We start from the raw sequence: 57,671 nt of genomic DNA on the forward strand, positions 1-57,671 counted from the left end.
TATGCACGTGAAGCTTTAGGTGTAAAAACTTGGGATATTTTTGATGATGTTATTGGAGCGTATTCAGGAAGTATTGACCAAGTCTTCGCTATCGGAGGAGATGGAAGTGCTGCTGGTGGAAAAAACAAGAAAGCCAACCGTTTTAAACCTGTGGTGACGTATTTAGGGCCTTTCCTTTTAGATAAAGGACAAACAAAAACGCATCAGCTAAAAATGCCAAATTATATTGGTGCTGTTCGAGCTATGGTTGTAGCAGGTAATAATGCCACAGAAGCTTATGGAAGTGCCGAGAAATCGGTTCAGGTTAAAACACCATTAATGGTGTTAGCGACTTTACCACGCAAATTGAGTCCTGGTGAAAAAGTAACACTTCCTGTGACGGTTTTTGCCATGGAAGATAAAGTGAAAAACGTCAACCTAACCTTAAAATTAAGTGATGGTATTGTCGTAAAAGGCGACGCTTCACAATCGATAAGATTCGATAAACCAGATGAAAAAATGGTGTATTTTGAATTGGACGTTACCAAAGCAAAAGGCATCAATACCATTGAAGTCATCGCTACAGGAAACGGAGAAAAATCAACCTATAAAGTTGAAATTGATGTAGAGAATCCTAATCCGTTTACATCGCGTGTTATTGATAATGAATTAGAGGCGAATGCCAAACAAACAATAGATATCACAACCTTTGGTGTTGTAGGAACAAATTCAGCAACGGTAGAATTTTCAACCTTACCACCAATGGACTTTACAGGTAGATTGCAATATTTAATCCGCTATCCACATGGCTGTTTAGAACAAACCACATCTGGTGTATTCCCGCAACTATTTTTAGCTGATATATTTGATTTAACGCCTCAGAAGAAAAAAGAAGTGCAAAGTAATATTGAAAATGGTATTAAACGTTTAGGCAATTTCCAACAACCTAATGGAGGCATGAGCTATTGGATGGGAGAAAACACCGCTAATGATTGGAGTACAAGTTATGCTGGCCACTTTATGATTGAAGCTGAGAAAAAAGGCTTTGTATTGCCATTAACGTTTAAGAGCAACTGGATTGCTTACCAACAACAAGCCTCTAGAAATTGGAGACCTAGTTATCGTGTTTATCATTCCGATTTGGCACAAGCCTATCGTTTATACACCTTAGCTTTAGCTGGTAGCCCAGATTTAGCAAGCATGAATAGATTGCGTGAGTTTGAAGAACTATCTAACGAAGCTAAATGGAGATTAGCAGCAGCTTATGCTTTAGCAGGACAACAAGAAGCGAGTGATGCGATTTCTAAAACAGCAAACATCAATTTCCAACCGTCTAAATCTAATTATTACACCTATGGTTCAGTAGATCGAAATAGAGCTATGGCTTTAGAAACGATGATTATTACGGGTAACCCAAAAGCTAGAGATTTAGCAAAAACCATTGCTAAAGACTTATCAAGCAATAATTGGATGAGTACACAAACAACGGCCTACAGTTTATTAGCCATGGGGAAAATGGTCGTTAAAAATGGAGGTAAAGATTTAAAACTGACTTATAGTATTAATGGTAAATCAGAAACTATAGACACTAAAAACGCTATTGCGCAACGCAGTATTCCTATTAATGATGGCACTAATCAACTTACCATTACTAACGCAAAAGACAATTTGGTTTATGTGAGAGTACTAAATTCTGGTAAATTGAAATTAGGCGAAGAATTAGCAGAACAACGTGGCTTTACTATTTCAACTGTATACAAAGATTTACAAGGCAACAAAATAGATATTAAAACGCTTCAACAAGGTCAAGATTTTGTAGCGACAGTAAGTATTTCCAATTTAACTAATGACTATGTACACGATGTGGCCTTAACGCAAATTTTCCCTTCAGGTTGGGATATTGTCAATACAAGATTTACAGCTTTTGGAGATACCACAGTAAGTCAAGCGAGATACACAGATATTAGAGATGACAGAGTGAATTTCTATTTCGATATGAATCCTAAAGGCAAACATGGTACCAAAACGTTTACCGTATTGCTGAATGCCTCTTACCTAGGCACCTATTATTTACCAGGCTCACAAGCCGAAGCCATGTATGATAATGACTATTTGGTGAGAAACAAAGGAGAATGGATTACTGTTGAGAAGTAAGTCGATGGAACGAGACCTTGCAGGTTTTAAAAACCTAGCAGGTCTGCTATGAAGAAACGTTATTGCGAGCATAGCGTGGCAATCTGTTTATCAATTACGTTACCATTTATAAGATTGCCACATCCTACGTCCTCGTAATGACAAAACAATTAAACTAAATACTCGCCGTCCGGAAGGCAAGAATCCTAGAAACAAAACCGCTAAAAATGTTTAACCTTAAATCACAAAATTATGAGAAATTTAAAGCAGATTTTAGCGATTGGAATGCTCTTCACTGTCGCATTAGTAACAGCACAACAAAATGCTTACGTAGCAGCAGAAAGCGGATTATCCCTTAGAGACCAACCCGATGTAAGTGGCAAAATGCTAAGCAAATTAGCCTATGGCGAGGCCATTGGAGTACTTGAAAAAACAGATAAAAAATTAGTTGTGCTTGATGGCGGAAAAAAAGTAAGCGGAGAATGGGTAAAAGTTGAAACCCGAAATCATATTGGTTATGTGTTTAATGGCTACTTATCTTCAACAAAAATTTCTAAAACTATTCGATTAGATTTAGACCTATTGAATGTTGAAATAAAAAATTTAGCGACTAGCGATTACAAAAGACTTCATAACTTAAAACAAACCGACTCCACAACAATCCATGTCGATTTAGGGGCGTCACCTGAAAAAAAACAAATTGTTTTAGTTGATAATGATTATAAACACGTGAGCATCTTTCAACGCTACGAAAATAGCATTTCTTTTATGAGTGCAGATAAAAAATGTGATGCTAATGACTGGAAACATTTTGATTCGGAATGGAAGCCATTAAAACAAACGAGATCTAATACTTTTGAAACATTAGCGTATACTGAAAATGATTGGAAACAATTTATTGACACTTCTGTAGAGGATTTAAAAACCGAAGTTATTGACCAATGTGGAGCAGATTGGTTAGACTATTTTAAGACGATAAAAAATGTGAAGGATTATCCTATTGGAGTTGCAACAAATCGTGTTTTTCTTAAAATCATTTTGACCGATTTTGAAGATAATATCACTGAAAAAATCATAGAATTTGATATGCCAAATGGCTGCTAGTTTAATATAAATAAGACTTGATAGGTTTAAGATCTGTCAAGTCTTATTTTCATTTACTTCACTTTAATTAAAACGTAACATGAATTTACTTTTAGTTTAAGTTGCGTCATAAATATTTCAAAAGTCCAAGAAAACATTTAACAGCTTTAAATATATAGATAACTTTGTTTAACAAGTTTTAAGTAAGCGTTCGGTAAATTATTTATGCATAGATTAATTCATTTTTTTAAGCGAAATAAAATAAAATCCTTAGTGGTTTTAATACTTTTAGGTGCTTATTATTTTTGTTTACCAAAGACATTATTTAAAGATCCAACAGCAACTGTTATTACAAGTCAATCAAATGAATTATTAGGCGCCTTAATTGCCGACGATGGCCAGTGGAGATTTCCCGCTAATGATAGTGTTCCAGAAAAATTCAAAACTTGTATTCTTCAATTTGAAGATGAATATTTTTACAAACATCCTGGTTTTAATCCGGTTTCAATCTTTAAGGCTTTAAAAGGTAATCTAAGTTCTGGCACTATAAAACGAGGCGGAAGTACCTTAACACAACAAGTCATTCGATTATCTCGAAAAGGACAATCACGTACCTATTTTGAAAAACTAAAAGAACTCATTTTAGCCACACGATTAGAGTTCAGATTGTCTAAAGATGACATTTTAAATCTTTATGCCAGTCATGCTCCGTTTGGAGGAAATGTTGTTGGCATAGACGCAGCATCTTGGCGTTATTTTAATCGAAATGCCTATAATTTATCTTGGGCCGAAAGTGCCACTTTAGCGGTTTTACCCAATGCTCCAAGTTTAATCTATCCTGGAAAAAATCAAATACGATTATTAGAAAAACGCAATCGGTTACTAAAAAAGCTTCATAAAAATGGCACGATAGACGAACTTACATATAAGCTATCTATTGCTGAAGGCTTACCGCAAAAGCCCTATCCATTACCACAAATCGCACCTCATTTACTTCAAAAAACAGCAAAAAAACATAAAGGTAAACGTGTAAAAACCACGGTTAACATAGCGCTTCAAGAACAAACTAATAGCATTGTAAAGCAACATTACAATCGCTTAAAACAAAATGAAATTTATAATATTTCCGTTTTGGTTTTAGATGTAAAAACAAGAGAGGTTTTAACTTACGTGGGCAATTCGCCTACAGACAAAGCCCATCAAAACAGTGTTGATATTATTGACAAACCCAGAAGTACAGGAAGTATATTAAAACCCTTTTTATATGCTGCCATGTTAGATGCAGGTGATGTATTACCCAACACTCTAATTGCAGATGTACCTACACAATTTGGAAGTTATCACCCCGAAAACTATAACCAAACTTACGATGGCGCTGTACATGCTAATGAAGCGTTATCACGTTCTTTAAATGTTCCTATTGTTAACATGCTTCAAGAGTTTGGATTAGATCGGTTTTATCATTACCTCAAAGCGCTTCAACTTAAAGATTTAAAATACAACGCCAACCATTATGGCTTGTCTTTAATACTTGGAGGTGCAGAAAGCAATCTTTGGGATTTGTGTAAAAGTTATGCTGCTATGTCTTCGACTTTAAATCATTTTAATGCCAATTCTAGTCAGTATTTCAATAATGAATTTTGCCAGCCAATTTACAATTCAAAACAATCTGTTGATTTCGGAAAACTATCTACAGAAAAAGAAGTCTTTGATGCCGCTTCCATTTATCTCACCTATGAAAGCATGAAACAAGTTAACCGACCACAAAGTGATGAAAGCTGGGAATACTATGATTCTTCTCAGGAAATTGCATGGAAAACAGGAACAAGTTTTGGTTTTAGGGATGCTTGGGCAATCGGAACCACCAAAGACTATGTGGTTGGCGTTTGGGTTGGTAATGCCGATGGAGAAGGACGACCTGGTTTAGTTGGAGTGCAAGCAGCTGCACCTATTTTGTTTGAAGTTTTTGACTTACTACCAAAAAGCGACTGGTTTGCAATGCCATATGACGAAATGTTAGAAGTTAATATCTGTAAAAAAAGTGGGTATCGTGCATCATCTATTTGCGATGAAACCGAAATGCGTTATATACAAGCAAGCGGAAAGAAAACCGAGCCTTGCCCTTATCATAAATTAGTCCATTTAGATGCTTCTGAACAGTTTCAGGTAAACACTTCATGTGAAGCCATTTCAAACATTAAAAATAAATCTTGGTTTATTTTACCTCCTTTACAAGCCTATTATTTTAAAACTAAAAACCCGTTTTACAAACCGTTACCACCTTACAGAGCAGATTGCACTGAATCCATTGGAACTCCCATGGAATTTATTTACCCAAATCAACAAAGTACTATTTATTTGCCAAAAGATTTTGACGGTAATATTAATGAGTTAATCTTAAAAGTAGCGCATTCGAAACCTGAACTAGAATTGTATTGGTACGTTGATAGTGAATATATTGGAAGCACAAAAGACATTCACGACATGGCTATTCTTCCAAGTTCTGGAAACCATATCATCACCGTTATAGACGAATTAGGAAACGAGCTAAAACATAAAATTACAATTTCAGAGTAATTACATTCACCCTTAAATCCTTATTTTTACAGAAATTAATCAACTTATTATTATGGAAACTGTACAGTTTATACATTCAACATGGGCTTATTTAGTACTTCTAGTATTAGTACTTGCTACATTTAATGCATTAATTAAATTTTTTGGCGACAAGGAATTTGATGCAAAAGATTTTAGAATTTCATTATTTGCACTAATAACAATGCACATTCAATTGCTCATTGGTATTGTATTGTTTTTTATGAAAGATTATTTTTCAGTAATAGAACAAGTTGGAGGTATGGGAGAAGTAATGGGAAACAAAGCTTTAAGAAATCTCATTGTAGAACACCCACTAACTATGATAATTGCAATAGCGTTATTAACTATAGGCTATTCAAAGCACAAAAAGAAATTAACATCTAAACCAAAATTTAAAATGCTAGCTATCTTTTATACCTTAGCTTTAGTTTTAGTCTTGGCTAAAATTCCGTGGAACCTTTGGTTTTAAACCTCAACTTATTACATATAAAAAAAGCGTCTAAATAGTATTTAGACGCTTTTTTAGTTTCACAATTTCGCTTATTCTAATTCTTTAACTAAGTAGATATACACAGGGAAGTGATCGCTATAACCACCCGAAAGTCCGGCATCAACCATACGATAAGGATAGTCTTTATAACGTCCTTCTTTATTAGTTAAATAAGACTTATTAAAAATTCCTGCTTTATAAAATCTAAATGAAGAATAGTCTTTTTCTAAAAATGGTTGCGTGAATAAAATCATATCAAACAAACTCCAAGCATCTCTGTAACCAGTTGTTCCTAAACCTTTTTTCTTATATAGGTTTTCATAAGGGTTATAAACACCTTTTAACTTTACTTTATCTTTGTCTGCTTCGGTTTTTAACTCCTTTTTCATACTGTCATTTATAGGGTTATCGTTAAAATCTCCCATTGTAATAACTTTAGCATAAGGATCTATAGATTGTAAAGAATCTATAATACGCTTGTTTAATTTTCCTGCAGCAACACGTTTAAATCTACTTCTTGCTTCGCCTCCACTTCGAGATGGCCAGTGATTAACAATAATATGAATTAAATCACCTTCTAATTCACCACTAACCAATAACTGATCTCTTGTATATACACGTTCTCTTGAAGAATCATCATAAATAAGTAACTCATGAGAGCTTGTTTCAATAGGCTTAAAAAGTGCTTTTTGATATAGTAAAGCGACATCAATTCCTCTCTTATCAGGAGAATCAAAATGAACAATACCATAATCTTTATTCAATAACTGAGGGTCATTAACCAAATCTACAAGTACTTGTCTGTTTTCAACTTCAGAAACTCCAATTATTGCAGGTGAGTTTTTAGTGTCTTTAAGACCTATATCAGCAACTACTTTTGCCATATTTTTAAGCTTCTTTTCATAAGCTTCTGCTCTTAGAGCTTGATTTAGCTCCATAATAGGACTTGCTTCATCATACTTAGTAGTATCATTTATAGTGTCAAATAAATTTTCTAAGTTATAAAAAGCAACCGTATGGATTTTATACTTTTTCTTTTCCTGTGCATTTGTACTTATAAACGCAAAAAGAAGCATTACTATTAAAGTGAGTTTTAAATTTTTCATTTAGTAGATGTTATGTTAACATTAATTACTTTACAAATCTTGAGCCAAAAGTAGATATTTATTATAAATAATGTAAATTTGCACGCCTTAAATAACTTTTATTTAATGTACAAAGATTAATAACTTTAAAATTAGGTATGAAAAAAAGTTTAATTATTTTATTATTTGGAATTTTTTCTTCCTTTACAATGATGGCGCAAAGCACCATTATTAAAGGTAGTGTAAAAGATGCTACATCCTCAGAACCAATCCCTGATGTAACTATTACCATTGAAGAAACTCAACAATCAACTTTAACAAATGGTTTCGGTGAATTTATTTTCTCTAGCAACGTACCATTAGGAGAACAGGTTTTAAAAATCTCAAAAACAGGTTACGAAACAAAACGTTATCCTATTATTGTTAACGAAGGACAAACCGTGAATATTACGGATATGACTTTAGACTTGGACGTTTCAGACGTGCAAGATATGTTTACAATTACACTTTCTGACGACGAGCTAAATGACGACACAAGTGGTGCAGATAATATTTCTGGATTACTATCTTCTTCATTAGATATTTTTCAAAGAACAGCTGCTTTTGAATTTAGTTCTTCATTCTTCAAAGTAAGAGGTTTAGATTCTGAAAACGGTTCAGTTTTAATGAACGGTATTGAAATGAATAAGCTTTATAACGGAAGACCACAATGGAGTAACTGGGGCGGATTAAATGATATGATGCGTAACCAAGTATTAACAACAGGTCTTACTCCTTCAGATTATAATTTTGGCGGTATTTTAGGATCATCTAATATTATTACAAGAGCATCTTCTTACAGAAAAGGTGGACGTATAACATATTCATCATCTAATAGAAGTTATACAAATCGTGCTATGGCTAGTTATGCTTCTGGTTTAGTTGAAGGAGGCTGGTCTTACGCTTTTATGATTGGAAGACGTTGGGGAGATGAAGGTTTTATAGACGGAACATTATATGATTCTAACTCATTTTTCGCTTCTATAGAAAAGAAAATAAACGACAAGCACAGTATTAACTTTACTTCGGTTTATACTCCTAATAGAAGAGGAAAATCTTCACCAAATACACAAGAAGTTTATGACCTAAAAGGGATTAAATACAATGAGTATTGGGGAAATTTAGACGGAGAACAACGTAATTCTCGTATTAAAGAAGTTGAAGAACCAATTTTTATGTTGAATCATTATTGGGACATTTCTTCTAAAACAAAATTAAATACCAATGTTGGTTACCAATTTGGTAAATTAGGAAACAGTAGATTAGATTACAGTGGTGGTGGTAACCCAAGTCCTGCTTATTACCAATTACTACCTAGCTATCACGAACAAAGAGATGATCTTGTAGGTGCTTATTTAGCACAACAGAAATTTGTTGATGATGGACAAATAGATTGGGAACGTATTCTAGATGCTAACGTAACCAACAACATTAATGACATTAGCTCTGCATATGCTTTATACGAAGACAGAGCAGATGACACTCAATTAACAGTTAACTCAATCTTCACTTCTGAAATTAATGATAACATCATTATAAATGGAGCCGTTAACTATAAAAACCTTAAATCAGAAAACTTTGGTGAAGTTTTAGACTTATTAGGATCTGAGGTAGGTTTATTAAACGTAGATTCTTTTGATGGTTTTGAGTACGATAATAAAAACCCTGGACGTTTAGTAGGAGAAGGAGATAAATACAGATATAACTATAACTTATATGCAGATGTGATCTCGGCTTATGCACAAGGGCAGTTTAAATACAATAAAGTAGATTTTTATGTTTCTGCTAATGTAACAAGCACAACATACCAAAGAGAAGGTTTATGGGAAAACAGTAGATTTGACGGCCTTGATGGACGACCAGAATCTTATGGCAAAGGTGAAGAACTTTCTTTTACTGGTGTAGGTGCAAAAGCAGGATTTACGTATAAAATTTCTGGAAAACACTTAATTGATGTTAATGGAGGTTACCTTACAAGAGCCCCTAACCTAAGAAATACATACTCTAACTCTAGAGAAAACCATAATATCGTAAAAAATATTAGTGAAGAAACCGTAACTTCATTTGATGCAAGTTATATTTTTAGATCTCCAATTGTTAACGCTAAAATTACAGGATTCTATTCTAAAATTGAAGATGCTAATGAAGTTGGATTCTATTATGCAGATGGTTTAAGTGGAGGAAATGATATTGAAGATAATGACACGTCTGCTTTTGTACAAGAAGTTTTACAAGGTATAGATAAAAAACACTTAGGTGTAGAATTAGGAATTGAAGCACAAGTAACACCAACTATTAAATTAAAAGGTGCTGCTTCTGTTGGTCAATATACTTATGACAACAATCCTGATTTATATTTAACCTCAGCTAGCTTTAATACAGCAGATGGTTCTATTCCTTATGGTAAAGCTAATCTAAAAGATTATAAACTTGCTGGTGGACCTCAAAGAGCTGCTTCTATTGGGTTTGAATATAGAGACCCTAATTTCTGGTGGTTTGGTGCAACAGCTAACTTTTTCTCTCATGCTTACATAGATGTAAATGCATTAACAAGAACAGAGAATTTTTATTTAGATTCAGACGGATTACCTATTAATGATTATGATGAAGAATTAGCTACTGAATTACTAAAACAAGAAAAGATTAGCGACTATATGGTGGTAAACCTTGTTGGTGGTAAATCATGGAAAGTTGGTGATTATTATATCAGTCTTTTTGCTAGCGTTGGTAACATCTTAGACGAAGTTTATAAAACAGGTGGTTTTGAGCAAGGTAGAAATGCTAACTATAGAGAACTTAGAGATGATAATGCTGATGGCAACCCTAGGTTTGGCTCAAAATATTGGTATGGTCGTGGTGCCAATTATTTTGTTAACTTAAACGTACGATTCTAAAAAAAGAAAAATTAATAAATAAAATTACTATTATGAAATGTTTAAATTTCATAAATTCAATAATTATAAATAAAAAAGTTATGAATAAAGCGATTAAATCTTTAAAATTAATGTTAATCCTAGTAGCTTCCGTAGCTATTACATCTTGTGTACAAGATGACGATTATACTATTCCTAGTAGTTTAGGAGACGAAGAAAATAAAGCTCTTACATTATTGCTAGAGACTGGAAATGAATTATCGTTCGCAGAAGTTAAAGCATTATATCAAGGTGGAGAGTTCATTGAGCCTGAAGATACTAATGTCTATGTAAAAGGATATGTGTCATCATCTGACCAAACTGGAAACTTTTTTAAAGAGTTTTTCATTCAAGATAGTCCAACAAACCCTACATCAGGTTTAAAAGTTATTTTAAATCAAGTTGATACATACAACCAATTCAATTTAGGAAGAGAAGTATATATCAGCTTACAAGGTCTTTATATTGGTGAAGAACGTGTTGGAAACGGAGTAATTACTATTGGTGGAGGAACTGAAACTGATCAATACGGTACTACTGTAACAAGTTTAAATGAAATTCAAATAAGACAAAAAGTTTTAAGATCTTCAGTTACAGAAACTATTACACCTTTAAATATAGGTTTAACTGCTATTACTGGTGACCATGTTGGTTTATTAGTTAAAGTTGACAATGTAGAATTTGCTGATAATTTAGCTGGAGAAAATTATTTTGATTCATCTGAAGTTTATGACACACAAAGAATCTTACAAGATTGTAGTGGTTTTACTTACCCACAATTTATATTAGAAACGAGTAGTTTTGCAAGTTTTAAAAATGAAAGATTACCTATATACAACGGATCAATTACTGCTGTAGTTAGTAAAACTTTTGATGGAGCTAGTTTAGTATTAGCCTTAAATACAACTGATGATGTGGATATGGTAAACCCAAGATGTACATTATTAGATATTGAAGATTTTGAAATTGTTTTTAACGAAGGCTTTGATAATGGTTTAGGAGACTGGGAAGTTATCAATACATTAGGTACACAGGAATGGTATGCTAGTAGCTACCAAGGAGAAGGTTATGTAAGAGGCTCTGCTTATGATGATGGTGACATAGTAGAAATGATTAGCTGGTTAATATCTCCTTCAATAAATTTTGATGCTAATGAAAATGAACGTCTTATTCTACAAGTTGCAGATGCTTTCAGTAATGGACAACCATTAAAAGCGTATTACTCTAATGATTATGTAGCAGGTACCAATCCTGATGATGCTACATGGACAGAAATAGGAGCTTCAGAAATTGCTGCTTTACCTGAGAATACTGGTTTCTTCAACAATGTTTATGATGCTACTGGCCTAATTAATATTTCAATGATTAGTGGTGATGCTGTTCTAGCATTTGTTTATGACAGTGATGATGCTTCAATATCTTCTACTTTAGATTTAAGTAATGTGCAAATTTTAGCGCAATAGAAATTTTTATAAAAGAATAAAAAAAAGACTGTCTGAAAAGACAGTCTTTTTTTATGTAAATATTTGACTAAACACATCTGCCAAAGGTATAACTATTATGTTTTATTTAATTAATAGTCATTTAGTGTAAATCACTATATTTATAACCTTAAAAAAAGGATATCACCTATATGTTAGACACCATATATATTTCAATATTTAACCACTATAAGAAAGCTTTAGGAAAAAAAAGTATCAATATAGCCTTACTTTATATTTGTACTCTAGAGCTATCTATAGCACTTGCATTAGGTGCCTTTTTTATAGCTTTTGCTAGTCAGATGAAAATGCTAGTAATGTCTTCTACTAAGTTTTGGGTATTATTCTCATTAATCGCATTGTTTATCATTTCTAAAAACTGGATGCGCTATAATGGAAAGAAAAGAACAATACTTAACGCTAAGTCCAAGCGCAGTGATACATCTATCTATTTATTATGGCTTTTGCCTTTAGGATGCTTCGCAATAGCTTTTATACTGCTTCAGGTGCAATAAAAAACGCCACCCATTCGGATAGCGTTGTATTTTAATATAATTGATATAGAAAGTAACTTATTCTGCTTTCTTTTCTTTAGTGCAACATTCTTTTTTACAATCTGCTTTACAAGCTTTTTTTTCAGCTTCAGATTTATTAGCGCAACATTCCTTTTTGCAATCTGCATCACACGCCTTTTTTCCTAAACCAAAGTCTTCGACCTTATGTATATCTTTAACTTTGTAGATGTCTGCTACTTTGCTAACAGCTTCTTCTAAAGATTTAGGTGTTACTTTAGCTTCGTCATATTCTACCATTGCTAAACGTGAATCAAAATCTACTTTTGCAGATTTTACTCCTTCCATTTTAGCCATTTTCTTTTCAATGGTTTTTGCACAACCCATAGCACAAGTCATTCCTTCAATACCAAATTCTACTTTGACATAAGTTGCATTTGGATCTAAAGTATGAGCAACATCTTTTTCAGAAACTTCTACCTCTACGGTTTTAACTTCTGGTTGTGTTTCGTTTTTACAAGACGAGATTGTTATCGCTAATATTGAAACGAAAAATATATTCTTTAATGCCTTCATATATTTAAACTATTAAATTTTGTATAAATCTAATAAATATTGGTCTTTCTTGCATATGAATTAACGAATTTTGTGATTTAATAGCTGCAAATAAGTATGAAAGACCTTAATATTAAGTGGATTTACCTGTTAATACTTTCCATTATTTGGGGAAGCTCATTTATTTTAATCAAAAAATCACTTTTAGGTCTTACGGCTTATCAATTAGGCGCGCTAAGAACTATTATAACTGGCCTAATTCTTTTAACTTTTGGCTTTAATAAACTTAAAACGATACCTAAATCGAAGTGGAAATGGCTTCTCCTCTCTGGCCTCTTAGGTTCTTTTATTCCTGCTTTCTTTTTTGCCATTGCTGAAACTGAAATAGATAGTGCTGTGGCTTCTATATTAAATTCTTTAGTTCCTTTAAATACTATTTTGTTCGGGTTTGCTGTATTTAAAATTACCTCAACAAAACGACAGGTTTCAGGTGTTATCATTGGCTTTATTGGTACTGCTATCCTAATTTTAAAAGGTTCAGAATTAAATCCCAATCAAAATTATATATATGCTGGTTTTGTTATTGCATCCACAATAATGTATGCTGCCAATGTAAATATTATAAAACGTTATTTACAAGATATAAAACCATTAGCGATTGCAGCTGGTAATTATGCTTTTATAGTAATACCTGCATTAATTATTCTCGTTTTTAGCGACTTTTTCACACCCAAAACCTTTGAGAATCCTGCTTTTATAAATGCCTTTATTTATGTTACCATTCTTTCTGTTTTTGGCACCGCAATAGCAAAAGTGTTATTTTTTAAGTTGGTACAAATTTCTACACCTGTATTTGCATCGTCAGTAACTTATATCATGCCTATTGTAGCCTTAATTTGGGGTATTATAGATGGCGAATCTTTTAGCTTTATTCAGGGACTTGCTGCTTTATTAATATTAGTGGGCGTTTATTTATCTCATAACCGTAAGGCATAAAAAAACCGAAGCTTTCGCTTCGGTTTTAATATATTATCTAAGACAATTTCTGATTAATCGAAATCAGCATCAGAAACACCTTCGTTTACTTTTATTTCTTTTACAATAAAATCAAATTTACGTGGTCCCATTGTTTGAGAAATTTTAAAAGGGAACATAATTCCATCAACTTCTTTATAATCTGCATAGAATGTAGATTGAGAACCCATTGGAGATATTTTCTCTTCTTTAATTTTTAAGCCTGTTTCAACACTATAGAAAATAGACGTTATATCATCTACTTTTACTTTATAAGCATTTTCTCCATCAACTTTTTCTATCTTTTCTAAAGTAACACCACCACTTAAATAGTTAACTTCTGGAAAAGGAGATGATTCTGCTTTAGCATCTTTAAGTTCGTCTTCGCTCATATCTTTACGTTGACCTTGCATAACCATATAACCACCATCTACACCAACAACAGTTTTCATAACCGACTGTCCCATTGCTGTAATCTCTTGTGCAAACTGTTTTTTACTTGTTTTTTTCATTTCAAGATTCATCATTACACCTGGCTGTAACTCTGCTTCCGCCATCATTTTAACAGAATTCACACCATCTAAACGCTCTTTACCACCAATTTTAGCGATATATGCGTTTAAAACTTTAGTAACATCCATATCTGCTGGCATTGGAATGTCGTAAGTTGGCTTTTCTACTGAATTAGCGTATGCATCGTAATACTTAATTGGAATCCCTGTTTTTTCAAGGTTTTCTATGACATCACTTCCTTTACCAACGATAACAACTCTAGCATTTTCTGTCTTTAAATATTTATTAGCAACTCTTTGTACATCTTCTACACTAACATCATTAATTTTCTGTAAATATGTAGAATAGAAATCTTTAGGTAAATCATTCAACTTTATGTTTAAAGCGTAATTAGCAACTGTTTGAGGACTTTCTAACCCCATAATAAAATTACCAACATATTTTGCTTTAGCATCTTTAAGTATTTGAGGATCTACAGGTTCCGTTTTAATACGATTAATCTCTTTTAAAGCCTCAACAACAGCACTATCTGTAACCATATTTCTTACTTTAGCCGAAGCATTAAAACGTCCTGCACCATATCTGTTTGCTCTTAAGCTAGAATAGGCACCGTAAGTATAACCATGTTCTTCACGAAGGTTTTTGAATAAGTAACCTTCACCTCCACCACCTAAGATGTTGTTTGTGATTAAAGCAGCATGGTAATCTTCATCATTCATCTTCAAATCTACATTGTTGGTAATAGATATGCTAGACTGCGTTGCTGTTGGCATATCAACAAAGTTAATTTGAGTGTATTGTGCATTAGGGTTAACCTTAGGAAGTGTTGTGGTTATATCAACAGATTTTTTCCAATTACCAAAGTGTTTTTTTATTTGCTTTTTAACTGTTTTAAAATCTACATCACCAATTACAACTAAATAAGCATTGTTTGGATTAAAATATTTCTCGTAAAATGCTAATGCATCACCAAATGATACATTGTTAATAGTTTCTTCTGTAACAAATTCTCCATAAGGGTGTTTTGTTCCATAAGATAATGCATCACCTACACGACTACCAATAGCATCAATACTCTTTTCGTTTTGCTTTAAGCTTTCAATTAGCTTAGTCTTTTCTTTATCAAACTCTTCTTCAGTTAATAATGGGTTTAATGCTGCATCTGCCATTAATTCTAAAATACGATCAGAGTATTTAGTTAATGAACTTGCAAAACCACCACTAAAACCAAAATTAAGTCTAGCACCTAAGAAATCGATTTCTTCGTTAAATTCATCTTTAGAAATTGACGTTGTTCCATTTCCTAACATGCTTCCAATTAAGCTTTCTACTCCAGCTTTTTTTCCTGTAGCAATAGGCTTATTATCTATTCTTAAAGAGTAAGATACTCTTGGCAACTTGTGGTTTTCAACAACTAATACTTTTAAGCCGTTTTTTAATTCAAATTCCTGAGGAACTTCTAATGTAATTTCAGGCTCTGGTCCAGCTTTTGGCTGTTTAGATCTATCTATTTGTGCATTAACACCTATAGTTACTAAAAACAATAGGATAAATGCAGATAATTTTGTTTTCATAATATATGTTGTTTTCATCTTACTGATCTTCTTTTTTAGGTAAATATTCTATTTCAACACGCTGATTTGGGCTTAAATACTTTTTAGCTACAGCTTGAATTTCTTCTCTTCTAATAGATCTGTAAATGTCTATTTCTTTGTTAATTAAATTTACATCGCCGTATAATAAGTAGTACGTTGCTAAAGAACTTGCAATACCTGCAATACTAGAGTTAGCGTTTACAAATTGGTTTTCAAATTGATTTAATAATTTTTGATGATCACGTTCTGAGATTAATTCATTTTGCATTTTAGCAACTTCTACATCAATTTCAGATAACAATGTACTTAACTCTACCTCTCCTAAAGGAATAGCAAATAATGCAAATATGCTGTAATCCATTTGTGAAATGTTTACCGCTTGTACTGCTAACGCTTGTTTTTGTTGATCTACTAATTTCTTATACAAAACAGAACTTTTACCTCCACTTAAGTAAGATGAAATCATGTCTAAAATATAAGCATCACGTGTTCCATGGCCTGGTGTTCTATAAGTTGCTATAATTGCAGGCACTTGAATGTTTTTATCAAAAGCTTGAGCTTTAATTGTCTCAGTAATAGGCTCTTCTTTTGGGAAGTTTCTAACCACTTCTGGTCTTTTCTTAACAGCGCTAAAATAATCTCTTACTAATTTCTTAGTTTCTTCAATATCTATATCTCCTGCAACTACTAAAACAGCATTATTAGGACCATAATATTTATCAAAATAGGCATTAAACTCTTCTAAAGTTGCTGCATCTAAATGCTCCATATACCCAATATTAGGATCTTTATAAGGGTGTACTTTAAAAAGATTAGAACCAATAGCTTCTAAAATACCACCATAAGGCGCATCATAACGTTGACGTTTTTCTTCTTTTACAACTTCATTTTGAGTATCTACTCCAACTTGGTCAATAACAGGGTGTAACATACGCTCTGACTCTAACCATAATCCTAATTCTAATTTATTAGAAGGAAAAATTTCGTAATAATACGTTCTGTCTTGAGACGTATTAGCGTTAAACGTTCCTCCATTAGCTGGAATAATTTTCATGAATTCTCCACGTCCAATGTTTTCAGAACCTTCAAATAAAAGGTGTTCAAAAAAGTGAGCAAAACCCGTACGAGCTCTATCTCCATCTTTTCCTCCTACATCATACATTACAGAAGTAATAACCACTGGTGCTGTGTTATCTTGATGCAAGATTACATGTAATCCATTGTCTAAATCAAACTCTTCGAATTCTACTTGTTGAGCTGTTGAATTAAATCCAACCAACAACAAAATAGCTAGAGTAAATAAGCCTTTTTTCATTATTAAGTGTGTTTAAATTTAAATTGTTTTAAATATTTGTCTTTACTAAATGCTTTTTGTTACATGAAGTCTCACAAAAATAAGGAATGATTTGTCTTTTTAACATAATTAAGTGTAAAAACTCAATTAATAACTTTCTGCCGTTCTCTGTTTTTTTTAATAATTACTTACGAGCTTACAAAAACAGCTTGAAAAGCCTTAAAACGTTTGTAGATTAATAATTTAGGAGTATATTTGCATCCGCTTTCTGAGAAGAAGGCTATTTTATTTAACAAACAAATTAATAAAAACGTTACGCTATGTACGCAATTGTAGAGATAGCAGGGCATCAATTTAAAGTTGAAAAAGACCAAAGAGTTTTTGTTAACCGTTTAGCAACAGAAGAAGGTTCGAAAGTAGATTTCGATAACGTTCTTTTAATTGGAGATGGTAACAATGTAACTTTAGGCGCCCCAGCTATAGATGGAGCACAAGTAAGTGCAAAAGTCTTAAAGCACCTTAAAGGTGATAAAGTAATAGTCTTCAAAAAGAAAAGACGTAAAGGTTACCGTGTTAAAAATGGACACAGACAATCTTTAACTGAAATCGTAATTGAAAGCATTACAGCTTCTGGAGCTAAAAAAGCTGCTCCTAAAAAAGAAGCAAAGAAAGCTGAACCAAAAGCAGAAGCGAAAGCTAAAAAAGCAACTGGTAAAGCTGATGATTTAAAGAAAATTGAAGGTATTGGTCCTAAAATCGCATCTACATTAGTAGAAGCAGGTATCGCTACTTACGCTGATTTAGCTAAAGCTAAGCCAGAAGCAATTTCTGAAATCATTGCAGATGTTCGTGGTAACCATGTTACTGATACTTGGCCAGCTCAAGCACAATTAGCTGCTGATGGTAAGTGGGACGAACTTAAAAAATGGCAAGACGAATTAGATGGTGGTAAAGCTTAATTGCCAAACCACTTAAGTATAACAATATAAAACCTTAGATCATGGCTCATAAAAAAGGAGTTGGTAGTTCGAAGAATGGTAGAGAATCAGAATCAAAACGTTTAGGCGTTAAGATATTTGGTGGACAAGCTGCTATTGCTGGAAACATCATTTTAAGACAACGTGGTAATACACATCACCCAGCTGAGAACGTATACCAAGGAAAAGATCATACTTTACATGCTAAAGTTGACGGTCTAGTAAAATTTACTAAGAAAAAAGATAACAAATCTTACGTTTCTATTGAACCTTTCGAGGCTTAAGAAACATATTTCTTTATAATTTATAAAACCCTTTCTATTTTTAGAGAGGGTTTTTTATTTTACTCAAATACCTTTATAAAAACACAACCGGACTTAATAACCTATTATTTAATAGTAGAACCAAATACTAATCCGTTTGGCAAGGTTAATTATATAATCTCCATCTTTTTTAATAGGAAACTCGCATTCATATTTTGACAAACACCTTGTTTCAATTTGTAGTCAAAAAAGAGTTCATCATTAATGATTTCTGCATCAAAGTAGTAATTTTTTACAGCTTCTAACTCGGTTTCAATTTCAGTAAGACTTAAATCGTGAGTAGCAATGATTCCTGTAGCATTTTGTTTTACCAGTTTCTCTACAAATTTTCGAGAGCCAATAGCTTTATCTGTACTGTTGGTTCCTTTTAAAATTTCATCTAAAATCACAAAATAATTTTTATCATTTTCAATGGTGTCAACCACAAATTTTAATCGCGTAAGCTCACTAAAGAAATACGAACTATCATCGGTTAACGAATCGGTTGTTCGCATACTTGTAATTAGCTTAATTGGCTTGTATTTACTTTGTTTCGCACAAATAGGCAATCCAACATTGGCCATCACAATATGAAGCGCAACAGTTCTTAAAAACGTGCTTTTTCCTGCCATATTTGCTCCTGTTACAATAAAGAATTGTTCTTCTTCAATCTTTAAATTACTATCTACTCGTTTTTCAGGATTTAATAGCGGATGCCCTAAACCCTCTGCTAAAATTGTCACAGGTTCTTCGGTTAATATTGGATAGGTAAATTTTTGATGATTAAAAGCATAGTTTCCAAAGCTATTAAAAGCATCAAAAAACGTCACCACTTCAAACCAATCATCAACCTTATGTCCATATTTACTAATCCATTGTTCTATCTTATAAGTTTGCCTTATGTCTAAAAGCAAAAGACCGTTACCAAATATCGCAGATATTAAATTATTTCGATTGTCTAAAGCATCTAAAGCTTTTGAAAATTTAGAAAATATCTCAGAGGCTTTCATACCTTCAGATTGAATTTTCTGTTGTTGCTCATTGAGTAGCGGAGATTTAAATTCATTATTTTCAATTAACTCTAACAAAAAAGCATATTGTTTAAATGTATCCTTAGCCATTTCAGTATTCTGAGCAACTAAATTTATTTTCTTCAAATAAAATGCGGTTATTCCTAACCCTAAAATTAACCATCCTAACAACAAATAACCTGAACGTTCCATTGGAATAACCTCAAGAACACCTAAAGTCAATATAAGCACTGAAATAACACTATAAGCAATTGTAAACCAATAATGAAAAAGATTTAAAAACGGTTTGTAATCCTTAAGCCAATTTATAATTGATGTTGCAGAATGCTCTACCTCTACACCTTGGGAAACACCTGAATAATTTTGTCTCCATTTTGGTAACGATGCTAATTCTTGTATCGCTTTTTGTCTATTTTCAATATTAGAAATATCATTAGCAAGCAATTGCTGCGTCAACTTTTCCGTCCCTTCTTTTATGGTTGTTCTATTTATAAATTGAAAGAAGGAACCTTTCCCAAATAAATCGATATCGAGACTAAAAAAATGCTTCGGATTTTGAAATTGAGAACCGTCTGGTCTCCCATCAAAATTCCCTTTGGCAATTTTTAATTCATCTTCATTTATTGTAATCAGCCGTTTGTGTAAATTTCTTTTCGACTTTAAATCTGTATATCTAGAAAGCAAAAAGAGAAAGAGCGCCATTCCTGCAACTCCAATCCCAACTGCAATTTTCCAATTTTGATAGGTAAAATAGATTCCTACTCCCGTAAGAATAAAAATAGAGAGTCTTAGTATACTATAAAGACTAAGTTGTTTAAATATACGCTTAGACTCAGCTTTATTAATTTCTAATTGTTCTGTATAAAAAGAATTTGGGTTTTGCATAATGCTAAATTAAAAAATCCCAAGATAAGACTTTACCTTGGGATTCTGTATTTTGTAATTCCTGCTTTAACAGGGATTTATTAACCTTTTAATGTTGCCGATAAATACTCACGATTCATACGTGCAATATTTTCTAAAGAGATACCTTTAGGACATTCTACTTCACAAGCTCCAGTATTGGTACAGTTACCAAAACCTTCTTCATCCATTTGTCTTACCATATTTAAAACTCGGTCAGTAGCTTCTACTTTACCTTGTGGTAATAATGCAAATTGAGACACTTTTGCTCCAACAAATAACATGGCGCTAGAATTTTTACAACTCGCTACACAAGCACCACATCCAATACAAGTAGCCGCTTCAAAAGCTTTATCTGCATCGTGTTTGTTTACAGGTATTGAGTTAGCATCAATAGTATTTCCAGAAGTGTTTACAGAAATAAAACCTCCTGCATGCTGAATACGATCAAAAGATGTTCTATCTACAATTAAATCTTTAATAACAGGAAAAGCGGTTGCTCTAAATGGCTCAATTGTAATTGTATCACCGTCTTTAAACATTCTCATGTGTAATTGACAAGTAGTAATACCACGATCTGGACCATGAGCTTCTCCATTAATGTATAAAGAACACATTCCACAAATTCCCTCACGACAATCATGATCAAAAGCAATTGGGCTTTCATCTTTATTAACTAACTGCTCGTTTAAAACATCTAGCATTTCTAGGAAAGACATGTCTGGAGAAATATCGTTGACTTTATAATCAACCATTTTTCCTTTATCACTAGCGTTTTTTTGACGCCAAATTTTTAGTGTTAAATTCATTGCTTTCTTATTTGTATGATCTTTGTTTTAATTCTATATCCTTGAACTCTAATTGTTCCTTGTGCAATACGGCATCACTTGGCTCTCCTTTATATTCCCAAGCTGCTACATAAGCAAAGTTTTCATCGTCACGTTTTGCTTCTCCTTTTTGCTCTCCATCTAACTCAACAGAATCTTCTCTAAAGTGTCCACCACAAGACTCTTCTCTGTTTAAAGCATCTTTAGCAAATAACTCTCCTAATTCTAAGAAGTCTGCCACACGACCAGCTTTTGCCAATTCTTCGTTGTATTCTTCGTTAGTTCCAGGCACTTTAACATCTTTCCAAAACTCTTCACGAAGTGCTTTAATTTCTGAAATAGCCTCTGTTAAACCTTTCACATTACGTGCCATTCCAACTTTGTTCCACATGATTTTTCCTAATTTTTTATGGAAATAATCTACAGAATGAGAACCGTTATTGTTAATTAAATGATCTATATTTTTTCTTACTTCAGCTTCAACTTCTTCAAATTCTTTGGTATCTGTAGAAATTGGTCCTGTTCTAATATCATTTGATAAATAATCGCCAATAGTATATGGTAATACAAAATAACCATCTGCTAAACCTTGCATTAAAGCCGAAGCCCCAAGTCTGTTTGCACCATGATCAGAGAAGTTAGCCTCTCCAATACAGTATAAACCAGGAACAGTTGTCATTAAGTTATAATCTACCCAAATACCTCCCATTGTATAATGTACCGCAGGATAAATCATCATTGGTGTATTGTATGGATCTTGATCTACAATCTTCTCATACATTTGGAATAAGTTTCCATATTTATTTTTGATGACTTCTTGACCTAACTTCTTAACAAGCGCTGCATCATTTTCATCTAAGCCTCTAACATGTGCCGTTTCTTTTCCGTAACGCTCTATTGCTGAAGCAAAATCTAAGAATACAGCCTCTCCTGTTGCATTAACACCATAACCAGCATCACAACGTTCTTTTGCTGCACGAGATGCAACATCACGAGGGACTAAGTTACCAAAGGCAGGATAACGACGCTCTAAGTAGTAATCGCGATCTTCTTCTGCTAAATCTTTTGGTTTTAATGTTCCTGCTTTAATTGCCTCTACATCTTTTTTATGTTTTGGCACCCAAATACGGCCATCGTTACGTAAAGACTCAGACATCAATGTTAATTTAGACTGATGGTCTCCAGAAACAGGAATACATGTTGGGTGAATTTGTGTGTAACAAGGGTTTGCAAAGAAAGCACCGCGTTTGTGAGCTTTCCAAGCAGCTGTTACATTACTTCCCATCGCATTAGTTGATAAGAAGAATACGTTACCATAACCACCAGTTCCCAGAACTACAGCGTGAGCTGAATGTCTTTCGATTTCACCAGTAATTAAGTTACGTGTTATAATACCTCGAGCTTTTCCATCAATTTTTACAATGTCAAGCATTTCATGACGGTTGTACATTTTGATTTTACCACGACCTATTTGACGATTCATGGCAGAATACGCTCCTAATAATAATTGTTGTCCTGTTTGTCCTGCAGCATAAAAAGTACGTGATACTAATACACCACCAAACGAACGGTTATCTAATAAGCCACCATATTCACGTGCAAAAGGCACACCTTGAGCAACACATTGGTCAATAATATTTGCCGAAACCTCAGCCAAACGATATACGTTAGCTTCACGCGAACGATAATCCCCTCCTTTTACAGTATCGTAAAATAATCTGTATGTTGAATCACCATCTCCTTGGTAGTTTTTTGCGGCATTTATTCCACCTTGAGCTGCAATAGAGTGTGCACGCCTAGGTGAATCTTGAAAACAAAATGCTTTTACATTATATCCTAGCTCTGCTAAAGTCGCAGCAGCAGATCCTCCAGCTAAACCTGTACCAACAATAATAACGTCTATGTTACGTTTGTTTGCAGGATTAACTAAATTTATGTGATTTTTATAATCTGTCCATTTATCTTTAATTGGACCTTTTGGTATTTTTGAGTCTAAAGCCATATTAAGCTATTTTTTAGTGTCCTGTTAAATGATGAAACAATGCAATGAAAATAAATCCTAAAGGAATACCTATAGCATAAATTTTACTGAAAGTCTTTAAGCCTTTTGTGTACTTATTATTTGCTCCAACTGATTGAAATGCCGAATTGAATCCATGTAATAAGTGCAAGGCTAAGAATACAAATGCTACAACATATGCTCCTACCCTAAGTGGACTATGAAATTTTTCAACTAATTCATGAAAATACCTATACTCACCATTGTGCATACCAGACATATCACCAACAATATATTTTGTGTTTATTTCTGGAATCCAAAAATCAATAAAGTGAAGTACTATAAACGCTAAAATTGCTAAACCGCTCCAAATCATATTCCTACTCATCCAAGTAGAATTTGCTGCTCCATTATTTTTAGCATAAGTAATTTGTCTTGCCTTGTTGTTTTTAATTTCTAATACAAATCCCATTACAAAATGGAAAATAACACCAAAAATTAATACAGGCTGCATCACATATTGAATTACCCAAAACGTCCCCATATAATGCGATACTTCGTTAAAAGTGTCTGCGCTAAATACAGATAATAAGTTAATTGCAAAATGTTGTAATAAGAAAATCATTAGGAAGAGTGCCGAAAGTGCCATGGCAAATTTTCTTCCAATCGAAGAATTTAAAATTCCGCTCATTGTATATGTAGTTGATTATTTGTCTAACAAAGATACAGCACAATTAACTTTCTCCCAACTACGCTGAGAGATAATTAATTTATTTAGAATGAATTTAATCTAGTTACACTAAATATTTTTGACTTAACTTGATAATTACTAGTTGCTGAGAAAAAACTCAAAATAAAAAAAAACGCAGATTGAAACTTCATAAATGTCTCTTAAAATTTATCAGATTATGAGCTTTACCTTTTGCTAGCGGTTTTGTTTGTTTATTTTTGGATAATCAAGGAAAAACAATCAAATGTCAGCTTGAGTATTGTTGGCCTTAAAATATATTTTAAGCCAAAACAGCTCACAAAGCACGTTAAAAACCTCTGTTTATATTTTTCAAAAGAGCGTTACAACAACACTCAATATGACAATTTTTAAAACTATTCTCTATTATGAAATACGATTTAATCGACAAGCAACTTTTTATAAAAAACCGCAAAAACTTTACGGCTCAAATGAAGCCAAACAGTTTAGCTGTTTTTAACTCTAACGACATTTATCCAATAAGCGCAGATAGCACTTTACCTTTTGCACAACATCGCGATATTTTTTACTTAAGCGGAGTAGACCAAGAAGAAAGTATCTTAGTTTTATTTCCAGATTGCCCAAAAGAAAACCATCGTGAAATTTTATTCTTAAAAGAAACTAACGAGCATATTGCTGTTTGGGAAGGTGAAAAACTCACTAAAGAAAAAGCATTTGAAACTTCTGGCATTACAACCGTATATTGGTTACAAGACATGGAGAAAGTAATGTTTGAATTAATGACGCAATGCGACACCATTTACATTAATACCAACGAACATTACAGAGCGAATGTAGAAACGGAAACCCGAGAGGATCGTTTTACCAAATGGTTAAAGGATAAATATCCTGCGCATAGTGTAGCAAAAAGTAATCCTATTTTACAACGCTTACGTTCTGTAAAAGACCAAATAGAATTAGATTTAATTCAGCAAGCTTGTAATATTACCGAAAAAGGATTTAGACGTGTTTTAAAATTTACAAAACCTGGTGTTTGGGAATATAATTTAGAAGCAGAGTTTATGCACGAATTCCTAAACAACCGCTCTAAAGGATTTTCATACACACCTATTATTGGATCAGGAAATAATGCTAACGTTTTACACTATATCGAAAACAACCAACAATGTAAAGCTGGTGATTTAATTTTAATTGATGCCGGGGCAGAATACGCAAACTACTCTAGTGATATGACGCGTACAATTCCAGTTTCTGGTAAATTTAACGATAGACAAAAAGCGGTTTACAATGCCGTAAACAGAGTTAAAAATGAAGCCACTAAAATGCTTGTCCCAGGCACACTATGGGAACAATACCATATTGAAGTTGGTAAACTCATGACTTCAGAACTTTTAGGTTTAGGCCTTTTAGACAAAGCTGACGTACAAAACGAAAATAAAGATTGGCCAGCTTATAAAAAGTATTTTATGCACGGTACATCTCACCACATGGGCTTAGACACACATGATTATGGGATTTTAACTGAACCAATGCAAGCTAACATGGTGTTTACGGTTGAACCAGGAATTTATATTCCAGATGAAGGATTTGGCATTCGATTAGAAGATGATGTTGTAATTCAGGAGAAGGGTGAACCTTTCAACTTAATGCGCAATATTCCTATTGAAGTAGAAGAGATTGAAGATATTATGAATTCGTAAACCCAAAAACTAGAAAACAAAACCTACAAGTTAAAACAGCTTGTAGGTTTTTTTATTCCTCTATGTTAAGCTTCAAAAACAAACAGACGCTCAACACTTGTTTTAGGCGCTAAATTTTCAGCATGCCAAGAAAATGTTGTTTTTGCCGGCATTTCCCAAACAGATTTAAAATCTTTTGGAGCATTATATTCACTTACAAAAACCTGATGACCGGCCTTACTTTGCTGCCTACACCATTCCCAAAATTGTTCGTGATTAAAATCATCCCTATATTTTGTTGTGGAGGCATAAGGCGGATCACAATACACAATACTTTGTTTTGGAATATCTAATTCTAAATACGATTTACACGACAAAACAACTCCTTCAAGATTTGGAATTTGTTTTGTAATATTTCTATAATGTTCTCCCCAATAATCACGCTTACCTTGCTTATCTCTTCGGTATCCAGAAAACCATTTTCCACCAAAAGAATTAAAACCAACATAACCAACCAAATGTTTGGGATATTGATCTTGATGCGCTCTAATTTTACGATAATCTTCTTCAGTCACCAATTTTGGAGGGTCCCAATTATCATAAATTAAAGCTTGCCACATCGCCATTAATTCTTCATGTTGGTCGTTAGCAATTCTCACACCTGTAACCTTATCAATCATATTCATACCTCCAGCAAACGGCTCAACATAAACTTGCTCAGGAACTCTGTTTTTAAGAAGTATTGGTAATAAATATTTGGCAAAACGCGCCTTACTTCCCATGTATTTCATGGACTAATCATTGTTTTTTAAGTTCTAAATCATGAAAATCAAAACTAAAATCAGTAATAGGAGCTATGTACTTCATAGATGCAGAAACAGCGTCTCCTTTTTCATTAAAGGTAAATTGTACATAGACATCTGCGTCATAACTTCTATCATGCCATTTAGCAACAAACGTAGTGGCATTTAATGGTAATAATTCTCCAAAAAGTCTAGACGAACGCTTACTCTTTATAGTATACCCTTTTTTTACTTCATGCAAAATATCAATATCACCAAACCAATCGTCTGTATACGTTCCAACAATTTGTTCTGGTTTTGGCAATGTTTTTAGCTTTTTCGCCTTTTCAACTTTAGAATAAACAGCGTTTTTTATACTGTCGTTATATTTAATATAATCTGCATTTCTTTTGCCATATTTTTCTAACCAATTTCTGTTTTCATATCCTAAATAAGAATCTTTAATTGTGTTAGTAATAGTACTAAAAGCAGAACCATTCATTTGATTGGTTAATACCACAATTCCCAAATCTAAATCCGGAATCATAGTAAATTGTGTAACTGTCCCTAACAAACCTCCTGTATGATACACTTGTTTATATCCACCTTTAACATCTGAAACAAACCAACCTAAACCATACCCCTTAAAGTTAGAATTATAAGAATCATTAGGATATACATTTAAAGGAGTCTGTAATTGCCAAAGTTCATGAAACTGTTTTTCACTTAATAGACGTTCGCCATTCTTGGTAACAGCATTATTCATTAAAAATTCTGCCCAAGCCAACATATCTGGAACATTACTAACAATACCTCCTGCTGGATTTGCTATTTCACTCCAGTCATGTGGAATTTGAATAACCTCACCCTCAGTCATTGTATGCGCATCAATAATATTTGATTTATCTGTCACACGATTGTAAGATGCTTTACTATGCGTCATTCCAACCGGTTGCAATATTTTAGTTTCAATAAACGCTTCCCACGACAACCCACTTACACGCTTTAAAACTTCACCTGCAATAATGAACATATTATTATTGTACTGAAACTCACTTCTAAACGAGCTTTCTGGCTCCAAATAGCGCACATTCGCAATCACATCATCCACACTAAAATCATTACCTTCAGGAAAAAACATTAAATCTCCTGCTCCTAATCCTAAACCACTGCGATGTGTTACTAAGTCTCTCACTGTAAATTCTTGAGTCACCCAAGCATCATACAACTGAAATTCAGGAATGTGCTGGCGCACCTTATCGTCCCAATTTAATTTACCAGCATCAACCATCATAGCCAAAGCAAAACAGGTAAACCCTTTACTATTTGAAGCAACACCAACTAAAGTTTCGTCGTTCATCGCTTTTTTATTCACTAATGAACGAAGCCCATGACCTTTAGAATATACAATTTCTCCATCCTTATAAATACCCACAGAAATTCCAGGTACATCAAAAGTGGTTAAAGTTTCTTTTATGAGCTTATCGAGTTGTTGCTCTTCAATTTGAGCGTTTAATAAAAGCGCTGTAAAACATAAAACTGAGGCAAAAAATTGTTTTAAAAACATGAAATATTGAATTTAGTTTTGAATGTTTCCAAAGATACTAAAATGTTATAATGAATAATGGCATTGCATACTTTCAAAATATATCTTTGTAATCATGAATATAGATTACAAAAACAGCAAGATTTACTACAGCATTGAAGGCAAAGGTGACCCCATCATTTTGCTACACGGATTTCTTGAAACTGTTGCCATGTGGAATGATATAACTCCAGAATTATCAAAAACACATCAAGTTATAGGTATTGATTTACTTGGCCACGGACAAACGGATTGTTTGGGCTATATACATACTATGGAGGATATGGCAGAAGCGGTTATTGCGGTTTTAAAACATCACAATATTAAGAACGCAAATTTCATTGGACATTCTATGGGAGGCTATGTGGCTTTAGCACTTGCAGAGAAACAACCCGAAGTAGTTAAAGGCTTATGCTTAATGAATTCTACGTTTGAAGCAGATGATGATGAAAAAAAACTATTACGAACACGAGCCAATGCCATGGCTAAAACAAATTTTCAAAATTTAGTACGCATGTCTTTTGTAAATCTATTTGCCCCTGAAAGCAAACTTAAATTTAAAAATAAGCTTAACAACGCTTTACAAATTGCTTTACAAACTCCGGTTCAAGGCTACATCGCTGCCTCAGAAGGCATGAAACTTAGACCCAATCGTTTTGAAGTTTTAAAAAACCTCAAAGCGAACAAATTAATTATTATTGGCAAAAAAGACGGCTTAATAGACGGTGAGCAGCTTATTAATAAAATTACAGGTACAGATATTGAGTATATAGAATTTTCAGAAGGACATATGAGTCATATTGAAAATAAATCAGAATTAACTTACAATTTAATACACTTTGTCGAAAAATAAACCACTTAAACGTTTTGTTTGTCTTTTTTTTCTAAACTTGTATCATAGATTCAAAAATAAATTGTAAAACAAACCTGTATGAAACCTACTAAACTATACTGTGATTTATTTGGCCATAACTATCAAATAAGTAAAAAAGTAACCAATCATGTAAAAGAGTACACTTGTAAGTGCTGTAAAAAACAGTTAACAACAAACAGCAATGGAAGACTTACAGAATTAACAGCCAAACGTCAAGAAATAAATTCGGCACTAGAACGCATTTACAACAACAGAACGATGCGTTTAAAGCAAAAAATGCTCAGTTCATCGATTTGTTAATTGTTAATAACTTCTTCGTAACTAATTTTCTTATATTACAGTCCTTTACGAGATTACTAATCCCTATAAGAAAACTAGTTAATGAAAAACGTTTATTGCTCATTATTTGGTCATGACTACAAGGTCTCCAAAGAAGTGACTTACCATGTAAAAGAATACAAGTGCAAAAATTGTAAATCTGAAATGACCATTGATGGTAATGGAAAATTTATTCCTTTAACACCTAAGTTCAAAGAAATTAATTCTGTATTACATCGTGTACATACAAAACGCTTAGAAAAAAGCCAACGTTTTTTTATTCTTGATTTTTAAGAGCATTCCAACCTTTAGCAATTATCTGAATCTTTTCATCTGCTCTAGTTACCAAATGCATTCCTCTATCTTCTTCTGTTATATAACCTATAACCGTTAAGTTTGGATTACCTTTTATTTTAGGGAAATCTTCTTGGGAAATTGTCATTAATAATTCATAATCCTCACCACCATTTAAAGCAATAGTTGTGCTATCTAAATTGAATTCTTCACAAGTAGAAATCACCTGAGGATCTAATGGTATTTTTGTTTCATAAATATCTGCACCAACCTTACTTTGCTTACATAAATGAATGATTTCAGATGAAATTCCATCACTAACATCAATCATGCTCGTTGGTTTTACACCTAACTCCTTCAATAATTCAACTACATCCTTACGAGCTTCTGGTTTTAACTGACGCTCAATAATGTACGTATACATAGATAAATCGGGCTGATTATTAGGATTAACTTTAAAGACTTCTTTTTCACGCTCTAAAACCTGCAATCCCATAAAAGCGCCACCAACATCACCTGTTACCACAATTAAATCATTTGGTTTTGCTCCAGATCTTAAAACTTCATTACCTTTTTCAACCTCACCAATTGCAGTTACCGAAATAATTAATCCAGATGTGGAAGAAGTTGTATCTCCGCCAACGACATCGACATTATAAAATTTTGCCGCTAATGTAATTCCTGCATATAATTCTTCTAGTGCCTCTAAAGGAAAACGATTAGACACAGCAATAGAAACTGTAACCTGCGTTGCCATAGCATTCATGGCATAAATATCTGAAAGGTTAACAACTATTGCTTTATAACCTAAATGCTTTAATGGAGCATAGCTTAAATCAAAATGTACTCCTTCAACCAATAAATCTGTTGAAACAACAATTTGCTTTTTTCCAAAATTTAGAACAGCAGCATCGTCGCCAACACCTTTGATGGTTGATTTCTGAGTCACTTTAAAGTGATCTGTTAAATGCTCAATAAGTTTAAATTCTCCTAATTCACTTAAAGGAGTTCGCTGTGGGTTCTTATCTTCAATCATAATGCAAAAATATTATGCTTTTCTGACATAGAAGTACATTATACTAAATGAATTTTATTTCAACACTAAAAATTCCTTAAATTGCTAAAAAAAGATTATGAAATTTAACACTTGGGCTTTTATGGCTTCTGCATTATTTATGCTAACCAATTGCTCTAACGACGACACTACCAGAACAAGCGACCCTGTTACTGAAGCCCAATTTCCTTGCGTCAATGGAATGGCTGGCGCCTACCCTTGCGACGGTTTTGATTTAATGAGCCATATTTCTGTTGAAGAATTAGGAGGCGCTGGTGCCGAAGGCAATGATTCTTGGGGCTGGACAGACCCAGAAACAGGCAAAGAATACGCCTTAATTGGCACTACAACGAGTTCTGCTTTTGTTGATATGTCAGATCCTACAAATCCCATCTTATTAGGAAGACTACCAACAGCTACCACCAATAGTCTATGGCGCGATATTAAAGTTTATAACAACCATGCTTTTATAGTAAGCGAAGCAGCAGGTCATGGCATGCAAGTCTTTGATTTAACACGCCTTAGAAATGTAGAAAACCCTCCGCAAACCTTCACTGCAGATGCTAATTATAATGAATTTGGAAACGCACATAATATTGTAATTAATGAAGATAGTGGTTTTGCATATATTGTTGGATCCAATACATTTAATGGAGGACCACATTTTGTAAATATTCAAAACCCATCAAACCCTACAGCAGCGGGAGGACATGCAGATGATTCTTACTCTCACGACGCTCAAGTAGTTACTTATAACGGACCAGATACAGATTACACAGGCAAAGAAGTACTAATAGGCAGCAATGAAAATGAAGTCGTTATTGTAGATGTAACAGATAAAAATGCCCCAACACAAATATCAACCATAGATTACAGCAACATAGGCTACACACATCAAGGTTGGTTTACGGAAGATATGACCTATTTTATATTAGGTGACGAATTAGATGAAATTAATTTTGGTTCAAACTCTAGAACTTTAGTCTTCGATTTTACAGATCTTGACAACCCGACTTTTCACATGGAATATTTAGGCCCAACAGCTGCTATAGACCATAATGTTTACGTGATTGACAACACCTTATATATTGCTAATTATTCCGCAGGTATTAGAGCTGTTGATATCTCTAATATTAATTCGGGAATAATGGTCGAAACAGGATATATAGATACATTTCCTACAAATAACAATACAGCATTTAATGGTGCCTGGAATATCTATCCTTTTTTTGCAAGCGGAAATATTGTAGTAAGCGATATTGAAGGTGGCTTATTTATAGTTAGACTCACAGAATAAAATGCTACCTAAACCTAAATTCTTTATATTTTACATCTTAATTCTTCTCATTTTAGAGAGTTGCAGCAAGGATAACGCTATTACATTAACTCCCACTGTTAATGTGAGTTTTGTCAAAACCTTAGGAGGCACAAAAAACGATAGCGGACAATCTGTTGTTGCCACTACTGACGGTGGCTATGCCATACTAGGGTTTACCCAAAGTATGAATGGAGACATTACTGATAAAACCAATGAAAGTTTTGATTTTTGGGTATTAAAATACAATGCTTCGGGAGATTTACAATGGCAAAAAACATTTGGAGGCTCTGCAGATGAACGCGGGAGTTCAATCATACAAACTCAAGATGGTGGTTATGCTATTTTAGGCTTTAGTTTTAGTAACGATGGAGACCTTAATAACAACTCAGGATTACAAGATTACTGGTTAGCAAAACTAGATGCTAACGGCAATTTATCTTGGCAAAAATCATTTGGATTTCAAGGAGCCGATTCAGGAATTTCAGTTATTCAAACCAATGATCAAGGCTATTTGCTTACTGGAATTTTAGACGTTACTGCTTCTGGCGGTGAAGGAAACACCTCTAGAAACACAAACAGACATGCTGGTGGAGATTATTGGGCAATAAAACTAAACACAACAGGCACAATAGAATGGAGTCAGTACTTTGGCGGCAACTTTACAGACACACCTAATGGTGTTATTCAAACCGAAGATAATGGATTTATAATAGTAGGAAGCTCGGATAGTGACGATACCGACATTTCTAATAACATTGGCACTTACGATTTTTGGATTGTAAAAATTTCAGCAGTAGGTAATTTGGCTTGGGAAAAATCTTTTGGCGGCACTCAAATTGACGAAGCCAGAGCCATAACTTCAACTAATGATGGCAATTATTTAATTGCTGGCGACACAAGAAGCTATGACAATGATATCTCTAACAATAAAGGAGCTGCAGATTTATGGTTAATCAAAATATCACCAGAAGGCAACTTACTTTGGGAAAAAACAATAGGAGGTTCAAGTTTTGACGTGGCCCGTTCTATTGTTAAATCTCAAAATAACGGTTTTATTTTAGCTGGAAGTTCTCGAAGTAATGATTTAGATGTTTCTGAAAATAAAGGACAAAACGATGCTTGGATTTTAAAAGTAGATAACAACGGTAATTTGCAATGGGAAACTACTATTGGCGGTTCAAATATAGATTTTGCTTATAGTGTTGCAGAACTTAATGACGGCTCAACTATTGCCGTAGGAGATAGCACAAGCAATGATGGAGATATTATAGAAAATAAAGGATTCACAGATTTATTAATTGTAAAAATTGATTAAATAATGACAACAGCAATACCTATGAAAAAGATTTTAACTCTTACCCTAATTATACTTTTGAGTTTCACCTCCTGTAGCGAAGACAATGATGATAATTTAAGTCCGCAATCAATAGCTACATTCAATTTTACGCATAACTGGGACGGGACTTTAATCACTAATGCAAATTTTAACAGCATTGAATACACTAATGCCAAAGGAAACCTGTTAAGCATTGAAAGATTGCGCTATATAATCTCAGATATTACGTTTACATCCAGCACCAACGAAAGCATCGTTTTAGACAACTACAATTTAGTCGATGTCACAAATAATAGCGGTTTAAGCTATACAACCGAAATACCTACTGGCTCATATAATGTTTCATTCACATTTGGATTGGATAACGAAGACAACGCTGAAAATTATCTCGATTTAAATTCGGCATCATTCAATGTACCAGATATGATGGGAGGCGGTTATCATTACATGCAATTTGATGGTAAATTTATCAACACCTCTAATGAAGAACAAGGATTCAATTACCACGCTATTAGAGCAGTTGATAACGCTGGTACAAACCCAACATTTCCGCAAGACACATTCTTTTCAGTAGATTTAGGCACCATAACTATTTCGGCAAATACCGAAATTGAAGTACAAATGAATATTGCAGAATGGTTTAAAAACCCGAATCTTTGGGATTTGAATGTATTTAACCAAATGCTCATGCCAAATTCTACAGCACAAATAATGATGTTTGATAACGGACAGAGTGTTTTTAGTTTAGGAACAGTAAGTCAATAAGTCACAGTTTTATGCAAAAAAGGCTCTACTTAATATCAGCATTAATTCTCACATGTCTAAGCTGCTCCAGTGATGATACAACAAGTTATGAACCAATACCTCAACCTTTAACTATTCCACAAATATTCTCGGACCATATTATCCCACCTATTATCCCAACCAATAATCCACAAACAGTTGAAGGAGTTGCATTAGGAAAAAAATTATTTTTCGATACTATTTTATCTTCAGATGGCACACAAGCTTGCGCCAGCTGTCATGCACCACAAAATGCTTTTACAGATAACACAGCAACAAGTGTAGGTATAGATGGTGTTTTTGGTACTCGTAATGCTATGCCTTTATTTAATTTAGCTTGGAATTACAACGAACGTTTTAATTGGGACGGCACCGCTCTAAGCTTAGAAAGACAAGCCGAAGAACCTGTAGAAAATCCAATAGAACTTCATAGCAACTGGGACAATGTTGTCTCAAGATTACAAGCACATCCTGAATATCCAGAACTTTTTAGATTGGCTTTTAAAACAACAACCATAACCAAAGAACTAACCACTAAAGCAATTGCTCAATTTGAGCGCACCTTAATTTCTGCAAATTCAAAATTTGATAATTACACTTTGGGCAATGCCACTTTAACAGCTCAAGAATTAAACGGCTTAGATGTTTTTTTAAGAGAAGATAAGGGAGATTGCTTTCATTGCCATGGCAACCCCAGCAACCCATTATGGACAGATAACTTATTCCATAACAATGGTTTAGATGCCACTTTTACAGACTTAGGTTTAGGAACCGTTACAGGAGATCCAAATGACAACGGAAAATTTAAATCACCCTCACTACGTAATTTAGCTTTTACAGCACCTTATATGCACGATGGTAGATTTAGCACGCTAGATGAAGTAATAAATCACTACAGTGAAGGACTTCAAAATTCGGCAACTATAGACCCATTAATGAAACAAATTGCCCAAGGAGGAGTTCAGCTTACAGATGAAGATAAAGCCGATTTAAAAGCCTTCTTATTGACACTTTCAGATTCTACATTTATTACTAACCCCTTGTATCAGAATTAATTTCACCTTTCGAAATTACAATTTTTATGTATTTCATCGAAAAATCAGGTATTTTAACTTAAATTGAATATGGTTTTATAAATTGGTCATCCCTAAGTCTATATTAAGTATGAAACCTAAACCAACAGAAACCTTACCGTGTTCCGTTTTTGGTCATAATTATGTAAGATCAAAAACCAATTTAGATCACTCTATTGAAATGACTTGTTCGCACTGCGATGTAGTTGTGGTTACAGATGTTCACGGAAATTTTGAAAACCATACGTTTTCTAACACCCAAATTAAAGATACGCTACAAGAGTTATATCGTCTTACAAAACGTATCACAAAAACAAAAGTAGCCTTCTAATTGCACTTTTGTTACACATTTGCATTGATAGCCAAATCTTATCAAACCATATGCTAATATAATGTTAGTACCTATGGTAAAACCTTTGTTATATCGTATATTTGCATTCTATTTAGAACTAATCTAGTTAAACGATATGATTAAAGTCTCAGATCAGGCAAAAAAGAAAGTCATGGAACTCATGACTGATGACGGCTTCAACCCAAGCACAGACTATGTTAGAGTTGGTGTAAAAAGTGGTGGCTGCTCTGGTTTATCTTACGAGTTAAAGTTTGATAAATCCCAAGTAGAAGACGATAAAGTCTTTGAAGATAATGACATTAAAATTATTGTAGACAAAAAGAGCTTTCTATACCTTATTGGTACAACTTTAGAATATTCTGGTGGATTAAACGGAACTGGTTTCGTATTTAACAATCCTAATGCTAACCGAACTTGCGGTTGTGGTGAATCTTTTTCACTTTAAAAAACTAAAACACACATGTCAAAATATACAGAAGACGATCTTAGAGAAGAATTAAAAACCAAAGAGTATGAATATGGTTTTTATACAGATATTGAATCTGAAACATTTCCTATTGGATTAAATGAAGACATCGTTCGCGCTATTTCAAAGAAAAAAGAAGAGCCAGAATGGATGACAGAATGGAGACTTGAAGCTTTTAAGGCTTGGAAGGAAATGACTGAGCCAGAATGGGCAAATGTACATTACCAAAAACCCGATTTTCAATCTATTGCATATTATTCGGCACCTGTTGCTGTAGATCCTAATAAAACATTAGACGATGTAGATCCGGATCTTTTAGCAATGTATAAAAAGCTAGGAATATCTGTTGATGAACAAAAAAAGATGAACAATGTTGCTATGGATATTGTTGTAGATTCTGTTTCTGTTGCAACAACATTTAAAAAGACCTTAGGTGAAAAAGGCATCATCTTTATGAGCATATCTGAAGCCATAAAGGAGCATCCTGAATTAGTAAAGAAATACCTTGGTACTGTTGTACCTCAGAAAGATAATTTTTATGCAGCACTAAATAGTGCTGTATTTAGCGATGGGTCATTCTGTTATATTCCAAAAGGCGTTCGTTGCCCAATGGAATTATCTACCTATTTTAGAATTAATCAGGCAGGAACTGGACAATTTGAAAGAACCTTAGTCATTGCAGACGAAGGAAGTTACGTATCGTATTTAGAAGGTTGTACAGCACCAAGTAGAGACGAAAACCAATTGCACGCTGCCGTTGTAGAATTAATTGCACTAGATGATGCCGAAATAAAATATTCAACAGTACAAAACTGGTTCCCAGGAACTGCTGAAGGAAAAGGCGGCGTTTACAATTTCGTAACTAAAAGAGGCCTTTGTGAGAAAAACGCTAAAATCTCTTGGACACAAGTTGAAACAGGTTCTGCTGTAACTTGGAAATACCCAAGTTGTGTATTAAAAGGAGATAATTCTGTAGGCGAATTTTACTCTATCGCAGTAACAAATAATTATCAGCAAGCAGATACTGGTACCAAAATGATTCATTTAGGTAAAAACACAAAATCAACGATTATATCTAAAGGAATTTCTGCTGGTAAATCTCAAAACTCATATCGTGGACTAGTACAGGTTGGGTCTCGTGCAGATAATGCACGTAATTTTTCTCAATGTGACAGTTTATTAATGGGAAATGAATGTGGCGCACACACCTTCCCATATATAGAAGCAAAAAACAAAAGTGCCATGATTGAGCACGAAGCCACCACAAGTAAAATTGGAGAAGACCAAATATTTTACTGTAACCAAAGAGGTATTGATACCGAAAAAGCCATTGCCCTAATAGTAAATGGTTTTAGTAAAGAAGTCTTAAATAAATTACCAATGGAATTTGCTGTGGAAGCTCAAAAACTATTAGAAATAAGTTTAGAAGGTTCTGTAGGATAATTAAAATAATATGTCATCACACTCTGAGTACTGATAAAATGCTTAGAGTATAAAATTTTCGAAATGAAAAAAATCAATCTTATCATTATTTTAGCTTTAGTAATGTTCGCTTGTAAAAACGAAACAAAACAAGCTGTTGACTTAGAAGAAAATCGTTCAAAATCTTACGACCAAAACGATGGATTTATAACCCTTAAAGGCGACTTCGTCTATTATGCAGATGCAGCTGTTTTACAAACACCATCAGAAATTTACGGTGTCGTTATCGATGAAAACCTACAGCTTTTAGAGAACCAAGTAAAGCCATTTAAAAAAGAAGCTACTGATATGGTTCCGGTTACCGTACGTGTTAGAAAATTTGAAAAACCTAAAGACGAAGAAGGCTGGCAATACAGAGTAGAAATAAAAGAAATATTAAAGGTAGATACACCTAATCCAGAATCAAAAGACGTTATAAAATTAGCAAATTAAGACTATGTTAAAGATTAATAACTTGCACGCAAGTATAGAAGACAAAGCCATATTAAAAGGTATAAATTTAGAAGTTAAAGCAGGAGAAGTTCACGCTATAATGGGTCCTAATGGCTCAGGTAAAAGTACTTTAGCTTCTGTAATTGCTGGTAAAGAAGAGTACGAAGTTACCGAAGGTAACATTTTACTAGACAATGAAGATATAGAAGAATTAGCCGCCGAAGAACGTGCTCATAAAGGGGTGTTTTTATCATTTCAATACCCTGTTGAAATTCCTGGAGTTAGTGTCACTAACTTTATGAAAACAGCAATTAATGAGACACGTAAAGCTAAAGGCTTAGACGACATGCCTGCTAAAGACATGTTGAAAATGATTCGTGAAAAATCTGAGCTTTTAGAAATAGACCGTAAGTTCTTATCACGTTCTCTAAATGAAGGATTTTCTGGTGGAGAAAAGAAACGTAACGAGATTTTTCAAATGGCTATGTTAGAACCAAAATTAGCCATCTTAGACGAAACTGATTCTGGTCTAGATATCGATGCGCTTCGTATTGTTGCCAATGGTGTAAACAAATTAAAATCTAAAGACAACGCTGTTATTGTCATTACACACTACCAACGTTTATTAGATCATATTGTACCCGATTTTGTTCATGTTTTATACAATGGGAAAATTGTAAAATCTGGAGGAAAAGAATTAGCACACGAGCTAGAAGCTAAAGGTTACGATTGGATTAAAGAAGAGGTTAACGCTTAATTAGTGGACAGTGGTCAGCCATCAGTAAGTAGTAACTTACTCAAATGTGACCATTTGTAGCAAAAACATTAAATCAAGTATTAATTTCACAGTTATAGTTGCCATTGAGCGAACTGCCGACTGAGGACTTATTACTGAAGACTTAAAAAAATGAGTTTAAAAGAAAAATTAGTATCGTCATTTATGGCCTTTGAGGACACCGTTGATGTGCACTCGTCAATACATGACATTCGTACTGAAGCCATAAAGACTTTTGAAGCTGAAGGGTTTCCTACTAAACGATTAGAAAACTGGAAATACACATCCTTGAATTCGGTTTTAAAGCACGATTATAGCGTGTTTCCTAAACATGAAAACAAGCTAGAATTTAATGATGTAAAAAAATATTTTATTCACGAAATTGATGCTTATAAAATCATCTTTATCGATGGTAAATACGCATCGCATTTATCACAAACTACACATGACGGTTTAGATGTCTGCCTAATGTCTGCAGCCTTAACAAAACCAAAATATAAAGTTATTATTGATAATTATTTCAATAAAATTGCTGCAAAAGATAGTTTATCTTCCTTAAATACTGCCTTTTCAAGTGAAGGAGCGTATATTAACATTCCTAAGAATAAAGTCGTTGATAAGCCTATTCAGATCATTCATTTTTCAACAGGAAGTGAAGCTGCCGTAATGTTACAACCTCGTAACTTAATTGTAGTAAACGAAAACGCACATGTTCAAATCATAGAACGTCATCAGAGTTTAACAGACAATCCTGTTTTAACAAATTCTGTTACGGAGATTTTCACAAACAAACGTGCTATTGTAGATTATTACAAGATTCAAAACGATAAAGAAAACGCCTCTTTAATAGACAATACATTTGTTAATCAAAAACAAGAGAGTTTAGCCAAAGTACATACCTTTTCTTTTGGCGGAAAATTAACTAGAAACAATCTTAACTTTTACCAAAACGGTGAACGTATTGATTCTACCATGAAAGGTATCACCATCATTGGTAACAAACAACATGTAGACCACAACACATTAGTGCATCATATTGAACCAAATTGTGAAAGTCACCAAGATTATAAAGGTATTTTTAACGATAGCTCAACAGGAGTTTTTAATGGTAAAGTTGTTGTTGAAAAACTAGCGCAAAAAACCAATGCATTCCAAGCCAACAACAATGTTTTAATGAGCGACAAGGCTACCATCAACACTAAACCTCAACTTGAGATTTTTGCAGATGACGTAAAATGTTCTCACGGTTGTACAATTGGTCAATTAGATGAAAGCGCTATGTTTTATTTACGCTCTAGAGGAATTCCGGAAAAAGAAGCAAGAGCATTGCTAATGTTTGCTTTTAGTAACAACGTTATGGATTCAGTTAAAATACCAGAACTTAAAAATAGAATTACTAAGATTATCGCTAAGAAATTAGGTGTAAATATTGGGTTTGACTTATAAGTTTTACCAAAAAATATAATGTAAAAAAGGATTGCTATTTAGCGATCCTTTTCTTTTTTAAATACAATCTCTTTTACAGTGCCATCACAAGATAAAAGCATACCTGTAATGGTGTCATTTTTACCTTTTATAAAATGATAAAGCGTTCTATCATTATTTCCAAATTGATTTAACTGAACAGGATGTAAATTTACGTTTTCCTTTTCTGCATAAGTTAATTTAAGCATTGCGTCTTCTTCAAAAAAACGATAAACAACATCCAATTCTTCAGAATAAAAATTACCTACAAAATCTGAGACTTCAACAGATTCAGCATCAATAAAGTTAGCTTGTTCAAAATAAAATGGTGTACCACCAAATGAAATAATCATATCGTGAGATACTGAAGGTGTAAAATCGTATTTCACATTTTGACTTTGCGTTCTATGAAACTTATTTTCGTCATATTGCACAAGAGCTGCAGCAGTTCTTCCCATAGAGCCAACTGATTTTAGCGTGTCATTTTCTACAAATATTTTTATAGTCATATCACTATTAATTTCTTTGTATTCGCCAATAAATTCTTTAAAATTTTGTGCCTTGAATACCATTTCCTCTTCCTTTTCATTTTTAATTCTTTCGCCATTTTTCATCAAAATATCTAAAATTTGATACGCTATTCTTGGAGCATCTATCCCTTGCGAATTAGTTAGAACTATAATGCCTATTTGCTTTTCTGGAACTGTAATTAATTGTGAACGTCCACCAAAACCAAATCCGCTGTGATTTACAGTTTCATAACCTTTATAATTATCTAACATTAATCCTCGTGCGTATTTCGCATTCTTTCCTGAAATTAGAGTTTCAGTCGTTTTTAAAAATTCCGCTAAAGATTTAAATTCTAAAATCTGGTCATTCAGCATTTGCATCCAAATAGCCATATCATTTACTGAAGATCCCATGCTTCCTGCACCATAACTCAATTGGTCATTTGTATAAAACCTGTAACCATCTCGATGTTTTTGATAACCAACCGCTTTATTACTAATGGGTTTTCCATATTCAACTCTTACAAAAGTTGAATTCATTTTTAAAGGATTCAAAATTTTCTCTTTCAAATACTCATTCAGGTTTTGCCCTGAAATACGCTCAATAATAATAGCCAATAAATTATAATTGGTATTAGAATAGCTCACTTTTTCGCCAACTAAATGGTTTAAATTTTTCTGTTTAATGGCTAAATCTAAAACCGTATTATTATCGTAATAATGAGTATCATAATCAAAACCTGCCAAGTACATTAATGTCATATAATTACGAATACCACTCGTGTGGTTCAGTAAATGTTTTATTCTAATGGTTTCTTCGTACTCTGGAAATTCTGGCAAATACATTCTAATATCATCCTCTAAACTGATTTCACCATCATTTGCCAAAGCCCAAATAGCCGAAGCTGTAAATTGTTTTGCAATGGATGCTAAACTAAAAACGGTAGAATCAGAATTCTTAATGTTATAATCTAAACTAGAAAGCCCAAAACCTTTAGAATAGATAGATTGCCCTTGATTAATCACCTTTACGCTCAATCCTGGTGTATCATTAGAAACATATGTTGCTAACAATTCATCAATTTTTAGATTTGCATTTGTTTGTGCTTTTGAACTTAAAAAGACAAACACACCAATCAATAAGCACGTGCTTCTTAAATTGAACATTGCTTATATTTTTGATAGAAATAGGTTGGAATAAGTCCAAAATTAAGAAATAGAAAGCCAATAAAAACAATGATTCCTCTGTATGGCCAAGTCAAAAACTCGAACATAGCACCAATACCGAGAATAAAAAAAGTAATAAATCCGAGGATGTAAAATGATTTCTTCATGATAAAATGATTTAAGAAAATTTGTGAATAGATTTTTTATAGCTCGCGTAAAAATGAACTGGTAGTATGACTAACACAGCAATAACAATAGCGCCAAGTAACCAAGCATTAGCATAAGGCCATTGCATCATCTGAAAAACCAAACTAACAACCAACAATAAAATCACCATAAAGCCTGCAGAGAATTTCAACTTATTGAATGTCATAAGTTGCTTCGCAAACTTTTGATAATTCGTTTCTAATTGTAAATTCTGAAAACTAGAATACCCACCAAATTTCTGCAACGCTTGTTGATATATTGCATTAAAATCATCAGAATTTTGATGCTCTATATATGTACAGATATGGTCCAGTAAATCCTCTCTTAAATCTTTATTTTTAACACCATATAAGGTTAAATTGTTTTCAATAAAGGCGATATGCTTTTCTGATAATTCCATGATTATATCGGTTTTGGGTTAAAAATTAAATTTAAGGTCTCAATAAAATCATTGATTTCTTCAGTAACAGTCTCTACCATTTTCTTCCCTTCTTTAGTGACTTTATAATATTTCCGAACACGCTTACCAATAAAAACTTTTTCCGTTTCTAAAACCTTTTTCGCTTCAAGCTTATGTAAAATGGGATATAATGCACCTTCCGAAATATCTATTTTTCCTGAAGTCATCGTTTTCACTTCTTGTGTAATCTCGTAACCATACATTCTACCCTTTTCATTTATAAGTTTTAAAATGATAGGTTGCAATGTTCCTTTTGTTAATTCTTTACTATACATATCACAAATATACATTTTATATAAATGTATCCTAATAAAATGTGTATTAAATATTTTAATGACTAATTATAAGTTTTTCTTTAAGAACAATGCGTTGTATCTTTGTAACTAGGAATTAAGCCCATGTTAGACGTACAAAAAATAAGAAAAGACTTCCCCATTCTCAACAGAACGGTTAATGGGAAACCACTCATATATTTCGATAATGCTGCAACTTCGCAAACACCTCAGCAAGTCATTGATGTTATTGTAGATTATTACAGTAATTACAATGCAAATATTCATAGAGGTGTGCATAGCTTAAGCCAGGAAGCAACGGATGCTTATGAGCAAGCACGTATTAAAATTCAGAAACATTTTAATGCTAAACACAGTTACGAAATCATTTATACTGCTGGTACAACGCATAGTATCAATTTAGTTGCTAACGGCTTTTCTTCACTCTTAAAAAAAGGAGATGAAATTATTGTTTCTGCTTTAGAGCATCACAGTAATATTGTGCCATGGCAAATGCTTTGCGAGCGCACAGGAGCGATTTTAAAAGTCATTCCTATGAATGAAAATGGCGAATTAATCCTTTCGGATTATGATGCGCTTTTAAACGAACACACGAAATTGGTTTTTGTAAACCATATTTCAAATGCTTTAGGAACTATAAATCCTATTGAATCTATTATAGAAAAAGCACATGCTGTTGGCGCTGCTGTTTTAATTGATGGCGCACAATCTTGTCCGCATTTAAAACCAGACGTTCAAGCGTTAGATGTTGATTTCTATGTCTGTTCTGCCCACAAAATTTGTGGACCAACAGGAGTTGGTATGTTATACGGAAAGGAAGAATGGCTAAATAAATTACCACCTTACCAAGGAGGAGGCGAAATGATTGCAGAAGTGTCGTTCGAAAAAACGACTTATGCTGGACTACCTCATAAATTTGAAGCTGGTACACCAAACATCTGTGGAGGCATTGCTTTTGGAGCCGCTTTAGACTATATGAATAACATAGGTTTTGAAAATATTGCCAAATACGAAAATGAACTTTTAGCTTACGGAACAGAACAGTTACTTAAAATTGAAGGTTTAAAAATTTACGGCACAGCAAAAGAGAAAACCTCTGTAATATCTTTTAATGTAGGCACTATTCATCCTTATGACATTGGAACCATTTTAGACAAAATGGGTATCGCAGTCCGTACAGGTCATCATTGCGCACAACCTATTATGGACTTTTATAAAATTCCAGGTACCATAAGAGCTTCTTTTATGTTTTATAACACCAAAGAAGAAATTGACACATTTATTGTAGCGCTTAAAAAGGCAATAATGATGTTATCTTAGACTTTGGCATCAAATATGTATCTTACAGTATAAAATATTATACAGATGAAAATTTTAGTTAGTTTATTTATGCTTTTAGCCACATTAAATTCTTGTGATTCGTCTAAGAAAGCAATAGAAAATAGCAAAAAAATGCAAGAACCAATTTCTGGAACCTACAACATAACACAACTTGGAGATACGGATGTTTCTTCAAATAAAATTGTAATTAATTTTGACGACACCAATAATAAAGTCGCAGGATTTGCAGGTTGTAATAGCTTCTTCGGGAATTATTCAATAGAAAATAATACGATATCTTTTGGTAGTATTGGTTCATCAAGAAAATTATGTCCTAACCCAATAATGGATATTGAAAACCAACTCTTAAAAGCCTTGAATTCGGTTACTTCATTTTCAACACAAGAGAATGAAATTTCGTTCTATTCAAATGACACTGTTGTTTTCAAAGGAACAAATAGCATTACCGCATCTAAAAGAAGTGCTACTGTAAACTACGAAGACAATACTACTGTTAAATATCAAACTGTAGCGAGAGGCTCTTTTAACTACATCACGATTTCAAAAACAAAACTATTAATTTCAAAAGATCAAAATCTTCAGAAAATAGATAAATTTAATACAGACCCTGAAGATTGGAAGGCTTTAAACAAATTGATTGAAGCTGTAGAAGTTGAAACCATTCATAATTTAGTTCCTCCGTCTACAAAGCATCAATACGATGGAGCTCCTCTCGCTACTTTAGCTATAATACATGGTGATGTACAATACATGACACCAGCTTTTGACCATGGAAATCCACCAGAAGCTGTAAAAGCTTTAGTTAATAAAGTGTTATCCATTAAAGAAAACACCGTTAAAAACTAACGATTTTGTAATTTTGCACAAAAGAATGAGACTATGACTATTGAAGAAGTACAAAATGAAATTATAGATGAGTTTTCTATGTTTGAAGATTGGGAAGAACGCTACCAATACATGATTGACCTAGGAAAAGACTTGCCTTTAATTGATGAAAAATACAAAACTGAAGACAACATAATAAAAGGTTGCCAAAGTAAAGTATGGGTTCATGCTAATTTAGAAGGTGATAAGATAAACTTTACAGCAGATAGTGATGCTATTATTACAAAAGGCATTATTGCAATATTAATTAGAGCTTTTTCTAATCAGCATCCTACAGCTATTATTGAAGCCAACACTGATTTTATTGATAAAATAGGATTAAAAGAGCATTTATCACCAACTAGAGCCAATGGCTTAGTGAGCATGATAAAACAACTAAAATTGTATGCTATTGCGTACCAAACACAATTAAATTAAGTGGGTTACTACTGAGTCCTTTTACAGGTACAATTAACACACCTATTTAACAACAAAACAACTAAATTATGAGCGACACAACTATAGATACTGCAATGTTAGGCGAAAAAATACTAAGGGTTATAAAAACGATTTACGATCCTGAAATCCCTGTAGACATCTACGAATTAGGATTAATCTACGACGTTTTTGTAAACGAAGATTTAGAAGTAAAAATTCTAATGACCTTAACAACACCTAACTGTCCTGTAGCAGAAACATTACCTTTAGAGGTTGAAGAAAAAGTAAAATCTATCAACGAAGTTAAAAATGCCGAAGTAGAAATCACTTTTGATCCACCTTGGTCTCAAGACTTAATGAGCGAAGAAGCGAAGTTAGAACTTGGGATGCTTTAACCTAAATTTCTAAATGCCAAGACACAAACCCACATCATTAAAAGACGATCAAAAAACAAACATTAAATCGTCTTTTAATGCTTTAATCTATATTCCTCGATTTTTCAAAGAAATTTGGAAAGTTAACAAAAGCCTCTTCTTATTATCCGCTTTTTGTAGGCTTATTGGCGCCTTACTTCCTGTTGTTATTTTATGGATTGGTAAATTAATTATTGATGAAATTATTTTACAAATTTCACTTGATAATCCAGAATATTACACACTGTGGACCTATGTTGCCGTTGAGTTTGGCTTAATTATTCTTTCAGATTTAATAAGTAGAGCTATTTCATTAACTGATGGTTTACTTGGTGACGAATATAATATTGCAACTTCTGTCACCATCATAAAAAAAACCAATCAAATTAACATTAGTTTACTCGAAGACTCAGAGTTTTACGATAAACTAGAACGTGCCAGAACGCAAACTACAGGTAGAGTTGCGTTAATGTCTAACGTACTTGGACAAGCACAAAGCGCCATTTCCATCACCACACTTATCGCTGGTTTAATTTATTTTGAACCTTACCTAATTATTCTTCTTGTTTTAAGTATAATTCCTTCGTTTATAAACGAAGTACGCTATAGCCAACGACAATATTCTTTGGCTCGAAGCTGGACTTCTGAACGACGCGAATTGGATTATTTACGTTTTATTGGGGCAAACGACAAAACCGCTAAAGAAATTAAACTTTTTGGCTTAACTGATTTTGTGGTCAATCGCTTTAAAAACCTTTCTGAAGAGTATTACCAACTCAACAAAACATTAGCCATTAAACGATCTGCTTTAGGGTTTCTGTTTAATGTATTAGGCTCTTTAAGTTATTATGGAGCTTATGTATTTATTATTTATCGTGTGCTATCGGGAGCAATAACACTTGGTGAATTAACATTTTTATCCGGTTCTTTTAATCGCTTAATGCGAAACCTTCAAGATTTCTTTTCAAAATTTACTCGAATTTCAGAAAGCGCCTTATACCTTAAAGATTATTTTGATTTTATAGACATTTCAATTGTTTCAAAAGCAAAAGAGAATATGCCGCTGCCAAAGCATATTACTAAAGGCTTTGAGTTTAAAGATGTCCATTTTGCGTATCCTAATTCTGAAGTAGAAATTTTAAAAGGCATAAGTTTTAATCTTAAAGCTGGCGAAAAATTAGCTTTTGTTGGTCAGAATGGCGCAGGAAAAACGACGTTAATAAAACTACTATTACGATTCTACGAACCTACATCAGGTAAAATTCTATTGGATGGCATCAATATTAACCGCTTTAATATTGCCGAATATCAAGAATATTTTGGTGTTATATTTCAGGATTTCTTTAGATATGAATTTACAGTGAGAGAAAATATAGCTATTGGAAATATTGACGAATTAGAAAACCAATCTAAAATTGAAAATGCCGCAGAATTAAGTTTGGCCAACGATGTTGTTGCCGAGTTAAAACATGGCTACAATCAGCAATTAGGAAAGCGATTTTCTAACGGTCAGGAATTATCTGGAGGACAATGGCAAAAAGTGGCTTTAGCAAGGGCATATATGAAAAATGCTGAAGTTATGATTCTGGACGAACCCACGTCTGCATTAGACGCTAGAGCAGAAAGTGAAGTATTTGGACGTTTTATAGGTTTAACAGAAGGCAAAACAAGTATTATTATTTCACATCGTTTTAGCACTGTTCGCCAAGCCAACAGAATCTTAGTCCTAGAACACGGAAAAGTATTAGAAATAGGCACACACGAAGAACTTATGACGAATAAAAACTTGTATTCTGAATTGTTCTCACTACAAGCCGAAGGCTATCAGTAAAATAATTACCTTTACAATATGGCAGAAGAGATTATTAATAGAGTTGCTAATAGCAAATTAAAAGTCGTTGACCTAGAGGATTACTACCCAAAAGGCAATCGTATTCTTTTTGATATTAAAGATTGGCTACTAGAAGGTTTGGTGCTTAGAGAAAAAGAGTTTAGAATCTTTGTTGCAGAACATGATTGGTCGCAGTACCAAGATTGTTATGTCGCTCTGCATTGTTCAACAGACGCTATTGTACCTGACTGGGCTTATATGTTAATTTCAATAGAACTACAACCCTATTCTAAATTATCAATTATAGGTACCTTAGAAAACTTAGAATCTATTTTGTATAGTGAAATCATTTCTAATTTAGAGGTTTCAGAATTTAAAGATGCACCTGTAATTATAAAGGGATGCTCACATAAACCAGTGCCTTCAAATGCTTTAGTACTACTTTCACAAAAATTAAAACCTATAGCTAAATCTATTATGTTTGGTGAAGCTTGTTCTTCTGTTCCATTATTCAAAAAAAAATAAGTATTTTAATGTGACTTTTATTAAGTATGAGTGTCTTAATAATAGGGGTTTTATCGAAAATAAATATAACCAAAAATCAATAAACCCTATATTTGCAAATTCAAATTTTTAAAACAATTATTACTTAATAAATTTAATCCATTATGAACAAGAAATTATTTCTTTCCCTTATCCTATTGTTTGCTGTAACTACTATCACTTTTGCACAAACAAAAGAAGAATTACAAACGCAAAAAGCTGAAAAACAAGCTGAAGCAGATAAATTTCAAAGCGAAGCTAATGCTTTACAAGCGCAAATAGATGCTTTACCAGGTTGGAGAGTTGGTGCTTTTGGTACTATTGGTGGAAACCTATCTAACTTTAACGATTGGTATTCTCAAGGTGCACCAAATAATATAACAGGAAATATTGGAATCACTTTTAATGCTTACGCGAATAAAATTGAAGACAAATATTTTTGGAGAAACTCGCTTAACACTAACCTTGCCTGGGTAAAATTAGATAACAAAGACACAGAAGATGATAGCGATAATTTTGAACCTACATCAGATGTTTTTAATATTTCATCATTGTACGGTCGTAAATTAAACGAAAAATGGGCTATTTCTGGTTTAGCAGAATACAGAACTACACTTTTAGACAACTTTAATGATCCTGGATTTTTAGATCTTGGTGTTGGTGCTACTTGGACTCCTATTAATAATCTAATAGTAGTAATTCACCCTCTAAACTACAACTTTGTATTTGCTGATAATGATGCTGCTTTTGAATCTTCTGCAGGTGCTAAGATTGTGGCTGATTATACTAGACAAATTGGAGCTATTAACTTTAAATCTAACTTCTCTACATTCCAAAGTTACAAAGATAGCGACTTATCTAACTTTACTTGGACTAACTCATTTAGCTACACACTATGGAAAATGATTGGTGTTGGTTTTGACTTTGCCTTAAGAAGCAACAAACAAGAAGCAGCTAATTACCAAGCTGTAGACTTAAAAGATGCTGATAATAAACTACAATCGTATTATACAGTTGGTTTAAGCTACAAGTTTTAAGACTAAAAAAATATAAATTAAAAAACCTGTTTAGATTTAAATCTAGACAGGTTTTTTTTTTATTCTTCTAATTAAACGTTTTCTTTTTCTCTTTCTTCTTAAACAAGCGTTTAATAAAATTGTCCCGTTTTGTAGATTCACAATTCAAATCATCTAAAACTTGTTGTGATGGTTTTTCGAAACTCGCATTAGTGACGGACTTAAAATTACTATCTGCATTTAGCTTTTGATAAAATTTAGCAAATATTGGTAAAGCTGAATTAGCTCCTTGTCCCAATGCTGTGGACTTAAATCCTATAGAATGGTTATCGTTACCAACCCAAGTAACTGTTACCAAGTTTGGTGTTAAACCAACAAACCAGCCATCTTTATTATCTTGGGTGGTTCCTGTTTTTCCAGCAATTTCATTTCTTAATCCATACACGGTTCTCAATCTAGAAGCTGTGCCTTTATTAACCGTAGATTTCATCATTTCTAAAAGTACTTGCCTAGTATAATCGCTATAAGCTTCTTTTTGAGATATTTCTGGTTCAAATGCAGCTATAACGTTTCCAAATTGATCTTCAATTTTAGTGATATAATAAGGGCTTACCGCTTTACCTTTGTTTAAATAACTTGCGTAAGCACCTGTTAAATCCTTCAAACTAATCTCTGCAACACCTAAGGCTAAAGAAGGTTCATTTGGTAGTTCTTTTGAAATACCTAATTTTTCAACTTGTTTTAAAACCTTTGGAATACCAACGTTTTCTAAAACCTTAACAGAAATAGTATTAACAGAATTGCTTAATGCCTTTTCTAAAGTGTAATTTATATAAGGATCTTCATCAGAATGACCAGAATTACTCGGTGTCCAGTTATCATAATTTGTATAAGTGACTTTATTTAATGAAAAATAAGTACATGGATCTAAGCCATTTTCTATAGCAGCTGTATAGACAAAAGGTTTAAACGTAGAGCCTACTTGACGTTCACTTTGTGAAATATGATCGTATTTAAAATACCTGTAATCTATACCGCCAATGTAAGTTCTAACTGCACCTGTACTTGGCTCTACAGACAACATTCCTGTGTTTAAAAACTTCAGATAATGCTTTAAACTATCCACTGCAGATGATGTTTTAATAGTATCTCCTTTCCAACTAAATAAATCAATAGGCTTTTTAATCTGCAATGAATCTTTTATTTGGGCATCGGTTAAACCATTCTCCTTATAAATCTTCACTTGAGGCAACTTTTTAATAGCACTTTCTATCAAGTTTTTATTGGTTTCCCAAGGTGCGTTTTTCCCATAAGATTTTTCAAAATCTGCCTGAAGCGTACTGATATGCTCTTTCATAGCAGCTTCTGCCAATGCTTGCATTTTGTAATCTAAAGTCGTGTAAACAATTAATCCATCCTTATAAAGGTTATATTTTTCTCCTTCTGACGTTTTTAAAGTGTCTAAAATAGATTCTAATTGCTTTTTTACTTCGGCTCTAAAATAAGGAGCTAAACCCAAATCGTGATTAAAGGAACGGTACTCTAATTTTAAGCCTTGATTTGAATAGTATTTTAACGAATCTTGCGACAGGTAATTATAATTTACCATCTGACTTAACACCACATTCCTTCTACCTTTACAGCGTTCTGGATGTAGTCTCGGATTGTAATACGTATTTGCTTTTAAAGTACCAACCAAAGTAGCAGCTTCATTTATAGAAATATCCTGTACTGATTTGTTGAAAAATTTACGTGACGCACTTTCTATACCATAAGTATTATCAGAAAAAGGAACCGTATTAAGGTATAACGTTAATATTTCTTCTTTAGAATAAACTTCTTCTATGCGTTTTGCAACTATAGACTCTTTAAACTTATTAATAAGCATACTAAAGAAAGCATAATTCTTTCTACCATAAAGATTTTTTGCCAATTGAAGTGTTATGGTACTTCCGCCTCCTGCTGACTTATCTTGAAGAATTAAATTCTTTACAAATACGCGCATTAAACTAATATTATCAATGCCATCATGCTCGTAAAACCTAGAGTCTTCAGTGGCTATTAATGCCTCAATAAGATGCTTTGGAACATCTTCATACTTTACGGGCTGCCTATCATAGATATAATATTTACCTATTAATTTCTGGTCTTTATCTAAAAGTTGTGTGGCTTGTTCTTGCTTTATAGAACCGACGTCTTTTAATGTTGGCAGTTTTCCAAATAATCCTGCATATATGCTCATGTAAAGCCCAAAAAGAAATACCAAAACAACAGCTACTATTAGAGCTATCCATTTTATCCATTTATTTTTTAATGCTTTTTTTATCCCAGTTTTAAAACGTGGCAGAAAAAAACTCATATATAAGGAATATTTTTAGTCTATATCTTCAACGTCTGGATATAGGAAATGATTGTATGGAAAACGTGTGACATGAATTTCTCTTACTTCTTTATAAACCCGTTTTCTAAATTCTTCCATATTCTCTTTGTTTAAAGCAGAAATAAATAAGGCATTATCACCAACTCTAGACATCCATGTCTTTTTCCATTCTTCAATCGTATAGTTAGCTTTAGTGCGCTCATCAACTAAATTATCATCATCAAAAGGTTCTGCCTCATAAGCATCAATTTTATTAAAGACCATAATAGTTGGCTTGTCTTTACTTTCAATTTCGTCTAAAATCTGATTTACAGAATCAATGTGCTCTTCAAAATTAGAATGAGAAATATCTACAACATGAAGCAATAAATCTGCTTCTCTAACTTCATCCAACGTACTTTTAAAGGAATCTACGAGTTGCGTCGGTAATTTTCTAATAAAACCAACCGTATCACTAACTAAAAAAGGAAGGTTTCCAATAACCACTTTTCTAACCGTAGTATCTAGGGTCGCAAATAGTTTATTTTCTGCAAATACATCACTTTTACTAATTACGTTCATCAACGTAGATTTACCCACATTTGTGTATCCAACTAAAGCCACACGGACCATTTTCCCTCGATTACCTCGCTGAACGGCCATTTGTTTATCAATCGTTTTTATTTTAGCTTTAAGTAAGGCTATTTTATCACGTACAATACGTCTATCTGTTTCTATTTCTGTTTCACCTGGCCCACGCATTCCTATACCACCTTTTTGTCTTTCAAGGTGCGTCCACATACCTTTTAATCTTGGTAGTAAATATTCGCATTGTGCTAATTCTACTTGCGTTCTTGCATAACTGGTTTGTGCACGTTGCGCAAAAATATCCAAGATTAAATTGGTTCTGTCTAGAATCTTACAGTTAAGAATTTTACTGATGTTACGTTCTTGCGCTGGCGATAATTCGTCATCAAAAATTACAGTTCCAATATCATTTGCTTCTACAAACTGCCTTACATCCTCCATCTTACCTGTACCTATAAACGTTTTAGGGTTTGGCAATGCCATTTTTTGGGTGTAGCGTTTTATAACTTCACCACCAGCCGTAAAGGTTAAAAATTCCAACTCGTCTAAATATTCTTTAGACTTCTCTTCATCTTGATTTTGAGTTATTACACCAATAAGTACAACCTTCTCTAAAGCAATATCTTTTTTCTCTATCATAAGTACAAAGTTAAGCAAATGGATTATTCTTAATAATATTTTAAAAACCTATATTTATTGCCATGAACAATAATTCTGAAATTTACACAATAGCATTCTATAATGTTGAAAATTTATTCGACACAACTAACGACCCATTAATTCATGACAATGATTTCTTACCCAACTCATTAAAACGATGGACTCCAAAACGTTATCAAAAAAAAATTTTAAAACTTGGAACCGTAATTTCTAAAATAGGTGAAGAAAATACAACAAATGCACCAATTATTGTTGGTTTGGCCGAAGTAGAAAACCAAAAGGTACTTTCAGACTTAGTAAATAGCAAAAATTTAGTTGATGAAAATTACAGCTTTGTGCATTTCGACTCTTTAGATGAAAGAGGGATTGATGTGGCTCTACTATATAAACCTGATGTTTTTAAAGTTGACTACTCTGAAACCTTTTCGGTTTATCTTCAAAACGATATGGGATACCAAGACTATACTAGAGACATTCTACTTGTAAAAGGCCAACTAAATAATGAAAACATCAGCATTATAGTTAACCATTGGTCTTCACGCAGAGAAGGCACTAAAGAAACCGAATTTAAACGTATAGCAGCAGCAAAAGTCGTAAATTCTGTTATTGAAACACTAAAAAAAGAAGACCCAAACACCAAAATTATTGTTATGGGAGATTTTAATGATAATCCAAATTGCAAAAGTCTGATATTACTAGAAGAAGAAAGTAAGCTTTACAACCCTTTTAAAACAGTTTGGTCTCGAGATAACGGCAGTTTAAATCACAGGTTTCAGTGGAATTTATTTGATCAAATTTTATTCTCAACCAATTTCTTTGACACCAATAATTCTAACTTAGATTTTAAAGACGCACAAGTATTTAATAGTAAGTTTCTTACTCAATACGAAGGCAAGTACAAAGGACAACCATTTCGGACTTTTGTAGGTAACAAATATAAAGGAGGTTACAGCGATCATTTCCCTATTTATATTCAATTAAAGCCTTCATAAAAAATAGCTAAACCATTTATCGATTATTACGGTAGTTAATCTATTATACCATTGTTAACATCTTGTTAATAGCCATTTTTTATATATTCGAGTTCGCATAGTTTAAAACGTCCAACCAACGTCAACAATGCACAATTACAACACATTATTTTAGAAACACAGCAAAGCCTTCCATAACCCAGTGGTTATAAGGTCATTAAATAATTTTAATAAACCTATTAATAATGAAAAAAAGTACTTTACTACTATTTGCACTTTTCACTATACTTTTTCAAGTTAATGCACAAGTGACTATAGGAGCTGGTAATTTGCAGACTGAGAATGCGCCTTTTGAGCCGTATTTTGGGTATTCTTATGCGCAAACTATCTATTTGGCTTCTGAAATTAATGCTAGTGGAACTATCACTGATATCCAATGGTATTATAGTGGAACTTCTGCTTTACCATCTAGTCAAGATTTAACAATCTATATGGCGGAAGTTGCGAAAACAGAATTTACATCAACAACAGACTGGGAACCCATAGCTTCTTTTACAGAGGTATATGCTGGAGGTATTACTGTTACAGCCGGAACAGAAGGTTGGGTAACACTAACATTAAACACTCCATTTAATTATACTGGTACAGGAAATTTAATAATTGCAACAAAAGAAAACTCTGCGGGTTATGATGAATTTGGTGATGACTTCTACAACTCTCAAGTCACTACTAACAGAACAATATCTTATTATGGCGATTTTACAAATCCAGATCCTGCAGATCCGCCAACGGCTAGTAATATTGATAGTACAATTCCAAATATTATTTTAGGTGGAATTACTCAGGCTTGTCCAAACCCTTCTGACATAAGTGTTACAGGTGTAACAGCAAATGAAGCTGTAGTATCATGGACTGAAAATGGAACATCAACCATTTGGAATATTGAAATTGTTGAATCTGGAACTGCCCCTACTGGCACACCAACGGCGACCAATGTACCAAACCCTTATTCCGTAACTGGTTTAAATGCTGTTACTGGTTATGATATATACATTCAATCGGATTGTGGCACTGAACAGAGTGCTTTCTCTGGACCTGTGACATTCACTACTTTGTGTGACATCTTTATTCCAGATTACATGCAAGACTTTACAACCATTATTCCTGATTGTTGGGAGGTGGCTAGTGAAGGTGACCCAACCTCTGGTCCAACCGATTTTGGTAATAGTTCATGGAATTCAGATAACTTTCTTAATAATGGTACCCCTTCTTATAATATAAATGTATACGGTTCAGCTTTTGCTAGTTTCAATGATTGGATTATAACACCTCAATTTGATTTAACTGGAGGTCCTTTTCAAGTAGAATTTGATTTTGGAATTACAGAATGGCTTAGTTCTACTGTAGCAGGAACATTAGGTTCTGATGATACTGTACAATTATTGATATCAAATGATAATGGAGTAACATGGGTTAACTTATTAACCTATGACAATACATCTGTTATTCCTATTGCGGGTGTACACCCAGTAATTAATTTAACAGCTTATAGTGGTCAAATAGTACAATTTGCAATATATGCCACTAGTGGAACTGTAGTTGATTCAGCTGATAATGATATTTTTGTAGATAACTTCCAAGTAAGAAACATACCTACATGTCCTGAGCCTCAAGACATAAACGTAACAGGTATTACTTCAAATGAAGCTGAGTTTTCTTGGACGGAAGGCGGAACAGCTACAAATTGGAATATAGAAATTGTACCTACAGGTACAGCACCAACAGGTACTCCTACAGAAATGAATGTTTCTAACCCATATGTAGTTACTGGATTAGATGCTATTACAACTTACGATTTTTATGTACAAGCCGCATGTGGACCTGGCGATGACAGTTCTTGGACTGGTCCTCTAACGTTCGCAACCTTATGTGATGTTTTTGTACCAGACTATTTACAAGATTTCACAACAATTACACCAGATTGTTGGGATGTAGCTGATAATGGTGATCCTACAACGGGCCCTACAGATTTAGGGAACAGTTCATGGGTTGCTGATGAGTTTTTAAATATAGGTGCCGATGATGGTGCTTACAAAATAAATCTGTTTTTTAATAATAAGAGCGACTGGCTTATTTCTCCTCTTTTTGATTTAACAGGCGGTCCGTTTCAAGTAGAATTTGATTTTGCAATAACGGATTGGAATAGCAGTTCTAACCCTGGAACATTAGGATCTGATGATTTAGTTCAATTATTAATGACTAATGATGGTGGAGCAACTTGGATTACACTTGTAACTTATGATAGTACATCTGTTGTTCCTATTACTGGCGCTCATCCAGTTGTTAATTTAACAGCGTATAGTGGTCAAACTGTTCAGTTCGCAATTTACGCTACAGATGGATCAATAGATGATTTGGGTGTAGATGTAGACGTTTTTGTAGATAACTTTCAAGTAAGAAATATCCCTTCATGTCCAGAACCATCAGATTTATCTGCAAACAACTTAAGTTTAACATCTACTGAAGTTGCTTGGGTAGAAAATGGTACAGCAACATCTTGGAATATCGAATATGGTGAGCAAGGCTTTGCATTAGGAACTGGGACAACTGAAACAGGTGTAACAACCAACCCTTTTACACTAACAAGCTTAACACCTGACACCTACTATGAGTTTTACGTACAAGCCATATGTGGTCCTGGCGATGAAAGTTCTTGGACTGGTCCTTTAGAGTTCTTTACTGGGTATTGTGAATCTGTTCCATCTAGTAATGATGGTGATGGTATAAATAATGTAACTGTTGGGGTTACAACTTTCCCTAGTGCTGGAGACTTAACGTATGAAAATTTCACATCTACGGTAGTGAATGTTTTTCAAGGTTTAGATACTACAGTAGAGATTGAATTTGACCATGGATTTACATATGACACTAATATCTGGATAGATTTTAATGATAATTTAGTTTTTGAAGATACAGAACTAGTTTTCCAAGGGGCAAGTGATGGTATTGGCGATCCTCAACTATATGATGCATCTTTTATAATGCCTTTAACAGCTCCAATAGGAGAACACAGAATGCGTATTGCTGGCGCTGACTTTGGTCAATTAGTACCTGACCCTTGTTATACTGGTACTTGGGGTATTACTTTAGATTTTACAGTAAATGTTCAAGAATTATTATGTACTCTTGCCGAAGCAGATTACACTACAGTTCCAGATTGTGCAAATGATCAATTTTATATTGATGTAAATATTACAGACTTAGGTGATGCTACATCATTAGAAATTTCTAATGATTATGATAACACAACGGAACAGGCATTTGCTGTAGACACTTATCAAGTCGGTCCTTTCCCATTTGGAAATGCAGTAAAAATATTTGTAACTAATGAGCAAGACACTAATTGTGTTATTAGCAGTGATATATACAATGTTTTAGCATGTCCACCAGTTAACGATGATTGTGTAGGTGCTATTGAAGCTGTTGTAAATGCTGGGGAATCTTGTAATCAAGTAAATTCAGGTACCATTTTAGCAGCAACTCCATCTGGCGTACCAGGCGCAAGTTGTGGAGGAACACCAAATGATGATGTTTGGTTTCAATTTACAGCATTAGGAGAGCAGCAAATTATTGAAATACAAAACGTAGTTGGAGGAACATTTAATATAGACCATGCTGTATACGAAGGTTCTTGTGGTACTCTTACTGAATTGTATTGTTCTGCTGACGACTTTAGTATAACACCAGCTTTAACCCCTGGAGAAACATACTACATTAGAATTTTCTCTGCTGGATCTAGTCCTGAAACAAGCACATTTGACCTTTGTATCGGAACAATAGGAGTACCAACATATTGTTTAGACGCATTACCTATCTGTGCTGACCCAGATATTGAATACGAAAGTGTTGTTGG

Annotated in this window: 50 protein-coding genes (2 of these 50 only partly in view); 33 read left to right on the plus strand and 17 right to left on the minus strand. The window is 33.4% G+C overall.

Annotated elements, in window-relative coordinates:
* From ABD730_RS05425 to ABD730_RS05440, 4 genes are all read left to right on the plus strand, one after another.
* Positions 1–2,133, plus strand: the 3' portion of a protein-coding gene (locus ABD730_RS05425; RefSeq protein ID WP_344713085.1) for an alpha-2-macroglobulin family protein. The gene continues 3,441 nt to the left of window position 1, outside the view; only the last 2,133 of its 5,574 coding nucleotides appear in the window; the start codon falls outside the window, past its left edge; it ends in the stop codon at positions 2,131–2,133.
* Between the two features lie 231 nt (positions 2,134–2,364).
* A complete protein-coding gene (locus ABD730_RS05430; protein ID WP_344713087.1) occupies positions 2,365–3,216 on the plus strand; it encodes an SH3 domain-containing protein in 852 nt (283 codons plus the stop codon).
* 204 nt (positions 3,217–3,420) lie between these two features.
* Positions 3,421–5,772: a penicillin-binding protein 1C gene (gene pbpC, locus ABD730_RS05435; protein ID WP_344713089.1), complete on the plus strand. Its 2,352-nt coding sequence runs from the start codon at positions 3,421–3,423 to the stop codon at positions 5,770–5,772.
* Positions 5,773–5,821: 49 nt separating this feature from the next.
* Complete coding sequence (locus ABD730_RS05440; protein ID WP_334468405.1) at positions 5,822–6,262, plus strand: hypothetical protein; 441 nt, start codon at positions 5,822–5,824, stop codon at positions 6,260–6,262.
* A gap of 71 nt (positions 6,263–6,333) precedes the next feature.
* On the opposite strand, the gene ABD730_RS05445 is transcribed toward ABD730_RS05440, so the two are convergent.
* Positions 6,334–7,389, minus strand: coding sequence for an endonuclease/exonuclease/phosphatase family protein (locus ABD730_RS05445; RefSeq protein ID WP_344713091.1), 1,056 nt, complete (start codon positions 7,387–7,389; stop codon positions 6,334–6,336).
* A 137-nt stretch (positions 7,390–7,526) separates the two neighbouring features.
* Here ABD730_RS05445 and ABD730_RS05450 point away from each other — a divergent pair, with 137 nt between their 5' ends.
* The 3 genes from ABD730_RS05450 to ABD730_RS05460 all read left to right on the plus strand — a co-directional run bounded on the left by ABD730_RS05450 (position 7,527) and on the right by ABD730_RS05460 (position 12,315).
* Positions 7,527–10,301, plus strand: coding sequence for a carboxypeptidase regulatory-like domain-containing protein (locus ABD730_RS05450; protein WP_334468310.1), 2,775 nt, complete (start codon positions 7,527–7,529; stop codon positions 10,299–10,301).
* Between the two features lie 80 nt (positions 10,302–10,381).
* Positions 10,382–11,782, plus strand: a complete 1,401-nt coding sequence (locus ABD730_RS05455; RefSeq protein ID WP_344713093.1) for a DUF5689 domain-containing protein — start codon at positions 10,382–10,384, stop codon at positions 11,780–11,782.
* 170 nt (positions 11,783–11,952) lie between these two features.
* The gene (locus ABD730_RS05460; protein ID WP_334468314.1) at positions 11,953–12,315 is read left to right on the plus strand and encodes a hypothetical protein; all 363 of its coding nucleotides are present in this window, start codon (positions 11,953–11,955) and stop codon (positions 12,313–12,315) included.
* 57 nt (positions 12,316–12,372) lie between these two features.
* On the opposite strand, the gene ABD730_RS05465 is transcribed toward ABD730_RS05460, so the two are convergent.
* Entirely contained in the window at positions 12,373–12,888 is a 516-nt protein-coding gene (locus ABD730_RS05465) for a cation transporter (RefSeq protein WP_344713095.1), read from the minus strand.
* A gap of 96 nt (positions 12,889–12,984) precedes the next feature.
* Here ABD730_RS05465 and ABD730_RS05470 point away from each other — a divergent pair, with 96 nt between their 5' ends.
* On the plus strand, positions 12,985–13,863 hold the full coding sequence (locus ABD730_RS05470) for a DMT family transporter (RefSeq protein WP_344713097.1): 879 nt from the start codon (positions 12,985–12,987) through the stop codon (positions 13,861–13,863).
* A 53-nt stretch (positions 13,864–13,916) separates the two neighbouring features.
* On the opposite strand, the gene ABD730_RS05475 is transcribed toward ABD730_RS05470, so the two are convergent.
* Both ABD730_RS05475 and ABD730_RS05480 read right to left on the minus strand, forming a co-directional pair.
* Complete coding sequence (locus tag ABD730_RS05475; protein WP_344713099.1) at positions 13,917–15,968, minus strand: M16 family metallopeptidase; 2,052 nt, start codon at positions 15,966–15,968, stop codon at positions 13,917–13,919.
* Between the two features lie 19 nt (positions 15,969–15,987).
* Positions 15,988–17,304, minus strand: coding sequence for a M16 family metallopeptidase (locus ABD730_RS05480; protein WP_344713101.1), 1,317 nt, complete (start codon positions 17,302–17,304; stop codon positions 15,988–15,990).
* 299 nt (positions 17,305–17,603) lie between these two features.
* On the opposite strand from ABD730_RS05480, the gene rplU reads away from it, so the two are divergent.
* Positions 17,604–18,242, plus strand: coding sequence for a 50S ribosomal protein L21 (rplU, locus tag ABD730_RS05485; RefSeq protein ID WP_215928236.1), 639 nt, complete (start codon positions 17,604–17,606; stop codon positions 18,240–18,242).
* Between the two features lie 41 nt (positions 18,243–18,283).
* Positions 18,284–18,544: a 50S ribosomal protein L27 gene (rpmA, locus tag ABD730_RS05490; protein ID WP_179337340.1), complete on the plus strand. Its 261-nt coding sequence runs from the start codon at positions 18,284–18,286 to the stop codon at positions 18,542–18,544.
* Positions 18,545–18,693: 149 nt separating this feature from the next.
* Here rpmA and ABD730_RS05495 read toward each other — a convergent pair whose 3' ends face one another.
* The 4 genes from ABD730_RS05495 to ABD730_RS05510 form a co-directional block, all read right to left on the minus strand.
* The gene (locus tag ABD730_RS05495; protein WP_344713106.1) at positions 18,694–20,478 is read right to left on the minus strand and encodes a MutS-related protein; all 1,785 of its coding nucleotides are present in this window, start codon (positions 20,476–20,478) and stop codon (positions 18,694–18,696) included.
* A gap of 80 nt (positions 20,479–20,558) precedes the next feature.
* Complete coding sequence (locus ABD730_RS05500; RefSeq protein WP_215928238.1) at positions 20,559–21,305, minus strand: succinate dehydrogenase/fumarate reductase iron-sulfur subunit; 747 nt, start codon at positions 21,303–21,305, stop codon at positions 20,559–20,561.
* A 7-nt stretch (positions 21,306–21,312) separates the two neighbouring features.
* Positions 21,313–23,325 (minus strand): fumarate reductase/succinate dehydrogenase flavoprotein subunit, encoded by a 2,013-nt coding sequence (locus ABD730_RS05505; RefSeq protein WP_215928239.1) that lies wholly within the window; start codon positions 23,323–23,325, stop codon positions 21,313–21,315.
* A gap of 13 nt (positions 23,326–23,338) precedes the next feature.
* The gene (locus ABD730_RS05510; RefSeq protein WP_215928240.1) at positions 23,339–24,013 is read right to left on the minus strand and encodes a succinate dehydrogenase cytochrome b subunit; all 675 of its coding nucleotides are present in this window, start codon (positions 24,011–24,013) and stop codon (positions 23,339–23,341) included.
* 425 nt (positions 24,014–24,438) lie between these two features.
* On the opposite strand from ABD730_RS05510, the gene ABD730_RS05515 reads away from it, so the two are divergent.
* A complete protein-coding gene (locus ABD730_RS05515; RefSeq protein WP_334468334.1) occupies positions 24,439–25,731 on the plus strand; it encodes an aminopeptidase P family protein in 1,293 nt (430 codons plus the stop codon).
* 65 nt (positions 25,732–25,796) lie between these two features.
* On the opposite strand, the gene ABD730_RS05520 is transcribed toward ABD730_RS05515, so the two are convergent.
* Together ABD730_RS05520 and ABD730_RS05525 are read right to left on the minus strand one after the other, a co-directional pair.
* Positions 25,797–26,501, minus strand: a complete 705-nt coding sequence (locus tag ABD730_RS05520) for a DNA adenine methylase (protein WP_344713109.1) — start codon at positions 26,499–26,501, stop codon at positions 25,797–25,799.
* A 7-nt stretch (positions 26,502–26,508) separates the two neighbouring features.
* Positions 26,509–28,059 (minus strand): serine hydrolase, encoded by a 1,551-nt coding sequence (locus tag ABD730_RS05525; RefSeq protein ID WP_344713111.1) that lies wholly within the window; start codon positions 28,057–28,059, stop codon positions 26,509–26,511.
* A 94-nt stretch (positions 28,060–28,153) separates the two neighbouring features.
* Between ABD730_RS05525 and ABD730_RS05530 the strand changes: the two genes are divergently transcribed.
* From ABD730_RS05530 to ABD730_RS05540, 3 genes are all read left to right on the plus strand, one after another.
* Positions 28,154–28,930: an alpha/beta fold hydrolase gene (locus ABD730_RS05530; RefSeq protein WP_344713113.1), complete on the plus strand. Its 777-nt coding sequence runs from the start codon at positions 28,154–28,156 to the stop codon at positions 28,928–28,930.
* 78 nt (positions 28,931–29,008) lie between these two features.
* The gene (locus tag ABD730_RS05535; protein WP_215928245.1) at positions 29,009–29,251 is read left to right on the plus strand and encodes a hypothetical protein; all 243 of its coding nucleotides are present in this window, start codon (positions 29,009–29,011) and stop codon (positions 29,249–29,251) included.
* An 81-nt stretch (positions 29,252–29,332) separates the two neighbouring features.
* Positions 29,333–29,563, plus strand: coding sequence for a hypothetical protein (locus ABD730_RS05540; protein ID WP_215928246.1), 231 nt, complete (start codon positions 29,333–29,335; stop codon positions 29,561–29,563).
* On the opposite strand, the gene thiL is transcribed toward ABD730_RS05540, so the two are convergent.
* Entirely contained in the window at positions 29,547–30,599 is a 1,053-nt protein-coding gene (gene thiL / locus ABD730_RS05545) for a thiamine-phosphate kinase (protein ID WP_344713117.1), read from the minus strand. The two genes, ABD730_RS05540 and thiL, sit on opposite strands and share 17 nt — an antisense overlap.
* 97 nt (positions 30,600–30,696) lie before the next feature.
* Between thiL and ABD730_RS05550 the strand changes: the two genes are divergently transcribed.
* The 10 genes from ABD730_RS05550 (at position 30,697) to sufD (ending at position 40,080) form a co-directional block, all read left to right on the plus strand.
* Positions 30,697–31,914 carry a choice-of-anchor B family protein gene (locus tag ABD730_RS05550; protein ID WP_344713119.1) on the plus strand — a complete coding sequence of 406 codons (1,218 nt, stop codon included), beginning with the start codon at positions 30,697–30,699 and terminating at the stop codon, positions 31,912–31,914.
* Between the two features lies 1 nt (position 31,915).
* Entirely contained in the window at positions 31,916–33,250 is a 1,335-nt protein-coding gene (locus ABD730_RS05555) for a hypothetical protein (RefSeq protein ID WP_344713121.1), read from the plus strand.
* Between the two features lie 21 nt (positions 33,251–33,271).
* The gene (locus ABD730_RS05560) at positions 33,272–34,036 is read left to right on the plus strand and encodes an MbnP family protein (protein ID WP_344713124.1); all 765 of its coding nucleotides are present in this window, start codon (positions 33,272–33,274) and stop codon (positions 34,034–34,036) included.
* 11 nt (positions 34,037–34,047) lie between these two features.
* Positions 34,048–35,109: a cytochrome-c peroxidase gene (locus ABD730_RS05565; RefSeq protein WP_344713126.1), complete on the plus strand. Its 1,062-nt coding sequence runs from the start codon at positions 34,048–34,050 to the stop codon at positions 35,107–35,109.
* Between the two features lie 109 nt (positions 35,110–35,218).
* Positions 35,219–35,458: a hypothetical protein gene (locus tag ABD730_RS05570; RefSeq protein WP_215928255.1), complete on the plus strand. Its 240-nt coding sequence runs from the start codon at positions 35,219–35,221 to the stop codon at positions 35,456–35,458.
* A gap of 136 nt (positions 35,459–35,594) precedes the next feature.
* Complete coding sequence (locus tag ABD730_RS05575; RefSeq protein ID WP_215928256.1) at positions 35,595–35,924, plus strand: HesB/IscA family protein; 330 nt, start codon at positions 35,595–35,597, stop codon at positions 35,922–35,924.
* 15 nt (positions 35,925–35,939) lie between these two features.
* Entirely contained in the window at positions 35,940–37,388 is a 1,449-nt protein-coding gene (sufB, locus tag ABD730_RS05580; protein WP_334468356.1) for a Fe-S cluster assembly protein SufB, read from the plus strand.
* 63 nt (positions 37,389–37,451) lie between these two features.
* Positions 37,452–37,859, plus strand: coding sequence for a hypothetical protein (locus tag ABD730_RS05585; protein WP_334468358.1), 408 nt, complete (start codon positions 37,452–37,454; stop codon positions 37,857–37,859).
* A gap of 4 nt (positions 37,860–37,863) precedes the next feature.
* The gene (sufC, locus tag ABD730_RS05590) at positions 37,864–38,616 is read left to right on the plus strand and encodes a Fe-S cluster assembly ATPase SufC (protein WP_215928261.1); all 753 of its coding nucleotides are present in this window, start codon (positions 37,864–37,866) and stop codon (positions 38,614–38,616) included.
* Positions 38,617–38,766: 150 nt separating this feature from the next.
* The gene (gene sufD / locus ABD730_RS05595; protein WP_215928263.1) at positions 38,767–40,080 is read left to right on the plus strand and encodes a Fe-S cluster assembly protein SufD; all 1,314 of its coding nucleotides are present in this window, start codon (positions 38,767–38,769) and stop codon (positions 40,078–40,080) included.
* 38 nt (positions 40,081–40,118) lie between these two features.
* On the opposite strand, the gene ABD730_RS05600 is transcribed toward sufD, so the two are convergent.
* Genes ABD730_RS05600 through ABD730_RS05615 form a run of 4 tightly spaced genes read right to left on the minus strand, consistent with a single transcriptional unit; the run spans position 40,119 to position 42,716 of the window.
* Complete coding sequence (locus ABD730_RS05600) at positions 40,119–41,774, minus strand: serine hydrolase domain-containing protein (protein ID WP_344713129.1); 1,656 nt, start codon at positions 41,772–41,774, stop codon at positions 40,119–40,121.
* Positions 41,762–41,941, minus strand: a complete 180-nt coding sequence (locus ABD730_RS05605) for a hypothetical protein (protein WP_092466156.1) — start codon at positions 41,939–41,941, stop codon at positions 41,762–41,764. The genes ABD730_RS05600 and ABD730_RS05605 overlap by 13 nt, the downstream gene beginning before the upstream one ends.
* Before the next feature lie 11 nt (positions 41,942–41,952).
* Entirely contained in the window at positions 41,953–42,381 is a 429-nt protein-coding gene (locus tag ABD730_RS05610; protein WP_344713134.1) for a hypothetical protein, read from the minus strand.
* Between the two features lie 2 nt (positions 42,382–42,383).
* A complete protein-coding gene (locus tag ABD730_RS05615) occupies positions 42,384–42,716 on the minus strand; it encodes a PadR family transcriptional regulator (protein ID WP_115817209.1) in 333 nt (110 codons plus the stop codon).
* Between the two features lie 123 nt (positions 42,717–42,839).
* Here ABD730_RS05615 and ABD730_RS05620 point away from each other — a divergent pair, with 123 nt between their 5' ends.
* The 7 genes from ABD730_RS05620 to ABD730_RS05650 all read left to right on the plus strand — a co-directional run bounded on the left by ABD730_RS05620 (position 42,840) and on the right by ABD730_RS05650 (position 49,201).
* Complete coding sequence (locus ABD730_RS05620) at positions 42,840–44,054, plus strand: aminotransferase class V-fold PLP-dependent enzyme (RefSeq protein ID WP_344713138.1); 1,215 nt, start codon at positions 42,840–42,842, stop codon at positions 44,052–44,054.
* 45 nt (positions 44,055–44,099) lie between these two features.
* The gene (locus ABD730_RS05625; protein ID WP_344713140.1) at positions 44,100–44,921 is read left to right on the plus strand and encodes an META domain-containing protein; all 822 of its coding nucleotides are present in this window, start codon (positions 44,100–44,102) and stop codon (positions 44,919–44,921) included.
* 33 nt (positions 44,922–44,954) lie between these two features.
* Positions 44,955–45,377 (plus strand): SufE family protein, encoded by a 423-nt coding sequence (locus ABD730_RS05630; RefSeq protein WP_215928271.1) that lies wholly within the window; start codon positions 44,955–44,957, stop codon positions 45,375–45,377.
* A gap of 68 nt (positions 45,378–45,445) precedes the next feature.
* The gene (locus ABD730_RS05635; RefSeq protein ID WP_215928272.1) at positions 45,446–45,772 is read left to right on the plus strand and encodes an iron-sulfur cluster assembly protein; all 327 of its coding nucleotides are present in this window, start codon (positions 45,446–45,448) and stop codon (positions 45,770–45,772) included.
* Positions 45,773–45,785: 13 nt separating this feature from the next.
* Entirely contained in the window at positions 45,786–47,621 is a 1,836-nt protein-coding gene (locus tag ABD730_RS05640) for an ABC transporter ATP-binding protein (protein ID WP_344713142.1), read from the plus strand.
* A gap of 18 nt (positions 47,622–47,639) precedes the next feature.
* On the plus strand, positions 47,640–48,146 hold the full coding sequence (locus ABD730_RS05645; RefSeq protein WP_344713144.1) for a DUF2480 family protein: 507 nt from the start codon (positions 47,640–47,642) through the stop codon (positions 48,144–48,146).
* 143 nt (positions 48,147–48,289) lie between these two features.
* The gene (locus tag ABD730_RS05650) at positions 48,290–49,201 is read left to right on the plus strand and encodes a DUF3078 domain-containing protein (protein WP_344713146.1); all 912 of its coding nucleotides are present in this window, start codon (positions 48,290–48,292) and stop codon (positions 49,199–49,201) included.
* Between the two features lie 67 nt (positions 49,202–49,268).
* Here the strand turns inward: ABD730_RS05650 and ABD730_RS05655 are convergent, their stop codons facing one another.
* Positions 49,269–51,539 carry a penicillin-binding protein 1A gene (locus ABD730_RS05655; protein WP_344713148.1) on the minus strand — a complete coding sequence of 757 codons (2,271 nt, stop codon included), beginning with the start codon at positions 51,537–51,539 and terminating at the stop codon, positions 49,269–49,271.
* 15 nt (positions 51,540–51,554) lie between these two features.
* Entirely contained in the window at positions 51,555–52,766 is a 1,212-nt protein-coding gene (gene hflX, locus ABD730_RS05660; RefSeq protein WP_334468385.1) for a GTPase HflX, read from the minus strand.
* Positions 52,767–52,828: 62 nt separating this feature from the next.
* Between hflX and ABD730_RS05665 the strand changes: the two genes are divergently transcribed.
* On the plus strand, positions 52,829–53,779 hold the full coding sequence (locus ABD730_RS05665) for an endonuclease/exonuclease/phosphatase family protein (protein ID WP_344713150.1): 951 nt from the start codon (positions 52,829–52,831) through the stop codon (positions 53,777–53,779).
* A 224-nt stretch (positions 53,780–54,003) separates the two neighbouring features.
* Positions 54,004–57,671 carry the 5' portion of a fibronectin type III domain-containing protein gene (locus tag ABD730_RS05670; protein ID WP_344713152.1) on the plus strand. Its footprint extends 1,771 nt past the window's final position, so 3,668 of the gene's 5,439 nt are visible here — the first part of the coding sequence; its start codon is at positions 54,004–54,006; its stop codon lies off the right edge, out of view.

The organism is Winogradskyella damuponensis (assembly GCF_039538385.1).
GTDB classification, from domain to species: domain Bacteria; phylum Bacteroidota; class Bacteroidia; order Flavobacteriales; family Flavobacteriaceae; genus Winogradskyella; species Winogradskyella damuponensis.

What these genes read in the sequence shown, in the direction of transcription:
- ABD730_RS05430 (WP_344713087.1), top strand. Translation starts at nt 2,365, where the DNA reads ATGAGAAATTTAAAGCAGATTTTAGCGATTGGAATGCTCTTCACTGTC.
- pbpC (WP_344713089.1), top strand. Translation starts at nt 3,421, where the DNA reads ATGCATAGATTAATTCATTTTTTTAAGCGAAATAAAATAAAATCCTTA.
- ABD730_RS05445 (WP_344713091.1), bottom strand. Translation starts at nt 7,389, where the DNA reads ATGAAAAATTTAAAACTCACTTTAATAGTAATGCTTCTTTTTGCGTTT.
- ABD730_RS05450 (WP_334468310.1), top strand. Translation starts at nt 7,527, where the DNA reads ATGAAAAAAAGTTTAATTATTTTATTATTTGGAATTTTTTCTTCCTTT.
- ABD730_RS05455 (WP_344713093.1), top strand. Translation starts at nt 10,382, where the DNA reads ATGAATAAAGCGATTAAATCTTTAAAATTAATGTTAATCCTAGTAGCT.
- ABD730_RS05460 (WP_334468314.1), top strand. Translation starts at nt 11,953, where the DNA reads ATGTTAGACACCATATATATTTCAATATTTAACCACTATAAGAAAGCT.
- ABD730_RS05465 (WP_344713095.1), bottom strand. Translation starts at nt 12,888, where the DNA reads ATGAAGGCATTAAAGAATATATTTTTCGTTTCAATATTAGCGATAACA.
- ABD730_RS05470 (WP_344713097.1), top strand. Translation starts at nt 12,985, where the DNA reads ATGAAAGACCTTAATATTAAGTGGATTTACCTGTTAATACTTTCCATT.
- ABD730_RS05475 (WP_344713099.1), bottom strand. Translation starts at nt 15,968, where the DNA reads ATGAAAACAAAATTATCTGCATTTATCCTATTGTTTTTAGTAACTATA.
- ABD730_RS05480 (WP_344713101.1), bottom strand. Translation starts at nt 17,304, where the DNA reads ATGAAAAAAGGCTTATTTACTCTAGCTATTTTGTTGTTGGTTGGATTT.
- rplU (WP_215928236.1), top strand. Translation starts at nt 17,604, where the DNA reads ATGTACGCAATTGTAGAGATAGCAGGGCATCAATTTAAAGTTGAAAAA.
- rpmA (WP_179337340.1), top strand. Translation starts at nt 18,284, where the DNA reads ATGGCTCATAAAAAAGGAGTTGGTAGTTCGAAGAATGGTAGAGAATCA.
- ABD730_RS05495 (WP_344713106.1), bottom strand. Translation starts at nt 20,478, where the DNA reads ATGCAAAACCCAAATTCTTTTTATACAGAACAATTAGAAATTAATAAA.
- ABD730_RS05500 (WP_215928238.1), bottom strand. Translation starts at nt 21,305, where the DNA reads ATGAATTTAACACTAAAAATTTGGCGTCAAAAAAACGCTAGTGATAAA.
- ABD730_RS05505 (WP_215928239.1), bottom strand. Translation starts at nt 23,325, where the DNA reads ATGGCTTTAGACTCAAAAATACCAAAAGGTCCAATTAAAGATAAATGG.
- ABD730_RS05510 (WP_215928240.1), bottom strand. Translation starts at nt 24,013, where the DNA reads ATGAGCGGAATTTTAAATTCTTCGATTGGAAGAAAATTTGCCATGGCA.
- ABD730_RS05515 (WP_334468334.1), top strand. Translation starts at nt 24,439, where the DNA reads ATGAAATACGATTTAATCGACAAGCAACTTTTTATAAAAAACCGCAAA.
- ABD730_RS05520 (WP_344713109.1), bottom strand. Translation starts at nt 26,501, where the DNA reads ATGAAATACATGGGAAGTAAGGCGCGTTTTGCCAAATATTTATTACCA.
- ABD730_RS05525 (WP_344713111.1), bottom strand. Translation starts at nt 28,059, where the DNA reads ATGTTTTTAAAACAATTTTTTGCCTCAGTTTTATGTTTTACAGCGCTT.
- ABD730_RS05530 (WP_344713113.1), top strand. Translation starts at nt 28,154, where the DNA reads ATGAATATAGATTACAAAAACAGCAAGATTTACTACAGCATTGAAGGC.
- ABD730_RS05535 (WP_215928245.1), top strand. Translation starts at nt 29,009, where the DNA reads ATGAAACCTACTAAACTATACTGTGATTTATTTGGCCATAACTATCAA.
- ABD730_RS05540 (WP_215928246.1), top strand. Translation starts at nt 29,333, where the DNA reads ATGAAAAACGTTTATTGCTCATTATTTGGTCATGACTACAAGGTCTCC.
- thiL (WP_344713117.1), bottom strand. Translation starts at nt 30,599, where the DNA reads ATGATTGAAGATAAGAACCCACAGCGAACTCCTTTAAGTGAATTAGGA.
- ABD730_RS05550 (WP_344713119.1), top strand. Translation starts at nt 30,697, where the DNA reads ATGAAATTTAACACTTGGGCTTTTATGGCTTCTGCATTATTTATGCTA.
- ABD730_RS05555 (WP_344713121.1), top strand. Translation starts at nt 31,916, where the DNA reads ATGCTACCTAAACCTAAATTCTTTATATTTTACATCTTAATTCTTCTC.
- ABD730_RS05560 (WP_344713124.1), top strand. Translation starts at nt 33,272, where the DNA reads ATGAAAAAGATTTTAACTCTTACCCTAATTATACTTTTGAGTTTCACC.
- ABD730_RS05565 (WP_344713126.1), top strand. Translation starts at nt 34,048, where the DNA reads ATGCAAAAAAGGCTCTACTTAATATCAGCATTAATTCTCACATGTCTA.
- ABD730_RS05570 (WP_215928255.1), top strand. Translation starts at nt 35,219, where the DNA reads ATGAAACCTAAACCAACAGAAACCTTACCGTGTTCCGTTTTTGGTCAT.
- ABD730_RS05575 (WP_215928256.1), top strand. Translation starts at nt 35,595, where the DNA reads ATGATTAAAGTCTCAGATCAGGCAAAAAAGAAAGTCATGGAACTCATG.
- sufB (WP_334468356.1), top strand. Translation starts at nt 35,940, where the DNA reads ATGTCAAAATATACAGAAGACGATCTTAGAGAAGAATTAAAAACCAAA.
- ABD730_RS05585 (WP_334468358.1), top strand. Translation starts at nt 37,452, where the DNA reads ATGAAAAAAATCAATCTTATCATTATTTTAGCTTTAGTAATGTTCGCT.
- sufC (WP_215928261.1), top strand. Translation starts at nt 37,864, where the DNA reads ATGTTAAAGATTAATAACTTGCACGCAAGTATAGAAGACAAAGCCATA.
- sufD (WP_215928263.1), top strand. Translation starts at nt 38,767, where the DNA reads ATGAGTTTAAAAGAAAAATTAGTATCGTCATTTATGGCCTTTGAGGAC.
- ABD730_RS05600 (WP_344713129.1), bottom strand. Translation starts at nt 41,774, where the DNA reads ATGTTCAATTTAAGAAGCACGTGCTTATTGATTGGTGTGTTTGTCTTT.
- ABD730_RS05605 (WP_092466156.1), bottom strand. Translation starts at nt 41,941, where the DNA reads ATGAAGAAATCATTTTACATCCTCGGATTTATTACTTTTTTTATTCTC.
- ABD730_RS05610 (WP_344713134.1), bottom strand. Translation starts at nt 42,381, where the DNA reads ATGGAATTATCAGAAAAGCATATCGCCTTTATTGAAAACAATTTAACC.
- ABD730_RS05615 (WP_115817209.1), bottom strand. Translation starts at nt 42,716, where the DNA reads ATGTATAGTAAAGAATTAACAAAAGGAACATTGCAACCTATCATTTTA.
- ABD730_RS05620 (WP_344713138.1), top strand. Translation starts at nt 42,840, where the DNA reads ATGTTAGACGTACAAAAAATAAGAAAAGACTTCCCCATTCTCAACAGA.
- ABD730_RS05625 (WP_344713140.1), top strand. Translation starts at nt 44,100, where the DNA reads ATGAAAATTTTAGTTAGTTTATTTATGCTTTTAGCCACATTAAATTCT.
- ABD730_RS05630 (WP_215928271.1), top strand. Translation starts at nt 44,955, where the DNA reads ATGACTATTGAAGAAGTACAAAATGAAATTATAGATGAGTTTTCTATG.
- ABD730_RS05635 (WP_215928272.1), top strand. Translation starts at nt 45,446, where the DNA reads ATGAGCGACACAACTATAGATACTGCAATGTTAGGCGAAAAAATACTA.
- ABD730_RS05640 (WP_344713142.1), top strand. Translation starts at nt 45,786, where the DNA reads ATGCCAAGACACAAACCCACATCATTAAAAGACGATCAAAAAACAAAC.
- ABD730_RS05645 (WP_344713144.1), top strand. Translation starts at nt 47,640, where the DNA reads ATGGCAGAAGAGATTATTAATAGAGTTGCTAATAGCAAATTAAAAGTC.
- ABD730_RS05650 (WP_344713146.1), top strand. Translation starts at nt 48,290, where the DNA reads ATGAACAAGAAATTATTTCTTTCCCTTATCCTATTGTTTGCTGTAACT.
- ABD730_RS05655 (WP_344713148.1), bottom strand. Translation starts at nt 51,539, where the DNA reads ATGAGTTTTTTTCTGCCACGTTTTAAAACTGGGATAAAAAAAGCATTA.
- hflX (WP_334468385.1), bottom strand. Translation starts at nt 52,766, where the DNA reads ATGATAGAGAAAAAAGATATTGCTTTAGAGAAGGTTGTACTTATTGGT.
- ABD730_RS05665 (WP_344713150.1), top strand. Translation starts at nt 52,829, where the DNA reads ATGAACAATAATTCTGAAATTTACACAATAGCATTCTATAATGTTGAA.